This window comes from Pseudoalteromonas sp. J2K-J979 (assembly GCF_058169715.2).
Window position 1 is genome coordinate 2,127,672 of sequence record NZ_CM200281.1, and the last position, 57,671, is coordinate 2,185,342.

General features: G+C 41.7%; 49 protein-coding genes and 1 tRNA gene (2 of these 50 cut by a window edge). 20 read left to right on the forward strand and 30 right to left on the reverse strand.

What is annotated here, in order from left to right:
* On the reverse strand, positions 1 to 1,420 hold the 5' portion of the coding sequence (locus AC3KVK_RS09775; protein ID WP_490312287.1) for a sodium-dependent transporter. 5 nt of this gene lie to the left of the window's left edge; 1,420 of the gene's 1,425 nt are visible here — the first part of the coding sequence; it begins with the start codon at positions 1,418 to 1,420; the stop codon falls past the left edge of the window.
* A gap of 145 nt (positions 1,421 to 1,565) precedes the next feature.
* On the opposite strand from AC3KVK_RS09775, the gene AC3KVK_RS09780 reads away from it, so the two are divergent.
* The 6 genes from AC3KVK_RS09780 (at position 1,566) to AC3KVK_RS09805 (ending at position 5,092) form a co-directional block, all read left to right on the forward strand.
* On the forward strand, positions 1,566 to 1,865 hold the full coding sequence (locus tag AC3KVK_RS09780; RefSeq protein ID WP_490312286.1) for a YciI family protein: 300 nt from the start codon (positions 1,566 to 1,568) through the stop codon (positions 1,863 to 1,865).
* A gap of 79 nt (positions 1,866 to 1,944) precedes the next feature.
* Positions 1,945 to 2,361: a hypothetical protein gene (locus AC3KVK_RS09785; protein WP_490312285.1), complete on the forward strand. Its 417-nt coding sequence runs from the start codon at positions 1,945 to 1,947 to the stop codon at positions 2,359 to 2,361.
* A gap of 77 nt (positions 2,362 to 2,438) precedes the next feature.
* Positions 2,439 to 2,714, forward strand: a complete 276-nt coding sequence (locus AC3KVK_RS09790) for a PepSY domain-containing protein (RefSeq protein ID WP_490312284.1) — start codon at positions 2,439 to 2,441, stop codon at positions 2,712 to 2,714.
* Complete coding sequence (locus AC3KVK_RS09795) at positions 2,714 to 3,388, forward strand: response regulator transcription factor (protein ID WP_490312283.1); 675 nt, start codon at positions 2,714 to 2,716, stop codon at positions 3,386 to 3,388. The genes AC3KVK_RS09790 and AC3KVK_RS09795 overlap by 1 nt, the downstream gene beginning before the upstream one ends.
* Positions 3,382 to 4,716, forward strand: a complete 1,335-nt coding sequence (locus AC3KVK_RS09800; RefSeq protein ID WP_490312282.1) for an ATP-binding protein — start codon at positions 3,382 to 3,384, stop codon at positions 4,714 to 4,716. Before AC3KVK_RS09795 ends, AC3KVK_RS09800 begins: the two co-directional genes overlap by 7 nt.
* Positions 4,688 to 5,092, forward strand: coding sequence for a hypothetical protein (locus AC3KVK_RS09805; RefSeq protein WP_490312281.1), 405 nt, complete (start codon positions 4,688 to 4,690; stop codon positions 5,090 to 5,092). The genes AC3KVK_RS09800 and AC3KVK_RS09805 overlap by 29 nt, the downstream gene beginning before the upstream one ends.
* A gap of 70 nt (positions 5,093 to 5,162) precedes the next feature.
* On the opposite strand, the gene AC3KVK_RS09810 is transcribed toward AC3KVK_RS09805, so the two are convergent.
* Complete coding sequence (locus tag AC3KVK_RS09810) at positions 5,163 to 6,263, reverse strand: AI-2E family transporter (protein WP_490312280.1); 1,101 nt, start codon at positions 6,261 to 6,263, stop codon at positions 5,163 to 5,165.
* A gap of 262 nt (positions 6,264 to 6,525) precedes the next feature.
* On the opposite strand from AC3KVK_RS09810, the gene AC3KVK_RS09815 reads away from it, so the two are divergent.
* Positions 6,526 to 7,419, forward strand: a complete 894-nt coding sequence (locus tag AC3KVK_RS09815) for a TIGR01777 family oxidoreductase (protein ID WP_490312279.1) — start codon at positions 6,526 to 6,528, stop codon at positions 7,417 to 7,419.
* A gap of 91 nt (positions 7,420 to 7,510) precedes the next feature.
* Here the strand turns inward: AC3KVK_RS09815 and AC3KVK_RS09820 are convergent, their stop codons facing one another.
* Positions 7,511 to 10,012 (reverse strand): ABC transporter permease, encoded by a 2,502-nt coding sequence (locus tag AC3KVK_RS09820; protein ID WP_490312278.1) that lies wholly within the window; start codon positions 10,010 to 10,012, stop codon positions 7,511 to 7,513.
* Positions 10,002 to 10,715 carry an ABC transporter ATP-binding protein gene (locus AC3KVK_RS09825; protein WP_490312277.1) on the reverse strand — a complete coding sequence of 238 codons (714 nt, stop codon included), beginning with the start codon at positions 10,713 to 10,715 and terminating at the stop codon, positions 10,002 to 10,004. Before AC3KVK_RS09825 ends, AC3KVK_RS09820 begins: the two co-directional genes overlap by 11 nt.
* On the opposite strand from AC3KVK_RS09825, the gene AC3KVK_RS09830 reads away from it, so the two are divergent.
* Together AC3KVK_RS09830 and AC3KVK_RS09835 are read left to right on the forward strand one after the other, a co-directional pair.
* Positions 10,716 to 11,345, forward strand: a complete 630-nt coding sequence (locus AC3KVK_RS09830) for an arylesterase (RefSeq protein WP_490312276.1) — start codon at positions 10,716 to 10,718, stop codon at positions 11,343 to 11,345.
* Between the two features lie 80 nt (positions 11,346 to 11,425).
* Positions 11,426 to 11,502 (forward strand) — tRNA-Pro (locus AC3KVK_RS09835).
* Between the two features lie 75 nt (positions 11,503 to 11,577).
* Here AC3KVK_RS09835 and AC3KVK_RS09840 read toward each other — a convergent pair.
* Positions 11,578 to 12,621 carry a serine hydrolase domain-containing protein gene (locus AC3KVK_RS09840; protein ID WP_490312275.1) on the reverse strand — a complete coding sequence of 348 codons (1,044 nt, stop codon included), beginning with the start codon at positions 12,619 to 12,621 and terminating at the stop codon, positions 11,578 to 11,580.
* Positions 12,622 to 12,965: 344 nt separating this feature from the next.
* Here AC3KVK_RS09840 and AC3KVK_RS09845 point away from each other — a divergent pair, with 344 nt between their 5' ends.
* Positions 12,966 to 13,880, forward strand: a complete 915-nt coding sequence (locus tag AC3KVK_RS09845) for a substrate-binding periplasmic protein (RefSeq protein WP_490312274.1) — start codon at positions 12,966 to 12,968, stop codon at positions 13,878 to 13,880.
* Here the strand turns inward: AC3KVK_RS09845 and AC3KVK_RS09850 are convergent.
* Positions 13,856 to 14,128 (reverse strand): acylphosphatase, encoded by a 273-nt coding sequence (locus AC3KVK_RS09850; RefSeq protein WP_490312273.1) that lies wholly within the window; start codon positions 14,126 to 14,128, stop codon positions 13,856 to 13,858. The two genes, AC3KVK_RS09845 and AC3KVK_RS09850, sit on opposite strands and share 25 nt — an antisense overlap.
* A 144-nt stretch (positions 14,129 to 14,272) precedes the next feature.
* Here AC3KVK_RS09850 and AC3KVK_RS09855 point away from each other — a divergent pair, with 144 nt between their 5' ends.
* Both AC3KVK_RS09855 and AC3KVK_RS09860 read left to right on the forward strand, forming a co-directional pair.
* A complete protein-coding gene (locus tag AC3KVK_RS09855) occupies positions 14,273 to 14,722 on the forward strand; it encodes an energy transducer TonB (protein WP_490312272.1) in 450 nt (149 codons plus the stop codon).
* Between the two features lie 135 nt (positions 14,723 to 14,857).
* Positions 14,858 to 17,017, forward strand: coding sequence for a S46 family peptidase (locus AC3KVK_RS09860; protein WP_490312271.1), 2,160 nt, complete (start codon positions 14,858 to 14,860; stop codon positions 17,015 to 17,017).
* A 43-nt stretch (positions 17,018 to 17,060) separates the two neighbouring features.
* On the opposite strand, the gene AC3KVK_RS09865 is transcribed toward AC3KVK_RS09860, so the two are convergent.
* On the reverse strand, positions 17,061 to 17,372 hold the full coding sequence (locus AC3KVK_RS09865) for a hypothetical protein (RefSeq protein WP_490312270.1): 312 nt from the start codon (positions 17,370 to 17,372) through the stop codon (positions 17,061 to 17,063).
* 435 nt (positions 17,373 to 17,807) lie between these two features.
* Between AC3KVK_RS09865 and AC3KVK_RS09870 the strand changes: the two genes are divergently transcribed.
* Together AC3KVK_RS09870 and yjjG are read left to right on the forward strand one after the other, a co-directional pair.
* On the forward strand, positions 17,808 to 20,255 hold the full coding sequence (locus tag AC3KVK_RS09870) for a TonB-dependent receptor plug domain-containing protein (RefSeq protein ID WP_490312269.1): 2,448 nt from the start codon (positions 17,808 to 17,810) through the stop codon (positions 20,253 to 20,255).
* Positions 20,256 to 20,439: 184 nt separating this feature from the next.
* Entirely contained in the window at positions 20,440 to 21,126 is a 687-nt protein-coding gene (gene yjjG, locus AC3KVK_RS09875; protein WP_490312332.1) for a pyrimidine 5'-nucleotidase, read from the forward strand.
* A 13-nt stretch (positions 21,127 to 21,139) separates the two neighbouring features.
* Here yjjG and yjjX read toward each other — a convergent pair whose 3' ends face one another.
* The 6 genes from yjjX to AC3KVK_RS09905 form a co-directional block, all read right to left on the reverse strand.
* Positions 21,140 to 21,670, reverse strand: coding sequence for an inosine/xanthosine triphosphatase (gene yjjX / locus AC3KVK_RS09880; RefSeq protein ID WP_490312268.1), 531 nt, complete (start codon positions 21,668 to 21,670; stop codon positions 21,140 to 21,142).
* A 95-nt stretch (positions 21,671 to 21,765) separates the two neighbouring features.
* Positions 21,766 to 24,402, reverse strand: coding sequence for a 7TM diverse intracellular signaling domain-containing protein (locus tag AC3KVK_RS09885; protein ID WP_490312267.1), 2,637 nt, complete (start codon positions 24,400 to 24,402; stop codon positions 21,766 to 21,768).
* A gap of 108 nt (positions 24,403 to 24,510) precedes the next feature.
* On the reverse strand, positions 24,511 to 26,760 hold the full coding sequence (locus AC3KVK_RS09890) for a TonB-dependent receptor (RefSeq protein WP_490312266.1): 2,250 nt from the start codon (positions 26,758 to 26,760) through the stop codon (positions 24,511 to 24,513).
* A gap of 191 nt (positions 26,761 to 26,951) precedes the next feature.
* The gene (locus tag AC3KVK_RS09895) at positions 26,952 to 29,198 is read right to left on the reverse strand and encodes an NAD(P)-binding protein (RefSeq protein ID WP_490312265.1); all 2,247 of its coding nucleotides are present in this window, start codon (positions 29,196 to 29,198) and stop codon (positions 26,952 to 26,954) included.
* 10 nt (positions 29,199 to 29,208) lie between these two features.
* On the reverse strand, positions 29,209 to 30,180 hold the full coding sequence (locus tag AC3KVK_RS09900) for a protein kinase family protein (protein ID WP_490312264.1): 972 nt from the start codon (positions 30,178 to 30,180) through the stop codon (positions 29,209 to 29,211).
* A 138-nt stretch (positions 30,181 to 30,318) separates the two neighbouring features.
* Positions 30,319 to 30,879, reverse strand: a complete 561-nt coding sequence (locus tag AC3KVK_RS09905; RefSeq protein ID WP_490312263.1) for a dienelactone hydrolase family protein — start codon at positions 30,877 to 30,879, stop codon at positions 30,319 to 30,321.
* A gap of 206 nt (positions 30,880 to 31,085) precedes the next feature.
* Here AC3KVK_RS09905 and astB point away from each other — a divergent pair, with 206 nt between their 5' ends.
* A complete protein-coding gene (gene astB, locus AC3KVK_RS09910) occupies positions 31,086 to 32,426 on the forward strand; it encodes an N-succinylarginine dihydrolase (protein ID WP_490312262.1) in 1,341 nt (446 codons plus the stop codon).
* A 107-nt stretch (positions 32,427 to 32,533) separates the two neighbouring features.
* Positions 32,534 to 33,724 carry a class I SAM-dependent methyltransferase gene (locus AC3KVK_RS09915; protein ID WP_490312261.1) on the forward strand — a complete coding sequence of 397 codons (1,191 nt, stop codon included), beginning with the start codon at positions 32,534 to 32,536 and terminating at the stop codon, positions 33,722 to 33,724.
* Positions 33,725 to 33,787: 63 nt separating this feature from the next.
* On the opposite strand, the gene AC3KVK_RS09920 is transcribed toward AC3KVK_RS09915, so the two are convergent.
* The 3 genes from AC3KVK_RS09920 to hrpA form a co-directional block, all read right to left on the reverse strand.
* Complete coding sequence (locus AC3KVK_RS09920) at positions 33,788 to 34,084, reverse strand: PilZ domain-containing protein (protein ID WP_490312260.1); 297 nt, start codon at positions 34,082 to 34,084, stop codon at positions 33,788 to 33,790.
* A 39-nt stretch (positions 34,085 to 34,123) separates the two neighbouring features.
* Positions 34,124 to 34,504, reverse strand: coding sequence for a response regulator (locus tag AC3KVK_RS09925; protein WP_490312259.1), 381 nt, complete (start codon positions 34,502 to 34,504; stop codon positions 34,124 to 34,126).
* 165 nt (positions 34,505 to 34,669) lie between these two features.
* Positions 34,670 to 38,560, reverse strand: coding sequence for an ATP-dependent RNA helicase HrpA (hrpA, locus tag AC3KVK_RS09930; protein WP_490312258.1), 3,891 nt, complete (start codon positions 38,558 to 38,560; stop codon positions 34,670 to 34,672).
* Between the two features lie 236 nt (positions 38,561 to 38,796).
* On the opposite strand from hrpA, the gene AC3KVK_RS09935 reads away from it, so the two are divergent.
* Both AC3KVK_RS09935 and AC3KVK_RS09940 read left to right on the forward strand, forming a co-directional pair.
* Positions 38,797 to 39,342 carry a DUF2937 family protein gene (locus AC3KVK_RS09935; protein WP_490312257.1) on the forward strand — a complete coding sequence of 182 codons (546 nt, stop codon included), beginning with the start codon at positions 38,797 to 38,799 and terminating at the stop codon, positions 39,340 to 39,342.
* A gap of 103 nt (positions 39,343 to 39,445) precedes the next feature.
* A complete protein-coding gene (locus AC3KVK_RS09940) occupies positions 39,446 to 40,423 on the forward strand; it encodes a S66 family peptidase (protein WP_490312256.1) in 978 nt (325 codons plus the stop codon).
* A gap of 278 nt (positions 40,424 to 40,701) precedes the next feature.
* On the opposite strand, the gene AC3KVK_RS09945 is transcribed toward AC3KVK_RS09940, so the two are convergent.
* From AC3KVK_RS09945 to AC3KVK_RS09980, 8 genes are all read right to left on the reverse strand, one after another.
* Positions 40,702 to 40,998, reverse strand: coding sequence for a hypothetical protein (locus tag AC3KVK_RS09945; protein WP_490312255.1), 297 nt, complete (start codon positions 40,996 to 40,998; stop codon positions 40,702 to 40,704).
* A 340-nt stretch (positions 40,999 to 41,338) separates the two neighbouring features.
* Complete coding sequence (locus AC3KVK_RS09950) at positions 41,339 to 41,584, reverse strand: hypothetical protein (RefSeq protein ID WP_490312254.1); 246 nt, start codon at positions 41,582 to 41,584, stop codon at positions 41,339 to 41,341.
* A 341-nt stretch (positions 41,585 to 41,925) separates the two neighbouring features.
* On the reverse strand, positions 41,926 to 42,072 hold the full coding sequence (locus tag AC3KVK_RS09955; protein ID WP_490312253.1) for a hypothetical protein: 147 nt from the start codon (positions 42,070 to 42,072) through the stop codon (positions 41,926 to 41,928).
* A 468-nt stretch (positions 42,073 to 42,540) separates the two neighbouring features.
* Positions 42,541 to 42,933 (reverse strand): YbaN family protein, encoded by a 393-nt coding sequence (locus AC3KVK_RS09960; RefSeq protein WP_490312252.1) that lies wholly within the window; start codon positions 42,931 to 42,933, stop codon positions 42,541 to 42,543.
* Complete coding sequence (locus AC3KVK_RS09965) at positions 42,930 to 43,520, reverse strand: biliverdin-producing heme oxygenase (RefSeq protein WP_490312251.1); 591 nt, start codon at positions 43,518 to 43,520, stop codon at positions 42,930 to 42,932. Before AC3KVK_RS09965 ends, AC3KVK_RS09960 begins: the two co-directional genes overlap by 4 nt.
* 71 nt (positions 43,521 to 43,591) lie before the next feature.
* Positions 43,592 to 46,315 carry a TonB-dependent receptor gene (locus AC3KVK_RS09970; protein WP_490312250.1) on the reverse strand — a complete coding sequence of 908 codons (2,724 nt, stop codon included), beginning with the start codon at positions 46,313 to 46,315 and terminating at the stop codon, positions 43,592 to 43,594.
* A gap of 82 nt (positions 46,316 to 46,397) precedes the next feature.
* A complete protein-coding gene (locus AC3KVK_RS09975) occupies positions 46,398 to 47,384 on the reverse strand; it encodes a FecR family protein (RefSeq protein ID WP_490312249.1) in 987 nt (328 codons plus the stop codon).
* A 16-nt stretch (positions 47,385 to 47,400) separates the two neighbouring features.
* Complete coding sequence (locus tag AC3KVK_RS09980; RefSeq protein ID WP_490312248.1) at positions 47,401 to 47,868, reverse strand: RNA polymerase sigma factor; 468 nt, start codon at positions 47,866 to 47,868, stop codon at positions 47,401 to 47,403.
* A gap of 216 nt (positions 47,869 to 48,084) precedes the next feature.
* Between AC3KVK_RS09980 and AC3KVK_RS09985 the strand changes: the two genes are divergently transcribed.
* Positions 48,085 to 48,699 carry a LysE family translocator gene (locus AC3KVK_RS09985; RefSeq protein WP_490312247.1) on the forward strand — a complete coding sequence of 205 codons (615 nt, stop codon included), beginning with the start codon at positions 48,085 to 48,087 and terminating at the stop codon, positions 48,697 to 48,699.
* 51 nt (positions 48,700 to 48,750) lie between these two features.
* Here AC3KVK_RS09985 and AC3KVK_RS09990 read toward each other — a convergent pair whose 3' ends face one another.
* The 5 genes from AC3KVK_RS09990 to AC3KVK_RS10010 form a co-directional block, all read right to left on the reverse strand.
* Positions 48,751 to 50,664, reverse strand: coding sequence for an alpha/beta hydrolase family protein (locus tag AC3KVK_RS09990; protein ID WP_490312246.1), 1,914 nt, complete (start codon positions 50,662 to 50,664; stop codon positions 48,751 to 48,753).
* Positions 50,665 to 50,885: 221 nt separating this feature from the next.
* Positions 50,886 to 51,416, reverse strand: a complete 531-nt coding sequence (locus tag AC3KVK_RS09995; RefSeq protein ID WP_490312245.1) for a DUF2780 domain-containing protein — start codon at positions 51,414 to 51,416, stop codon at positions 50,886 to 50,888.
* A 124-nt stretch (positions 51,417 to 51,540) separates the two neighbouring features.
* The gene (locus AC3KVK_RS10000) at positions 51,541 to 54,132 is read right to left on the reverse strand and encodes a serine hydrolase (RefSeq protein WP_490312244.1); all 2,592 of its coding nucleotides are present in this window, start codon (positions 54,130 to 54,132) and stop codon (positions 51,541 to 51,543) included.
* A 301-nt stretch (positions 54,133 to 54,433) separates the two neighbouring features.
* Positions 54,434 to 54,790 carry a hypothetical protein gene (locus tag AC3KVK_RS10005; protein WP_490312243.1) on the reverse strand — a complete coding sequence of 119 codons (357 nt, stop codon included), beginning with the start codon at positions 54,788 to 54,790 and terminating at the stop codon, positions 54,434 to 54,436.
* Positions 54,791 to 54,950: 160 nt separating this feature from the next.
* On the reverse strand, positions 54,951 to 57,002 hold the full coding sequence (locus tag AC3KVK_RS10010; protein ID WP_490312242.1) for a TonB-dependent receptor plug domain-containing protein: 2,052 nt from the start codon (positions 57,000 to 57,002) through the stop codon (positions 54,951 to 54,953).
* Between the two features lie 153 nt (positions 57,003 to 57,155).
* Here AC3KVK_RS10010 and AC3KVK_RS10015 point away from each other — a divergent pair, with 153 nt between their 5' ends.
* Positions 57,156 to 57,572 carry a hypothetical protein gene (locus AC3KVK_RS10015; protein ID WP_490312241.1) on the forward strand — a complete coding sequence of 139 codons (417 nt, stop codon included), beginning with the start codon at positions 57,156 to 57,158 and terminating at the stop codon, positions 57,570 to 57,572.
* A gap of 74 nt (positions 57,573 to 57,646) precedes the next feature.
* On the opposite strand, the gene AC3KVK_RS10020 is transcribed toward AC3KVK_RS10015, so the two are convergent.
* A protein-coding gene (locus tag AC3KVK_RS10020) for a prolyl oligopeptidase family serine peptidase (RefSeq protein ID WP_490312331.1) crosses the window boundary here: on the reverse strand, positions 57,647 to 57,671 show its end. The gene runs 2,015 nt beyond the window's last position; the window shows 25 of its 2,040 coding nt (coding positions 2,016-2,040); the start codon falls outside the window, past its right edge; it ends in the stop codon at positions 57,647 to 57,649.

The window sequence follows — 57,671 nt, forward strand, 5'->3', positions numbered from 1 at the left end:
AACCCAATAAACTGACGTTAAAGAATTTCGTAGCAACCGTATTAATAAAAATAATCGCTAAAATGACCGGAATAAAAGTCGAGAGTGAAAAGTTAACATATCGCTCCATAAAACTGCCGCGATAACTATCACAGCCTTGACTTAACTCCTTCGATAACTCGCTTTTTTTCCAACGATACATTACAAACAAACACACAAGCAGCCCATTCAGCGGTAAGATTGTATCGTAAAAAACGTCATAGACAATATCAAATAAGCTCTTATTACCGCCTCCATAGCTGGTGAAATTCGTCAACCATTCAACCATACCAAACGACACCGTACATAAAATAGTTAATACGCCCATAGAGACCGACAGCACGCCCAGTGCCTTTTTACGGCTCATGTTTTTTTCTTCGATAAGAGTTGATGTCGGTACTTCAATAATCGAAACCAATGATGTGATCGCAGCAAAAAACACTAATAAGAAAAAGATAAACGCAATGACAGAAGCCCCGACGTAACCTACATCAGCTTGCAATGCGAGTAAGATTTTAGGTAAGTAAACAAAAATCATCGATACCGAAGAGTCGGTTAATTGACTTGGGTCGGTTTCGGGATTGAAACTAAAAATAGCAGGCAAAACCATCAAACCTGCAATAAATGCAACTAACGAGTCCGTGACTGCCACCATTTTCGCCGCGCCGACGATGTCATCTTTTTTCGAAATATACGATGCATAGGTCATTAAAATACCCATTCCCAGCGATAACGAAAAGAACGCTTGCGACAAAGCCCCATTAAGCACACTGGCATCAAGCTTAGAAAAATCAGGCACTACATAGTATTTCACACCGGCCATCGCATTATCGAGTGTCAGCACATAGCCCACCAAACCGATCAATAATACAAACAACGCAGGCATTAATATTTTTGATGCTTTTTCAATCCCTTGCTTTACACCACCGACCAAAATTAAATTAATAATTACGCCTACCAACGCCATGTAAATAAATACGGTGGTCGAATTTATAAACGTGCCGAAACTCTCTGGCTGTGCCAATAAGTCCAAATTACCGAGCCCTGTTTGAACTAAATAACCAAAAATCCACACAGTAATAACCATGTAGAAAACAGCAATCATAAATGGGGTTAAGACGGCTAAAAAACCTGCTTTTCGCCAGCCTTTGCTGTTATTTGATAATTGACGATATGAACCGAGCGGATCTTTTTGAGCATGACGACCCATTGCCATTTCAGCCATCATCACTGGTAAACAAATGAATGCGACAAACAGCGCGTAGGTAACTAAAAATGCGCCCCCACCATTTTTAGTGGCTGAAACAGGAAAGCCCACCAAATTACCAATCCCCACAGCCGATCCAGCTGCAGCTAAAATAAACCCTAAACGAGAACTAAAATGCTCGCGACTTGCACTCATGGAGCGCCCCTTCTTTTTATTATGTTATCTCGCCGATGCTAGCAGTGTTCAAGCCCTTGTTTCAAGCTTTTGTGAAGATTCTTTACATAAGCAAAATAAAACAGAGATAATAAGCCAAAGAAGACACATAGCTTAAGGAAACACCATGTTATACATGATTTGTTCTACCGATATTGAAAACTCTCTACCCCTTCGTAAGCAAGCTCGTCCTGCTCATCTTGCTCGTTTAGAGGCACTCAATGAGCAAGAACGCCTATTTGTCGCAGGGCCTATGCCTGCCATTGATAGTGACGATCCTGCTGAAGCGGGCTTTACAGGATCACTCGTGATCGCAGAATTTGCTTCACTCGAAGAAGCCCGCCAATGGGCCGCTGAAGATCCGTATGTAGCCGCTGGTGTGTACGCTGAATCTGTCGTTAAGCCATTCAAAAAAGTCCTGCCATAAATCGATTTGTAATCGTTCAGTTACAATTCATGGGTGACTCTCTAAGTTAATATTAATTCTTAGCAAAAGAGTCACTATTATGAAAACACGTATTCTAAGCGGTATCCTTACCCTATTGAGTTACCCCGCTTTGGCCAGTCATGACAGCTGGTTTGACGAAGCGAACGTCATCAAGGTTACCCCTGTCTATAAAAAGACTGCTACGCATTACAATCATTCATCGTTTGCCCAGCCGCATTATTTAGCCGAGCTTAAGCACCATCACGTTAAAGTCCGCGTCAAACACAGTGATTATCAGACACGTTCCAGACACCAACCAAAGCATACTTATCGACATGACGAATTAGCCGGTTTTAATGTCACTTATAAATATAAAGGAAATGTATTTCATACGTTTACACTTGAACATCCGGGCCGACGGATCACCGTTAAGCTCAATATCGAGCCAATCAAACACAATCGCCGAATTAAGATGGGGCATCATTACCCCAAATAAGCAAAGTAATTGATAAATAAGCTTGAGTTTAACAAGGTATCTTCTTTAAACTGACGCTATCAATGAGGAGAGTCTTGATGCGAACTACACTTTCAGCACACATTATTTGCTTTGTAATATTACTAAGCCTATTGCCTTTTAATGCGACAGCGTCACCCGAACCACAGGTGAAAGCGGAGAAAATGGGCAAGCGTCAAGCCGTGCTGCTTGTGAAAAAAGAGTATCCAGGCAAAGTATTAAAAGTAAAAGATCAAGACAAGCACTATAAAGTCAGAGTGCTGCAAACCCAAGGTCGAGTCATTGATGTCAAAGTGAATAAAGCGGATGGCAAAGTGAAAAAGGATAAAAGTTAATGCGTATTTTAATTATTGAAGATGATCTTCATTTAGCAGAAAACCTTCGCAGTGCTTTAGAGAAAGAAAAATACAGCGTCGACATCGCAAACGATGGTGAAAGTGGCCTGTTTCATTTAACTGAGTACCCACTTGACTTAGCCGTGATAGATTTAGGTTTACCTAAAATGGATGGTATCGCAGTCATTAAGCAAGCCCGTGCCAACAATACTGAGCTGCCGATTTTAATTCTCACCGCCCGTGACCGCTGGCAAGACAAAGTCGAAGGTCTCGATGCGGGAGCTGACGACTACCTCACTAAGCCATTTCATACTGAAGAACTCATTGCTCGGTGTAATGCGCTCATTCGCCGCAGTGCGGGTCAAGCCAATCCTGAAATGTCTGCAGGTCCTATCAAAGTCAATACTCGCTCACAGCAAGTATGGGTGAACGATCAAGAAATCACTCTTACTGGCTACGAATATCGAGTTCTAGAATATTTGATGGTCAACCCACAAAAAGTGATTTCTAAATCAGAACTGACCGAACATATTTATGATCAAGATTTTGACTTAGACTCGAATGTCATTGAAGTGTTTGTCTTAAGGTTACGTAAAAAAATCGACCCTGAGGGTACCATTGCCCCCATAGAAACACTCCGAGGTCGCGGTTATCGTTTGCGCAGTAATTGGTAATGCCGGTTATTTCATTAAAAATTAGGCAAGGATTCATTCTTGTCTTTTTATTATTGGTTGCTTTGCCGATACTCTTTGTGTCAATCGGTAAGTCCTATTATGCCTCTTTAGTCGACGCGACTGAAAACACCCTTGAGGCCCATTTATATTCTTTAATTGGCGAAGTCGACTTCTCAGAAAATGGCATTGAAATGCCGCAAATTTTGTTAGCCCCAGAGCTCAATAGAATCAACTCAGATACCTTTGCCTATGTATATAAAGACGACCAAAAGCGATGGCAATCAGAATCAAGTATCAACAAAGAGGTTCACCCACTCGTCAGAAATGAATTACTCGGTGAAAAACACTTTGAAAAAATCACCTTGGAAGGACGAGAATATTGGCAACTGAGTTTTTCACTCGTTTATGACACCAGTGACTCATCTCACACGTTTAGTTTCTATTTACTCAAAGATAACAGTGCATTACTTGATGTCATGCAAGGTTTTAGACAAACCTTAATCGAATGGCTCGTTATTATGGGCATCGTTATCACTTTATTGCTCATAGTAGGATTTTATTGGAGCAGCCGACCGCTTCGCTTACTCGACCATGAAATTATGGCAATCGAATCAGGGCAACATACCGAAATCGCAGGCCACTACCCTGTAGAATTGCGCAAAATCCAACAAGACCTCAACTTACTGCTTGAATCTCAACGTCGCCAAAAAGAACAATATCGCAAATCCCTCAGCGATTTAGCCCATGCACTTAAAACACCACTTGCAGTGCTTAAGTCGAGTGAGCAAGCGCTCAGCGCCGAAAACAACGAACAACTTAATCGCATAAACCATATGATCGAGCACCAGCTTAAACGAGCAGCCAGTGGCGCCACCGATACATGGAAAAAACACACGCCCGTTGCCCCGGTTGCACAAGCAATTTTAAATGCCATGAGTAAAGTTTACCGTGACAAAGAGATAAATATTGACCTAGTCTGTTGTGAGAGTGCACAATTTTTAGGGGATAAAACGGATTTAATGGAGATTCTCGGTAACCTTATAGATAACGCATGCAAAGCCTGTGTTAACCAAGTACAGGTTATCATTGATGACACAACAACCCAGCTAACCCTTGCTGTATCTGACGATGGACCAGGCATTCAACCCGCCGATCGAGCCAGTTTAACTGAACGAGGTAAACGACTCGATAGTTATGAAGCCGGACACGGTATTGGCATGGCCATAGTGAACGACTTAGTCAGTGCCTATCAAGGCCAATTAACCATCAGTGACAGCCCATTAGGAGGCGCTTTATTTAATGTTTCATTCCATAAAACGAATTACTAGTAGTGTATGTGCCATTCTCGTGTTATTTGGCTCAGGTTCAGTGTCTGCGTTCGATGATGGTTGCCAAGATGAAAAATCAACTAACCCGCGTTATATTCGCTGCCTCGAAAATAAAATCGCGGCCCAAGAACGCATTGCTGAAACCTATGTGAATAAAATAACTCTCGATTTAGAAAAAAAACAAACTGAAACAGGCAATGTGCAATTGTTAAAAGTATTTAAACGCTCTGAACAAGAATTTGATAAATACCGAGAAGACAGCTGCCGATGGCGCTACTTAAACTTACTGCCAGATACGATTGCAGCCGCCATTACCTATAAACGGTGTGAACTGCAATTACGGCAATTTCATATCGAAGCACTAAAGTTCAAGTAAGACGACTCAGCACAACGTAAAAACGCCCGTTTAAGGATCTAAACGGGCGTATTTTATCCATTATAACTTGTTAAGCTTGGGTTTTTTCTTCTTGATCGGATTGTTCCGATTGCTCAGGGCACAATTGCTCTATGGCAATATCACCTTCATCCCCTGACCCCAACAAAACAGCCAGCCAACGACCATCGTCACTGGCTTCAAGGCCTATTTTAACGATCATTGTCAGCGGAACAGACAACAGCATACCGACGGTGCCTAATAACCAGCCCCAGAAAATTAATGATAAAAACACCACTAAAGTTGATAACCCTAATCCACGACCCATATATTTGGGCTCAATAACATTCCCCATTACCATATTAATCGCCACGTAGCCCACAGCCACCATACTGGCCACTGCAGGACCTTGTAGAATTAACGCTAACAATACAGCAGGGACTGCAGCGATGATTGAACCGATATTTGGAATGTAATTAAACATAAAAGCCAACACACCCCACAGCACAAAATAATCTACATTCAACATCCACAGTAAAAGCCCCGCGCAAAACCCCGTCGCTAAACTCACTAAGGTTTTAATCGCAAGATAAGCGTTGACCGACTCTAAAAAGCGATCTATTTGTTTCATTTTCATATCCGGATCATCAAGCGCCAAATGCACTTTTTTGCTAATCACCGGAGCTTCAAACAACATAAACACCACAGTCAAAATAATCAGGAACAGATTAGCCATCACTCCGCCCACACCAGCAAGCATGTTAGAGGCCATATCAATCACTTTGCCCGGATCAAATAATTCCAATATTTGCTCTTTATTGAGCAAAATATTGTAATTTGCAGCGACATCAACCGCCCAAATAAACTCTTGCTGCAGCTTATCTTTATACTCAGGAATATTCCTCGAAAAATCATTCACTGACTGGCCAACCAACCCAGCTAACGACATACCAAGCAACACTATCAGTAAAATCACTAACACCACCGCTACTCCTTTTGGAATACGGTAGCGGGCAAAAAAATTAATTAGTGGATTACAAATAATTGCCAAAAATAACGATAATAAAAAAGGGACGATCACGACACTGGCCGCTTTTACTCCGGCTAAAACAATCACCGCAGCCGCTAAAATAAGCAAGCGCTTGCTGATCCCTGATAAAATAGGTTGAACCATGATGTTTCCTTGTAAGTCATGCAATTGGCTTATTACTAAGCACACGTTACCCACGGATACTAAGGTAAAAACTACATAAAATAAATCGCTTAGTCATCAATACCCAAGAGTTAGCCTGATCATCTACCCAACGGCCTTCGTATTGTTCAAAATAACGACTAAAAGAGCGCTGCGCTAAAAACAAAACAGGTACACACACTGTTCTGTTAGTGATTGCTTAACTACACTAAAGGAAATGATCTTGCACTCGAATGTGAACAAAATGAATATTCTAATAACAGGCGGAACTGGGCTTATTGGTCGGCAACTTGTTAAGTTTTTAAACAATCATCACCATGTCACGGTATTGAGCCGAAAACTCGATAAAGCTTACAAAGTCAATGGCCATCAAGTGCAAGCAATCACATCCGCCTCGCAAATCAATTTTAACGAAATTGATGCCGTTATAAACTTAGCGGGTGAGCCCATTGCAGATAAACGCTGGAGTGCTAAACAAAAACAAACAATTGAGCAATCACGGTTTACCATTACTCAAGCATTAGTCGATGGCATCAAAGCGGCTACATCACCGCCGCACACCTTTATTTCTGGCAGTGCTATTGGCTATTATGGCCGCCAAACAACCGTGGTTGATGAAAGCCATACCGACCACTTCGATGAATTTAGTCACCAACTATGTCAACAATGGGAGCAAATAGCACTCGGGGCACAAACAGAACAAACACGCGTCTGTTTACTCCGCACGGGTATCGTTTTATGCGATAAAGGCGGTGCATTGCAAAAAATGCTGCCCGCATTTAAATGTGGTTTGGGTGGCCCCATCGCTTCAGGGCGACAAATGATGTCATGGATCCACATTGACGATATCATCAGTGCTATTTTGTTTATCCTTGAAACACCTAAGTTGCAAGGACCTATCAATGCAACGGCCCCTAACCCGGTCAGTAATGCACAATTTAGCCACACCCTCGCAAAAACAATTCACCGTCCAGATTTTTTAACTATGCCAGAGGGGTTACTAAGGCTACTATTTGGTGAAATGGCCGATTTGCTCGTGTATGGCCAAGCTGTAAAGCCCCAAACCCTACTTGATGCGGGCTTTCGTTTTCATCACCAATACTTAAACGAAGCATTACAAAGCCTATTAAACAAATAAGCATTCGACTTTTTACAGGCAAACAGAGTAGCGCAATAAAAAGTTGCGCAATGCGCGCACCTAATGATTTTTAGTTTTATAACAACCAACTTTACGCCAGTGAACGCAACAATCCTTGTGTATTTTGCCTCATAGTACGAGCCACCATACTGTAGCCCACTAACGCGACAAATACGCCTCCCGAGAGCGGCCCAAGCAGCCAAATATACGGATGAAACGTCCCTGCCACCTCAAACACTTGGCGCTGAATCACAAACAGAGCCAAATCACTGACTAAAGACGCCACAAACCCTGCGAACATGCCAAGCAACAAAAACTCATACAAAGTGGCTTGTTTTATTAATCGACCTTTTGCACCCAGGGTACGCAATATGACGATTTCCTGCATACGTTCAGCTAAACTCGCCTGCACTTGAGAAATCAATACCAATGCACCACAGGCGACCACAATCGCAAGAACAAAGCCAATCGCAAGCGATACCTGATCAATAATCGATTGCGCTTGTTCTATGCGCGCTTTGATGTCAACCACACTCACCGTTGGGTACTGTACCAGCAATTGGTTAAACACCTTTTGCTGTGCATCATCGACATGAGTGGCAGTAAAGTAAGTTGCTGGAAACTGCTCCATGGCTTGAGGGTTTAAAATCATAAAGAAGTTAGGCTGTAAACTGGCCCAATCAACTTCTCTAAAACTGGTGACTTTTGCGTTCACTTCACGATTGTTAATCAATAAAGTCAGCGAATCACCTAGTTTCATCTCTAAACGCTCGGCCATCCCTTTTTCTACCGAGACTTGCGGCACCTCACTGTCATCGAACCATTGCCCATCCGTTAAGGTATTGCTATTTGGCATCGTCGCAAGCCACGTTAAATTTAGCTCCCTACCCACTCCGCGCCGCGCCTCCTCATCACGTTCTTCGCCTTCTTGCAAAGACACCTCACGAGCAAACTTTTCATCATTCAGCGCATGAACACGGCCACGAACCACAGGATAAAAGCCATTATCAGCCAGGCCATGCTCAGCAAAATACGCTTGCATAGGGGCCACTTCGGCTTCGTTGATGTTAATCAAAAAAGCATTCGGCGCCCCCTCTGGTAATTGCTGTTGCCAGTCGCTGATCATGTCATTTTTTAACACCACCAAAAACAACATCAGTTTAATCGCCAAAGCAAAGCTGATCAGCTGCACTGCGTTGGCATTGGCACGCTTTTGAATAGTCGCCAGCGCCAATGACCAACTATTTCCCGGACTTAACCCCAAGCGACGGCCTGTACCAAAAATAAGTCGCGATAAGCCAAATAACACCAACACCACAAGCAAACACGAAATAAACAACAACACAGATAATTTTAAATCGGCGCTAAATAACCACATCAGTAAAAATATTGTCAGCGTCGACATCGCTAAATGAATACGACTGACAGCCAGTTGATCACCCAAATTACGGCGCAAGACACGAAGCGGCGGAATATCAAATAAATCTAACAGAGGTTTAATTGCAAACATCACCGCGCAAATCACACCAATAAAAATGGCCATCAACCACGGTTTTGGGCCAGCTTGCGGCAAGACAGTTCCCATTGATTGTGCTAAATAATTCGCGCCAATATTTTGTAAGACAAAACCAACTGCTAAGCCCAAAATAATTGAGGTGAGACAAACTAAGCCCAAATGCAATAAGTAAATTTTGCGAATCATCATGCGTGAGCCACCTAACGTTTTCATCATCGCCACAGGATCATACTGACGTTCACAATAACGTTTAGCCGATACAGCCATCGCAACGGCGGCTAAAATAATGCCTAACAACCCCGCTATGAGTAAAAAGTTACTCGAACGGGCCAGGTTATCACCCAATGGTGATTGGCGGTCTTTAATGCCTTCCCAGCTTTGATTGTCTTTCATTTGCGGTTTTAACCACGCGTAATACTCTTTTAAAGCGGGCTCTTCACCGGCAAATAAAAAGCGATAAAATACACGACTACCCGGCTGAATCACTTTCGTCACTGTAATATCATCGTGGTTAATAATAATGCGCCGATTACCCGATAACGAAAACAACGCACCATCTGGCTCATCCACCAGCACTTTCCCAATTGCAAATTGGCCTGCGCCAAGCTCGATGGTATCGCCTACTTTGACGTTCAAGCTGTAAAAAATAGACTCACTCACCCATATTTCACCCATTGCAGGGCCTGAATCAACTAAATACTCCGAACCTTCTAAGCTATCTTTGAGGGTGACTTTCCCACGAAGTGGATAACCTTGCGTCACCGCTTTGACCGACGCCAACAGCATTTCATCACCCGCAAAAACCATCGTATCAAAGAAAGTTAAACGAGCCGTTTCCAGTCCCTGTTGTTGCGCCTCTATCAGGTATGCTTCATCAAGGGGATGGTTTGAGTCCATCCGGCGATCAGCAGCGATAAACTCGGTCGATTTTTGCTCAATGTTCAGGCCGATGCGATCCGTTACCGATGACAAAGTAAATACGGTCAACACTGCCAGAGCGATTGCAGCGGAAATAATGGTGAGCTCACCACGTTTAAGCTCTCGCAAAAATAATTTAAGTGCTAATTTAGCCCACATTTGCGCGCTCCCCTGCCGTCGACTTTTCGAGCTCGCCACCTTCAATATGCAAAATTTGATGACACTTTTGTGCCAACACTTCGTCATGAGTGACTAAAACCAATGTAGTGCCATTTTGCTCATTCAGCTCAAACAATAAATTCTCAATTAAGTGACCATTTTTAGAATCCAGATTGGCCGAAGGCTCGTCGGCAAACAAAATTTTGGGTTTACCGACAAAGGCGCGAGCAATAGCAACACGTTGTTGCTCACCACCCGAAAGTTGAGAAGGGTAATGCCCGACCCGATGTGCAAGTCCCACTTTTTCGAGCAATTCCATCGCTTGCTGTTTGGCATCTGTTTGCCCAGCAAGCTCAGCTGGGAGCATGACGTTTTCAAGCGCTGTTAAACTTTGAACCAACATAAACGATTGAAAGACAAAGCCTATTTTTTCAGCGCGCAACGCTGCACGGGCCTCTTCATCAAGTTCATTTAATAATGCGCCATCGAGGCTAATTGATCCCTCACTCGCAATATCTAACCCAGCCAATAAGCTCAGCAATGTAGATTTACCCGAACCTGATGCGCCTACAATGGCCACCGAATCTCCTGACTTGACATTAAAGCTAATGTCCTTGAGGATGGTTAACTCACCTTCAAAGGTATTAACCGTTTTCGATAGTCCATTGACCTGTATAACATTAAGTTGAGTAAGCACTGACATATGACTCCTAAAATTATCCATTTCTTTATTTTCGTAATTCTACTTAGCAACCCTGCAATCAGTGTTGCTAAACAAACTGTCTTAATTATTGGTGATAGCTTAAGCGCGGCCTATGGCATGAAACAACACCAAGGCTGGGTTAAATTGTTACAAGATAAATACAAACAATCCCATCCTGAGCTCACATTGGTTAATGCCAGCGTCAGCGGCCAAACATCGGGCAATGCATTGCTGACTCTTGCAGGCCATTTAGAACAAACTCAACCTACTCATGTGCTGATTGAACTCGGTGCAAACGACGGCCTAAGAGGCTTCCCAATTAAGAGTCTGCAACAAGACCTCACCGCCTTGGTCGAGCAAAGCCAAGCATTTGGTGCAACAGTCGCACTGATGGAAATACACATCACGCCCAATTTAGGCCCACGCTACACGCAAATGTTCACTGCAAGCTTTGAAAAAGTTGCCACAGCAACAAACAGCTACCTGATGCCCTTTTTCATGCTTGAAGTCGCAGCCGATACAAGCCTTATGCAAAACGATAATTTGCACCCTAACGTGCAAGCCCAACCAATCATACGAGATTTTATGGCCAAAGAGATCAATAAATGGCTAGAAAAGACAACAAACTAACCAATATGCTCAGTTTGTGTGCAAACAGTTTGAAGTGTATTGATTTTATAAAATAAATGCGTACTATTGGCTTCTGTTGTCGGCATATAGCGCAGCTTGGTAGCGCACTTCGCTGGGGGTGAAGGGGTCGCAGGTTCGAATCCTGCTATGCCGACCACTCAATTCCCCTCTTCTATCCTAATTCAGTAATATTTTTCGTTTACTTAAATCTCTTCTTTATTTTTCTATCCCACTACTTTTTAGACTGACGCACAAGAATTGTATAAATCCGATTATGGATAATTTGCGATAAATTCCAGTCATAGCCATCAAGGTTAGTAGTATTAATGACCTGTACCACAACAGTATCGATATCTTTGTAATAGCTGGCTTGGCTCTGAAAACCCGGTAGTAACCCGCCGTGATCATACACATAGAGTGAACGGTAAAGTGCTTGTTCGCCCTCTTTAAACACACTGCCATCGTTGAGCGCGCGCAAAAATATACCTACGTCAGCCACTGTAGCTAGCATTGAACCATAATCATTGCCTTTAATGTCTTCTTTGTAACCAACATAATAGCCGCCCATCACATCTTTTAAATCAACCTCACGCAGTGAACCAAACGTATTATGCAAGCCCAAAGGCTGTAAAATATGGCGTTTTATATACTGTTGTGAGGTTAAACCTGTGGTGCGGCGGATCAACTCTGACAACAGTAAATAATTTGTATTGGAGTACTCATAGCCCTGATCAGGTTTAAAACTGGCAGGTAAATCTAGGGCAAGATCTAATTTGTCTTGGTAAGTGTATGCGGGGTTGCCCCAGTAATTAGGGTAATTTGTATAATTGGGGATCCCACTGCGATGTTGGACTATATTTTTAAGAGAAATTTGCTCTGCATGTTCAATTCTGCCGATTAATTCAGGAAAATAATCGCCAAGGGTGTGAGTCAACGAAATCTGTTTTTTATGCACTAACTGAGTAATCGCAACCGCATGGTAGAGTTTTCCAATACTCGCTATTTTGAATAATGCATTGGCATCAGCAGGTAGGCTCTGCGCCCTATCCCGAACACCCGCGGTATAGAACATCGCGGGCTTACCTTTTTGTTCTACATACACAACGATGCCATCAAAGCCATGTGCTATCGCTTGATCAGATTGCGCTTGCACAGTCGCAGGTAAAGGTAACAACCATGCCCAAACTAAGATCCAAGGTACAAAAAATAACGAGACCAAAGTCGACACGCCCAATATTATTCTGACCCAATTACGCACACGTTTATTTTTTATCATCTGTGTATTTTCATTTGTTCTTTGTCAGTGGCCAAACAAAGCCGCCGTGAAATCGCGCTCTGTTTGAAGCCGAATAGATAACCCCACCATACTGAATTTTGTTTGTTTATTCTATCTTAGGAAGTTCGAATACTCACTAAGCTAGCCATAAAGCCAATATTTACAAATCATTACTTTTCAAGTACCCAATTTTTGTTACACTTTTAACCGATGCTGATGATCAGTTTAAGTGACTGTTCGCGTTCATCATCTGCATCATATTGTCGATGAATACACGACTAAACTTAAACGTACAATAAACCAATGCCGCTATACTAAACCTAGGCTTATAACGAGGAAAGATAATGAAACTTTGGATGCTCATTCCATTGCTGCTATGCCTCAATACCTCAGCCTCTGCGACTGAAATGCCTTTGTTCAGCCAAGCTTCAGGAAATGCAACGCAAATCATCTACCCCCGTCCTTCTCGAGGTGAAGATCTTGAAAAATGGTACCCACTTATTTTACTAAAAAGCGCATTGGATCACAGTGGGTTGCGTTATTGGCTACGACCGACAGCCTCTGTAATGGTACAAAGTCGTGCAATCAAGGAACTGTCTCAAGGCGATAATATTAGCGTTACGTGGACGATGACCAATAAATTTCGTGAAGACGAACTACTGCCAGTGCGTATCCCTATTTATAAAGGGCTCTATGGTTGGCGCTTGTTATTAACAGAAAAATCTAGAGCGAAAACTTATCAGCAATACACAAACCCTGAACGCTTTAAAAAACTGATCTATTTACAAGGCCACGATTGGCCTGACAGCGAGATCTTACAAGATAATGGTTTTAACGTCAGTACTGCTGTCAGCTATGAAGCCTTGTTTCAAATGCTACTTAAAGGCAGAGGTGATGTATTTCCTCGCAGCATCATTGAAGTCGATTGGGAGCTTAGCCACCGTAACGATCGCGATGAGTTTGCAGTAGTGAACAACACCGCTTTGTATTACCCCACTGCCATGTATTTCTTTTTTAACAAACACGATCACAAATTAGCTAAAGCAGTCGAAAAAGGCTTACTGGCCATGCATCAAAACGGGGAGTTTGAACGTTTATTTAACCGTTTTTTTGCCAAAGACATCGCACGGGCCGAATTAAACAATAAGCAAATCATCGAACTGACCAATCAGCAACTGCCTAAACTCACACCACTCAACACACCTTTGTTTTGGTTTTCGCCAAATTTAACCCCTCAGCAAACATTAAACCCTTTGTAATCTTTTAATTGAACGTAGTCCCAGGCCACGGTTTCAACATTGGCATGAGGAGGGCCTTGTTCAAGGAACTGCGCAAAGTTAACCAACTGAGATTCTGTCCCCGTTGCTTCAATTTCAACTTCGCCATGCAATAAGTTTTTAGCATACCCTTGTATTTCATGCTCAAGCGCATATTGCTTGGCCGCAGCTCGATAAGAGACCCCTTGCACTTTACCGCTGATAATCGCCCTAAATGTTCTGATAGACATAAGCACCACCAAAATTGTTTATTTAATAATCGAAAACTAGTTAAATAAACGCAAACTGCCAAGTCTCACTCGTACACTTTTACGTGATTTTATTCATTTAAATTTTAAGGTACACTAAAAAAAATAAAAATAAGGATGTTTAACATGCAAAAAGCAATGCTAATCAGCATTTTAGGCTTTTCAACTTCGTCATTTGCCAATAGCCAATATGCCGATATTCAAGTCACCCAAATGACACCTGTACCTGATCAGGCTATTTGGCAGCGAAGCAATAATGTCACTCCCAAATACCCCGTTAAGCTTGCGATGAATGGCGTTGCCGGATGTGCCGTTTACAATGTTGCTATTTCTGAGCATGGCAAAACTCAAACTGTCAGCTTAATAAGCCAAGTCTCAACTAAACACTACTTGGCTAAAGAAGGTCGAAAATTAATCAAGGGATTCACTTGGCAGCCCCAAACTGATCAGATTGCAAAAGCCAGTGAACAAGTGATTCGGCTCGATTTTTGTATCGGTGGAGACTCCCTCGAAGCGAGCGAAGCACGCTGTAAACAACAAACGCAGTTTAGCTGTCAGCAAGACACCAAAAGTTGAACTTTGTTGAAGTAACAATAAATTCTAGTCAAACACCGCACTTTAACGTTACATTGTAACAGTTTGTCGCAGAGTGATTGACCCAAGACAACACAACCCCCTACCCTGATCGGGATATAATAATAAGGAACAAAAATGCGTTTAAAACCTCTTGTTGCTACGTTAGCGATTGCGCTATCGGGCAATGTCCTTGCTGATGAAGGCATGTGGCAACCACACCAACTTCCAGAACTTGAATCAATTTTAAAAGCCAAAGGCTTAGAAATTGATGCGAAATCTATTTCTAAGCTGACCGAATTTCCGATGAATGCTGTGATCAGCTTAGGCGGCTGTACCGCGTCGTTTGTCTCACCAAAAGGCTTAGTGGTCACTAATCACCACTGTGCGTATGGTTCGATTCAATATAACTCAACGCCTGAAAACAACATTTTACAAAATGGGTTTTTAGCTAAAACACCATCAGAAGATTTACCTGCTGCACCAGGTTCACGCGTGTACGTAACCGAAACCGTCACAGACGTAACAGATAAAGTGCTCAAAGGCACCCACAAACTTAAAGCTAAAGCGCGCTACGATGCACTCGAAAAAAACGAAAAAGCCCTCGTTGCCGAGTGTGAATCTGATAAAAACTACCGTTGTAATGTCTACTCATTCCACGGTGGCCTTGAGTTTTATTTAATAAAATCGCTCGAAATCAAAGATGTTCGACTTGCTTACACCCCAGCAATGGGTGTGGGTAAATACGGTGGTGATATCGATAACTGGATGTGGCCACGTCATACTGGTGATTTTGCTTTTTATCGGGCTTATGTTGGCAAAGATGGCAAACCTGCTGAGTTCAGTGAAGACAACGTCCCTTACGAGCCGGCTTCTCACTTAAGTGTCAGCGCTAAAGGTGTGCAAGAGGGTGACTTTGTCATGGTGACAGGCTATCCGGGACGCACTAACCGCTATCGCATTGCCGCTGAAGTTGATTATGTGTTTAACACTGCTTATCCAAAAGCACGCCATCACAACAGCAAATACGTTTCATTGATTGAAGAAAATTCAGAAGATGGCAGTCAAGCACGTATTGCCTATGAAAGCACCATTGCTGGCTACAACAATTACATCAAAAACTACGGCTCAATGATCGAAAGCTTTAACAAAGGCACGATGTTTGAGCGTAAGAAACAGTTCGAGCAAGATTTAAGTGCTTGGATCAACAGCGATCGAAAACGTAAAAAGCAATATGGCCAAGTGCTTGAGGAGTTATCGGGGTTAGTGGCAGAGTCACAACAACATAACGAACGAGATCGCATGGTCGGTTATGTCCATCGATCGCAAATGATTTCAACAGCAAGACAGTTATACCGTTTAGCTTACGAAAATCAAAAACCAAATGAAGAGCGTGAATCTGGGTATCAAGAACGCGATATGCCGCGTTTTGAAGCTGGCTTAAAGCGTATGACCCGTCGTTTTGACGCCAATGTTGATAAAGCTATTCTGTTACACTTCCTAGAGCTTTACGCTGCACTGCCGCAAAATGAGCGCTATATCGAAATCGATGCAGCCTTCAACCTCACAAATGGCTTTAACAAGGCCGATGCACAAACGTTACTTGATGACATGTATGCCAAATCAACACTTGTCAATGAAGCTGCACGTCTGGGTTTTTATGGTCAAACACTTGCGCAACTCAAAGCCAGCGATGACCCATTCTTGCGTTATGCCGACACTATTTTTGCTGTCATGAAAGCAGAAGAAGATAAAGAAAAGGCATTAGCAGGTAAATTACAAGCAGCCCGTCCTGAACTGATGGAAGCTATCATTGCGTATAACCAATCAATTAATAAGCCTGTTTACGCCGATGCTAATAGCACATTACGTGTGACATACGGTACTGTTGGTGGTTATTCACCACAAGATGGTTTAGTCGCAACACCGTTTACCTCACTCGAAGGTTTGCTGGCTAAAAATACCGATGTTGAGCCCTTTGATGCACCTAAAAAACAGCAAGAGCTGATCAAAGCTAAGTTATTTGGTGACTACACAGGTGGTATGAACACGGTTCCGGTGAACTTCTTATCAAATGTTGATACAACCGGTGGGAACTCTGGCTCACCAACATTAAATGGCAAAGCTGAATTAGTCGGTTTACTGTTTGATGGCGTATACGAAAGTATCATTGGTGATTGGGATTACAACCCAGTTTATAACCGCTCTATCCACGTCGATTCTCGCTATATGCTATGGGTCATGGATAAAGTAGATAATGCACAAAACTTATTAGACGAAATGAAAATCGTAAAATAAGTTAAAATAAAAAGGGCGTCGCGGTACGCCCTTTTTAATGCAATTATTTCTGTTCTGTCGCTAACACCAATTTCAGGTTCTGCTCAGGTTGCTTAAGTAAAATCCCCTTTCGAAACAGCTTTTTATGTAACAGCTTTTGTAATTGCTTTTCACTTTTTTGGCTCTGCGCTTGGGTCAGGTTATCTTGATTATCGATGGTACAATTAACTAATAAACTCCCCGGAAAGCAATCAAAAGCAACGGTATGGCTCAGCCCAGTAAATCCCGTCAATATCTCGCGGGCTTCGAGCTCGACATCAGCCAACACTAAAAGCAGTTTGTCATTTAAGCGTTGCTGAATTTTACTCATTTTCATTATGGTTCAGTATCTTGGTATTGAAGTTATCGCTATTTTAGCGGCAAGTAAGTGAAGATGCTCGAAAAGTTTCATCTCGCAAATCAATGACTGTTTTCAGGAAAATCTTAACGCGATGACACAAAAGAGAACATCCTGTATTTTCAGGCTCGATTACATCCAATCACACATTACTCTACAGCTTTTACATCTGTATAAATCGTTTCATAATTTAGGTTCAACTCATTAATAATTATAGTAAAAATATTGTACAACCAATTTACACTCACCGCTGTTCCCACCAATAATTTCCCCCCCAACTCACCTTGATTAAAAACCAACCACCCATTCAGTTTTCATTCAGTTTCAGAACCCTAGTTTGATTGCCAACCCAGTGGCAGCTTTCTTAAATTCTACCGTCGCTGTATTTAAACTGATAACAATAAGTAGGTTCACATGAAAAAAACACCCATTAGTTTAGCGCTTGCTGCAGCTGCGCCTTTTATAACTTCAACCAGTTTCGCAGCCGAACACTCATCCCTAGAAGCTATAGAGAAAATTCAAGTGACAGGCTCTCGAATTAATCGCACTGACATGGAAACAGCCAGCCCCATTACCGTTATCTCAGCAGATTTTATCGCCCAAAGTGGCTATACGTCTGTTGAAGAAATTTTATCTAAGCAGCCTGCTGCTGCAGGCATGAATTTGGGTGCTTCTTCAAATAATGGTTCTGGCGGTTCTGCGACAGTCAATTTGCGAGGCATGGGTACAAACCGCACATTGGTTCTCTTAAATGGCCGCCGCATGGTTGCATCGGGTACCGGTGCCGACTCGTCCGTCGATTTAAATACTATACCAGTGGCGATGATCAAAAATATCGAAATCCTTAAAGATGGGGCATCTGCGGTTTATGGATCTGACGCGATAGCGGGAGTGATCAATATCATCACTAAAAAAGATTTTGTTGGCACTGACGTATCAGCGGATCTAAGCCAAGCTGCCGCAGGAGATGGCACCAGTGGCGGCGCCAGTATTTTACATGGTATGGATTTAGCTGGCGGTAACTTGGTGGTCGGCTTGCAGTATTCTGAACGTGGAGAAATCATTCAAGCTGATCGCGATCATGTTGAGCCTGGTTGCTCGTCGTTTGTTCCTGGTGGCTCATTAGGAGGTCAGATCCCAGATGGCAACGGAGGCTTTAAACCCCGCGATACTTGTTACGATTATACTCAAGATAGCTATGCGCAAACTCCCAATGAATTGCTCAGTGCTTTTACTAGTTTCAGTAAAGAACTTGATGCTGATACGGTATTTAATGCCGATCTCATGTACACCCGTCGCGACTCCAATCAACAAATGGCACCACAGCCAGCAAATATAGACTTAGACACTTCAAAACTCGATGATCAATACACTGAACATTTCCAAAATGACGACGGCTCATTACCTGACGAACTCAACTATCGTCGTCGAATGACCGATGCAGGTCCACGAATTTATGAGCAGACCACTGATACTTATCGCGTATCATTGGGTTTAACTGGCGAATTAGAATCGAATACAGCTTGGGACGTGTCGATGACCTATGGCCGAAACGACTCAGTTGATAAAGTCCAAAACTCAATTCATGCCGGCAATATGGAAAAGAGTATTTACGCCAATCAAGCAATTTGGTTGAGTGGTAAACCCATTGATCATAACCTGTTAGTTGATGACAATATTATCTACACCGAAGAAAATAAAGGTGGCAACGAGCAATTTATCATGACAGCTGGACTCAGTGGCATTACCGATTCAGATTTGGGTTATGCTGTGGGGATCGAAAACCGTTTTGAAAGTGGTTTTTATACCCCAGACTTAGTCACACAAGCAGGCGAAAGTACCGCTGCACAGCAAGATCCCACCTCAGGCAACTATTCTGTGCAATCTGTTTATGGCGAAGTCTCTCTCCCCGTAACGGATGAGCTGGCTATTGAAGCAGCAACACGCTTTGATAATTACTCAACTTTCGGCAGTGCTATCACTTGGAAACTCGGTGCAACTTATCGAGTTAGTGATACATTTATGGTCCGTTCAGTTGCCGCTACAGGCTTTCGCGCGCCCAATGTCGCCGAGCTGTATGGCGGTAACTCAGGCTCATTTGATTATCTCGATGATCCGTGGGGCAATACTCCCGATCCGCAAATTCTCGTCAACTATACTGGCGATGAAAACCTGCAACCTGAAGAAAGCCAGTCCTTTACCTTAGGGGCCGTTTGGGAAATCGCCGAAGGTCTATCAACCACAGTGGATTATTGGGCGTTTGATATCAGTGACGCTATCAGTCGCTTAAATGTACAAAATCAAATGAATCAATGTTTTGCTGGTGAAATTACCGCGTGTAATGCGATAAACATCACCTCAGATGGTGACTTATCGAACATGACTTCGACGTTAACTAATATTGGGTCGCAAAAAACATCAGGAGTTGATTGGAACCTAAGTTACCGCCAAGATGCGTTTCGCGTGTCTCTCGATACCACTTATCTGCTTGGCTTTGAAGAAGATGGTATCAGCTACGAAGGCACTATTGATGGCAACATGGGCGGCTACGCTAAACTTAAGGCAAACCTTGGTTTTGATTACAGCATCAGTGATGATTTAGGTCTGTTTTACAATGCGCAGTTTATCCAAGGGATGGATGGCGAAAACTATGGCGATGCCTACTCAACAGACAATGTCGTTTATCATAATGTCAGTGCATCATATAACATTAACGATCGCTGGAAAATCAATGGTGGTGTGAAGAACTTGCTCGATACCGATCCAGAATATGTGCCTGATGGAAACGATATGAATACGATCCCTAATTTATACGATGTGGTCGGCCGCACTTTCTATCTCAGTACAAATTATCGTTTTTAATCAACTGATAACCTGTTTTTTGAAGCGGCCTAGGCCGCTTTTTCTTTGCTTGTTGTTAAAATAAAAAACTCAATAAACTTTTTGATGCTTTGCCGCGACGCTGTAGCGCCTCACCCTCTGCAATTACTACTTTAAAAACTGGCTTAAACCAGTAAGATACAGTCCTATTGTGCTTATTCTTTCGGTGGTAACTTTGAAATATAATTGGATACTTTTTGACGCAGATGAAACCCTATTCCATTTTGATGCATTTCGCGGCTTACAGTTAGTTTTTAAGCACTATGGTGTTGAATTTACAATCGCAGATTTTGATCACTACCAACTGACAAACAAACCGCTATGGCAACAGTTTCAACTTGGTCAAATAACCGCACACCACCTTCAAACCCAGCGTTTTAAAGAATGGGGGGAACGTTTAAAGGTCGACCCCAGTGAGCTTAATAGTCAATTTTTAAACGCTATGGCGACAATCACAACTTTAATAGAAGGTGTTGAGCCGCTGCTGGCTGCACTTTGCGGCAAAGTGAAATTAGGAATTGTCACCAATGGATTTACCGCACTGCAAGGGAAACGTTTAGCTCAGCTAAACCTAACCGACACCTTTGACATCGTTGTTTCATCTGAGCAAGCCGGTGTGGCTAAGCCCGATCCCGCTATATTTAACTACACGCTATCGCAAATGGGCGACGTGCAACCGAGCCAAGTATTAATGGTCGGAGATAATTTCATTCCAGATATTCAAGGTGGCCAAAATGTCGGTTTTGACACATGTTGGTTCAATCCAAGTCAACAAGTGCGACCTAACAATACACAGCCCGCAACTTATACGGTTGATAATATGACGCAACTTCAGCACATTTTATGTCTGTAAATTCAAGCTCAGATTAATACGGCTTTGGATTAATAAAAGGTGCCAATGCCAAAATCATTGCATTTTGGTAGTTGCTTTCTCTGCTAGCTAACCCGTTAGTCAGCAATGAAATAGCCCCGCCCTTTTGCTTGATATTATCAGTGTTAAATAACGAATCCATCAGGGGCCCCAGTTCTTGCCCGGCTTGAAGTGCATGATAAATTGAGTCTGGTAAGGGCAAATTAGCACTTCGACCAACCGATTGTTGATGGTGATTGGCTATCACTATAAATGCGAAAGTAGCCGGCCCATAGCTGAAGAAATCTACGCCGCCTTCAATAGCCACATAAAAGTCAGCAGGGGTTTGTTGACAAAATTTCACCCGATTTATCGCCCCATCTAATGTTTCTTGCTCTGTCATCGGTTGCTCAGCCACCAACGAGGGGGCTTGAACCCCTTGGCAATGAGAGTCACACTCAGGGAATGCCTGAGAAAATGCTGTTTTTACTGCATTGATTTTCACAGGGTTTAATGACCCCACTAAAATTGTTAAATTTTTTTTCACTGAGACACTTATAGAGTTTTTTCGTTATTGTGCCACAAGTTAAATCAAAACACTGGGGAACTTTGTATTATTCTGGCAGCTGTTTACACAGCTTACTAGTGCTCGTGATCAAACACTTGTTTGATCTCATTCAAGAGCTGTTCGGTACAAGACACAATATCGGCTTCAACTTTTTTGTGAACTTCTTTTTCGAGTTTATCGGCCGATGCACTTATAGCATCAAAACCAAACATCCCTGCAGCTCCTTTTATCGCATGGGCATTAAGCCCAAGCTCTTGCCAAGCTTTTGCGCGCATTTGCAGATCGATTGAATGAACACTGTCTTTCAAACTTTTGACAAAATTTGTTTTGAGCTTTGCCAATTCTAAAGACGATAATTCGATATCGTCATTTAGGTCAAGTTGTAAAAAATGAGAGATTTTTTGTACAAACTTGGTGCGGTCGATGGGCTTCGCTAAATGATCGCTAAAACCCAGTTTCATGTAGCGTTGTACTTCATGATCCATTGCATTCGCTGTGAGTGCGATAATCGGCGTGGTACAGCCTGTCGCCAAAATAATGCTGATGGCTTGAGTGCCATCCATCACAGGCATTTGAATATCCAGTAAGATGAGGTCAAACTCATCATCTAATGTTGCTTGAACCGCTTCTTGGCCATTGGCAACCGCCGTCACTTCAAGACCCATCCGCTCCAAAATACGAGTCACTAAAGCCCGATTATCTGGGTGATCTTCTGCTAGCAATACCTTACCGGACAAACTCGCTGGCAGCACTGTTTCTTGGTAGCCTGTATCCGGTAAACGAATGAGATCAAGCATATCGTTAATCATGCGTGCGTTACTGGCTAAACGACAAGTTAAGGTGACAACAAATTCACTGCCTTTGCCTATTTCACTGCTAACAGTAATATCACCACCGAGCTTATGCGCTAAATTTTTTGAAATATTGAGCCCAAGACCTGTGCCACCATATTTACGTGTCATTGAACTATCCGCCTGAGAAAACGCTGCAAACAACTTACGTGCTTGTTCTTTTGTCATGCCAATGCCAGTATCTTTGACTCGGATCACTAGGCTTTCAGTCTGATGACTCACAATTAAACTGATGGTGCCATACTCGGTGAATTTCATCGCGTTATTGGTTAAATTCAAGAGAATTTGCCGGAGCCTCGTGGGATCTATAATAATTTTATCGGGCAAAGGAAATTGATACATCACTTTAAATTCAAGGCCTTTATCACGTATTTGTTTGCCTAAAATTGATTCAACATTCGCGATTGTGCCAAACAAATCTGTTTCTATCCATTCCACTTCAAGCTTATTGGCTTCAATTTTTGACATGTCCAATATGTCATTAATAATCCCCAAAACATGGTTACCATTTTGGGCAATAACTTGAACTGCTTTAGCATGATTTCTCGGTTCAATATCTCCTAAAATAATGCCATCTGCATACCCAATAATTGAAGTCATAGGTGTACGAATTTCATGACTCATATTGGCTAAAAATCGACTTTTTGCTTCGTTAGCATCGCGTAATTCATGGGTCAATTGTTCAAGCATTTGCGTTCTATTTTGGACTTTCACTTCTAAATTTTTGGTTAACTCGTGGTTTTCTTCATTCAATATTCGTAATTTATCAGCTACAGCAAACGCCAATAACAAAGCATCTAACGTTGTACCTATTAAACCAAGAAGGTACAAATTCATATCAATCGGCGGTAACACACCTAAGTTGGTCATATTGGCAAACATATTAGGTAAAAACATCGCCAGATAGGCCATAATGAAATACTTTGCTGGCTTAAAACCGCTTAACCAAGAACGCACGCCGACATAAAAACCAAACATCATAGCAACGCCGGTCACCAACGAAGCCCATAAAAACCCAAATCCCGGCGAATACATCACCAAAGGCAAACCTGCTGCGGCCCCCCAGCCGATGAACAATGAAATTTTTGCACGCCGAGGTGCGGTGTCTTTCAGCTTTAAGAAATGGTTATAAAATAAAATGTTGGTAATGGGGGTAAGTGTAAAACCCACCCAATGTAGGCTTGAACTGTCAATATCAAACAATTCTTTTGGAATATGGAAAAAGAACGACCAAGCAAAAATCCATGAGATGGTAAAAAAGGCATAATAGAGATTGGTGACATCTCTTGACCCTAAATAAATCAAAAAATTATAAAAACCCAGTGCTAAACCAAAGCCTAAACAAAGCACAAGTACCACATTTTCTCGGGTCACTTTTTTATCAAATGCTTCCTCAGGCACCATCACTAATTTAGCGGGTGTATAAAAATATTCACTAGTAAACAGGGTGACAATATAATGAGGTCTATTTTTGGCTAAAAATACCCGATTTCCATAGTGAAAATCGAATTCAGTTTGAAATTTTGCCCCTGTTTCCACTTGCTGTGTATAACTGGGTGAGTAGATATGAGACTTAATGCTATCCATGACCGTGTTATATGGATAAAACACCATATCTTGGTAGTCGGTTTTATTTACTAATTTAACCACAAACCAATATTGACCACCAAAAGGACTATTTTGCTCAAGAGGCTTTTTACCAATTAGCCATTGCTCAATATCTTGATACTCGTTAGGAAAGTCCGTTGAGTTAGCCTGATATAACTGCCCTTCAACCAGTAAGTTATCATGTAAAGTTTTATTGGTGAGTTCAAATAGGTGGTTTTGCTCAGCACTTGCCACTAAGCTTGATAAGCCCATTACAAAAATCAGTAGCGTGTATAAAACACGCCACCGCGAAAATAGCTTTAACTTATTACCCACCAGTTAATAGACCACCTATAAAAAATAATTTTAATATCAACGAATTTAAAAGTGATATTGGAACTGAACGCCATAGCGACGCCCTTCCCCTTTAAAATCTTCTAGCATGCCAAGAAAACTACTTAAATCAAATTTCAAATGGCTGTAATGCTCATCAAATAAATTTTTACCCCATAAGGAGATATCCCAATCAGTGGCTTCATAGCGAATATACCCATTCCATAAAGTGTACCCTTCCTGCATGGCGTACTCACTTTCGTTTTGATCAAAATAAAACTCTGACTGATAATCAAAATTCACTTCAAAAACCAAGTTATTCCCAAACAACGGTACTTGGTAATTTGCCAAACCACTGATATTCCACTCAGAAGTAAATGGTAGTCGGTTATCTGTCAGGACTTTTCCAGTTGGATCAACAAACTCGTCGAAGTTGGCTTTTGGAATATAACCTAAACCAAACTGCACATATAAATCCGTGGTCGGGGTATAAAACACTTCAATTTCAGAGCCATAAATAGTCGAATTACCTACATTTTCTAACAACTGTAACGGAGGAGCGCCTGGTACAGTTGATTCTTGATTCATAAACACTTGCTGATCTTGATAGTCGTAATAAAACGCTGCGATATTAATACTGAGATCTTGTTCTAATAATGCTAGTTTTGCCCCAACTTCATGGGCATTAAGGGTTTCTGAGCCATAATCAGCGAGCATTGCTTGCTCAGGAGTAGATAAAAACCCCCCATTATACCCGCCACTTTTAAATCCATTCGCAAAGCTATAATACACAGTGTTTGTATCTGTTAATTTATGGTTGATAGCCAATTTTCCAGATAGTTGACTATCATCCACTTCTCCTGCCACAGTGTAGTAAGGTAATGTTAGCCCAACATAATCATTCGGATCCCCTCCCACATTGATGTGCGAGACACTCTGGTAATCCGTGGTTTCATCTGTGTAACGTAACCCTGCTGTCAACGTTGTTGCATCACTGAGAGCATAATCTAACTGAGCAAATACAGCAGCAGAGGTCACATCAATCTGATTATCATAGAGAAAGGTCAACGCTTGTGGTGTGATCCCTCTAAGCTCTCTTAAAATATCGTTGTAATTATCTTGTTTAATACTTTCATCAAGATAAAACAAACCCGCTATAAAATAATGGTTTCCAAACTGGTGATGAAGCCGTAACTCTTGAGTGAACACTTGATTATCGAGCCCTAAATTGCCTTCACACAGTCTGGCCGGCGAGCCGTCACAATTAAAAGCGTGCTCACGTTCTAATTCATCGAAACTGGTAACAGCAATGAGCGACGTATCATCTGATAATTGCCAATCAAGATTTAAACTCGCCCCTTGGCCATCTGTTTCATGCGGGCTGTCATTATTGACCATCACATCAAAAAAGTTGTCATTGCCTTTATTAAACCCAAATGCATCAAAGCAATTCGACGACCCCGCCTCATTTGGCGCACACAAGGTCTGTGTGGCAGGATCTTTGAAAATCCCAATACTGCCAACGGGCTGTACTATGCCTGACCAATCTTCTAAATGTGCTTTAAACAACACAGACACATCAGCAATTTTACTGCTCAACAAAAAACGGTAGTTACTTTGCTTAAGTCCCGCCTCAGGTGAAGCCGGATAAATATTATTCGTCGTATATTCATAATCATGATGACTGGCAGCAAAACGCATTGCAGTGCTCTCAGTCAACGGGATGTTCAGCGCACCTTCAAACTTACTGCTGCTATTATTCCCGACATTCAGATTGAAAAAACCACCAAACTCATCGTCAGGGCGCGCAGAACGCAGTAAAATCGCACCACCAGTGGTATTTCGGCCAAACAGCGTACCCTGCGGGCCGCGTAATACTTCAACTTGTTCCATATCGAATAAATTTACAATTTGATTATTCGCCGAGCCCACCACCACATCATCAACATAAAATGCAATCGGAGAGGTATTAGAAGTATTGTAATCAATTAAGCCAATTCCACGAATATTCACTGCCGGTGGGGTTCCTTCTGCCGCATTTTGACTAATTTTTAAATTGGGCGTAAACGCAGATAATTCAGTGGTATCTTTTATTTGCTGCTCAGCAAGCGCTTGCCCAGATATCGACGTTACGGCCACACTCACATCTTGAATCCGTTGCAAACGTTTTTGCGCATACACTTCAATCACTTCAATATCGGTGGTATCCGCTGTTTGGTTAGCAAAAACGTCTGCTGATAATGAGAATAACGCAATCGAAATCGCGCAAAGGGAAAAGCGTGCAGGCAGCAAATTCATAGTAAATATCCATTATTATAAGTAGCTTGGCGAAAAAACAGACTTCTAGAAGCAGTATAGCTGAAATATTCAATCCGCTAGGAAAGCTAAGCAATAATTAATTGTTAACCAAACCAATTATTGCAAAACTTTCACCAATAAGAAATAGAAATAATATCAATCAATTATGCTGTTTTTTCATAAACCAAGTATCAATCAGGATCAAATCCATGCTCACCGCTAATGTGGTCAGGGTATCCTGAAATTGCGCGAGAGGTTGCCATCCCCGCCATCACAGCGGCTTCAACACATCCAGCGTTCACTCCCGTTTTTATCCAGTCGCCCGTTAAATATAAATTATTAAAACAGGTTTCGTCTGTCGCTAAACGAAATTGGCTGCTGCCTTTAACAGATAAAACATAGCGCTCAGACGGGTCAACATTCGCGCGCCAATACTGGCTATCAAAACGCTGTTCGCCAGAGCGACTATTTGGATCGATTAAATGTTGCCATTCAAACTCTCCTTCTCTTGCGATATCTGGCCATAACTCAAACATCTGATGCTTTAACTTAAATATCGCATTGCTTTTGACCGTATCAGTGCATTGCTTTGCAAAGTCAGTGTGTGACTGAGGTGGATAATGCGCCATGGGCAACGCACTGCAAAAATAAGCGACATTTTTGGGCTCTAATTCAGGCGTCCACGTTTCACGGCAGATGAGTTGATCCATCGACGCCCACGTATCAAAGGGTTCACTAAAGCCACTTAAAATAGGTTCTTGCCCCGAATCAGGAATATCTGTCCAGCCTAACTCGACCAGTGGCAAATCGAGCCAGAGTTGAAACGCTTGCGTAGCAACTGTTTGTACTTTCTGCGCGCTTAAGTTGAGTTTTGGATCAATCTCGAGTAACTGCTTAGCGACGTGCGGCAAGCCACCAACAGAAATTCCAAAAATAACCTGATCAAAGTCAACGCCACGAACTAATGTTTTAAATGGCAAGGGCTGGTTAAAATGTGCTTCATAAACTTCTGGCCACGTTGTCCAAAACCCTTCTAAGTTTATCTGGTGCTCCGAAATTAATGCCGCTTGCTCTGGCACAATTTGCGATAAAAGCGGTTCTGATGGCCAACAATCAAGACCTTTGACCGACACTAACGGTTGGTAGGTCTGATTGCCACCTTTGAGTGCAACTTGCTGAACTAAATTAATTTCGGTAATACAGTCTTGCTGCAACAGATCTTTACCTGGTACAAGCTCACTAACTTGATGGAAAAACTCAAATTTAACTCCTTGTTGAGCCAACAATTGGTAAATTGGACTAAAAATAGTGTCCCCCATCCCAGCTTGCATTTTCCACATCACCCCACCGCGATAACACAACATAATGCGCAGCATAGCAAGGCAAGCAACACCCGCTTCTACATTGGGTTTATCAAAGTCACCCTCTTCATAACCAAACACTAAATCGTAAAAGCCCCGCACCGGCGCTGAGTGAACAGAAAATTTATCATTGGCGCCACTGTTGAGTAACCACTGCCTAAAATCATATTGATTTAAAACACCAAAGCCTTTCTCATAAACTTTGTCATCCAATAAACCCGTTAAAATCGCCAAGCCTAAATCAACACAAATATACACACGGCGGATCTCATCATGCTCTTCCAATAAGTCATCAAACTCATCCACCAGCCACTTTTTCATTTTGCGTAACAAAAAGGCTAAGGCACTGTGATGTTTTCGATTACTTAAATCTTTATCATCCACACGTTTTTGCAAAAACTGCCCTAACTGTAAGCTAGATAAACGAATATGATCTGAAATATGATCGAGTGACTGTTCTAATTCATCTTTAAACTCGTCAAAATCATCGCTTAAATCCTCTACTTTATCTTTGATTTGTTCATAAACGTGAGCTAGTAAGCCTTCATCATCATCTTCAGCCACCGCTACTTTGCTGCTTTTATTGAGCTTTTTACCTTTATCTTCGAGTTCATCAATGAATTTTTTTAGCCACACATAAATAAATCGCACCACTTCCCAAAAATGAAAATCCAAACTGCCATCTGCCGGGTTGCCTGGGATTTCAGGAAAATCAATTGACCATGTATCCCACTCATTGTTCACAAATTCTTGCAATACTACGAAACTATGTGGTTTCAATGCGTCTTGCCACGTTGCGAGTGGCTCATGGTGAGGACGAGCTAATTGATCGTATATCGCTTCAATTGTTTTAAACGAATTCACATACGCACCAAACCACACATGTAAACCGTGCTCTTCAATGCGTTGCCCTAACGCTGCATTTCGGCCACTGGCACCTTTTCCGCCTAAGCGCCAACCTTGCTGATAGACAGTAATATCATACTTCTCTTGCCAATTTTCTTGCTGGGTCAAATAAAAAGCCGAGGTCATCGCCGACACACCGCCGCCTAAGATAGCAATTTTTTGTTGCGTCATAAATTTGTCCTTAACTGGCTGGATTAGTCGCGATTTCGTAGGCCGAGTCTTGATCAAAATCCATCAAAACGGTGAAAGGTAAAATAGCTTCTTGTGCGCCTATTTTTAAACCAAACATTTCCTGAAGAGGAAACGTATCGAGTTGGTGGATCACCACTTCGTATTCATGGGTTAAAATCGCTGCTTTATGCACTTTTTTAATGATGGAAGGAGAATGCATCACAGCTTGATAAACCGCTTTTTTAGCTTCGCCATCAGGAAACTGTTTAAACAAAATTTGATCCATTTGTGGATTGATAAAGCCATCCAATAATTGGCGAATGGCATTCCAGTCTAAGTCAAAAAAATCGTGTTCTGATTTCAACAGCTCAATCACTTCTTTGACTAAATCAACAAACTCCACAATGGGGTTTTCGCTGCCCTGCGCTGTTTTTTTAACTTCAAGAAGACGATGTTCAGCCATTTTTGTCTCAAGGCTAAACGGTTGGAATGCATCCACACTCAGCGAAAAATAATCTGCTGCCTGACCGATTTTTGGCATCTGGTATTGGCACAAATATTTATTGTAACCCCACGTTTCTCGGCCATTTATCAGGGCGTAAATATTGTTCACACAGATAAAAGCAGGGTACCAGTAAATATGATCGACCTTCTCTTTTCCGCGCTTTTTAACCATTTTTGCAACCGGTAGCCAAATAATAACATCGGTCTCTTGCATCCAACCTTGAGTTTGATAAGGCGGGTTTTTAGCCGCAATATTTTCAATATCAGTAAACGTCAGCAAGGTATAGGCTGATAATGCTTTAAATCGCACAGTGGCTGTTGCGGTCGTATTTAACGTCATATCGATGTAGGCTTGAATGCAAGCCAATTCACCTTTGACAAAAAAGCCATACATATTGGCGTTCAGCATCCGACATGGGGGCTGGGCAATCACATTTCCAGGAAAATGGACATAATCAGGGCGGGTAGAATCCGACATTTGAGTTCCTTCATTTTATTATTCGCTATTTCAATGTAATAGGCTTTAACAAAATTAGGTACATTATTCAGTGAATTTTTATTGACTCACCAATTAAAAATCGCAGAAACAGCCCCAAAACAATAAAATAACCCCCAATCAAAGTGAGTGTTCGGCCATGATGCGTTGGCAAAAATAGTGGTATGCTTGACGATCAAAATGGGTAGAAAGTGGGTTCATAAAACCGTGTAAAAAATCGGTTTTCTCATAGCTGATGCCTTTTCTCCCTGCAAGCTCAGTTAAAATCTTATCAACTGAAAAATGCGGCTCACTGACAGGAAAAATTAAATGAGTGGCCACGTTTGCTGTTAATGCTAATTGATTGCGAATTTGACTCGGATAAAAGCTGATAATTTGCCTCACAGTCGTCAAGGCCATCCGAGCACTCACATGCCAAATCGCCGAAGCGCCTGCACTAAATGCAATAATGAGTTCAAACCCTTGGTTTTTCTTTAAAAAATTTTGTAACTGTTTTTGATAGCGCTCATGTCCTCCCTTGGCCAAGAAGTAATCGTACGCGTCCGTATCGCTTTGAAACGGTGGAGGTAAATCACAATACGGTGAAAAAATCTCGACCTGATGTCGCCCAGAAAACGACTCTGCAAACGCATGAAGTTGAGTAGTTAAACCAAAAATATCACTGATCATTAAAATCCGCATCCAATTCCCGCCGTTGTTCGGTGCTCACGCAAACACCTAGTTATACAGTTAGCTTCATTTTACTGTTAGGCTATGAAAAGTCAGCTCTTTTATTTGGCATGGTTTTCGCTCTATTAAGATCTGTGACTATTTCCAGCGTTGGAACAACACCAAATGCACCTTGTTGGTGCAAATAAATCCCAGCGCGCACAATAAGCGAGCACTGTATGCACTTTTACGAAGTTAATTTTGATGGCTTAGTTGGCCCAAGCCATAACTATGCGGGTTTATCTTTTGGTAACATCGCCTCTCAAAATAACGCCAATGCGATAGCCAATCCAAAAGAAGCCGCATTACAAGGACTGCGGAAGATGAAGTCGCTCCACGACAGCGGCTTAGTACAAGGAGTATTTGCTCCTCATGCACGCCCCGATACCCGTACACTGCGAGCACTGGGCTTTAGCGGCACAGATCCACAACTGATCAACCAAGCAGCGCAAAAAGCCCCGCATCTTCTGCGAGCCTGTTACTCAGCTTCATCAATGTGGACCGCCAATGCAGCGACGGTATCGCCAAGTGCAGATAGCCAAGATAAAAAAGTACATTTTACCACTGCCAATTTAGCCAATAAATTTCATCGCGCCATCGAAGCCCCCACCACTGAACGCTTACTGCAAGCCATGTTTAACGATGAGCAACACTATGCACATCACCCTGCATTGCTAAGTGGTCAGCATTTTGCGGATGAAGGCGCAGCGAACCATACCCGCTTATGCGACAGCCATGGTCATCAAGGGCTCGAAATTTTTGTCTATGGTGCCAGCAGCTTTAACCCCGCAATAAAAAAACCAGTACGCTATCCAGCCAGACAAATGCTCGAAGCCAGCCAAGCCATCGCGCATTTACATCAACTCGACCCCCAGCACACCCTATTTTTACAACAAAACCCAGACGTAATTGATATGGGGGTGTTTCATAATGACGTCATTGCAGTTGGCAATGAAAACGTCCTGTTATTTCACGAACTGGCGTATTTAAACAGCCACTCTGCCCTGGCAAAAATTAAAGCGGCGTATCCTGGGCAACGACCACTGCATTTAATCGAAATAAAACAAGACGTCATTAGTGTTGAGGATGCGGTGAACAGTTATTTATTTAATTCACAGTTAGTCAGTTTGCCTGAAGGCGGCATGGCGCTTATCGCCCCAAGCGAATGTCAGCATAATGACAAAGTCGCCACCTATTTGGCGGTTTTACAACAAGCCGATAACCCCATTAGTCAAATAAGATATTATGATTTAAAACAAAGTATGCAAAATGGCGGCGGGCCAGCGTGTTTGCGTCTACGAGTGCCTCTTTCCTCACAAGAACTTGGCGCAGTCAATCAACACTGCTTGATGTCTGAATCACTCTACCTGTCGCTGACCGATTGGGTCGAAAAGCATTATCGCGACCGACTCTCAGATGCCGATTTGGCCGATCCTAATTTATTAGTCGAGTGCCAAACAGCCTTAGACACCTTAAGCCAACTGTTACATTTAGGGTCCGTGTATGATTTTCAGCGCTAAACATTAAGTGGTTTATGCGCTTAATGAGGTGAAATACAGATTTTAGATTGTAACTTGGGGGGCGCTTCACTAAAATTAGCGCCCTTAATTTCTTTCTTGGAATCTTTATGTCTTCTGCTATTTACCTTGAAGCCGGTCGTGACAAAGCACTAAAACGCAAACACCCTTGGATTTTTTCTAAAGCCATAAAAAAATTCAAAGGCAAACCAGGCCTAGGTGATACGGTTGATATTTACGATGCCAACGGTAATTTTCTCGCGGTTGCAGCTTACAGTCCGCATTCACAGATCCGTGCCCGAGTGTGGAGCTTTGAGCAAAACACCAGTATTGATCCTGCGTTTTTCGAACAGCGCATTCGCCGTGCTCTCGATGCCCGTCAATCAGTCATCAAAGCAGGTGGCCTAACCGGTTATCGCCTAGTCGCCGCAGAATCTGATTTTTTACCTGGCATTACCATTGATAAATTTGATAATTATCTGGTTTGCCAGCTGCTAAGCGCAGGCGCTGAACGCCATAAAGGCGATATTGTTATGGCCCTTCGTGCGATTTTCCCAGAATGCCATATTTATGAGCGCTCAGACGTTGATGTGCGTAAAAAAGAAGGCCTAGAGCCGATTGTAGGTGTATTACATGGTGATGCTCCTACAGCGCCAGTCATCATTGAAGAAAATGGCTTGAAAATCGAAGTCGACATTATTGGCGGCCACAAAACGGGGTTTTACCTTGATCAACGCGACAGTCGCGCTGCACTTGAGCGTTTCTCTGAAGGCAATCACGTTTTAAACTGCTTTTGTTACACCGGTACTTTTGGTTTATACGCGTTACGTGGTAACTGTAACAGCGTCATCAATGTCGACGTTTCTCAACCGGCACTCGATACTGCAAAACGCAATGTCGAAATTAATCAACTCGACTTATCAAAAGCGGAGTTTGTTAAACAAGATGTTTTTAAATTATTACGCCAATACCGTGATGAGGGCCGTTTATTTGATACCGTTGTGATGGATCCGCCAAAATTTGCCGATAACAAAGCCCAGTTAACGGGTGCATGTCGCGGCTATAAAGACATCAACATGATTGCGATGCAAATTTTAAAACCCGGTGGGACCTTACTCACTTTCTCATGTTCCGGATTAATGGATCAAAATTTATTTCAAAAAGTCGTCGCCGATGCCGCCCTTGATGCTGGTAAAGACTTAATGATTATTGAGCGCTTAAATCAGGCCGCCGATCATCCAATATCAGGGCCATACCCTGAAGGGTTTTATCTCAAAGGGCTAGTATGTAAAATTTACTAACCCATCAGACGATACAAAAAAAGCCCTAACAGGGCTTTTTTTGTATCTAAAGGCTACGAGGTGTTAATTCATTTCTATAATTTCAACGCCCAGTAAATATTCCCCAGATTCTAACGACGTACTGCGGATCACTTTGCACAATGCATCCAATGACGGCACACTGTTATTCGACGACGCGACTTTCACTTTTAATGTCACATTCATTTCCAGTGCTTCGTCTATTTCAATCGCCATCCCTGTGGCGCTTAAATCTCGACATACACCATCAATTTGCCGCCCTGCTTCAGAGTCAATCAAGGTTAATTGCACTTCTGCATTGACCATCATTCTGAAAAAATTGCGTTTATCTTCGTACAACATACCAACCCCCAAAATTCTTCCTGTTTAAATCCCTATTGGTTATCTTCCAACATAGTGGGATATTTTTTCGATTAATAGTGGCAATGAATACGGTTTAACTATGTAATCATCACAGCCTGCATCAAATCCTGCTTGTTTATCTCGCTCTGCTTCCAAACCAGTCAGTAACAAAACTGGTATATCTTTGGTTTCAGGCGTATTTTTTATCATTCGGCAAGTATCATAACCGTCTAAACCGGGCATACAGACATCGAGTAAAATCAAATCTGGATGCTCCACTACAATTTGACCTAAACACGATTGCCCAGAATTTGAATAATCTAATTCAAACCGTTCAGCTATCGCACCACTGAGTAGTTCAAAGTTAAAATATTCATCATCGACCAACAGTATTTTTGCCTTTTGCTGGCTTACCGTCATAAAGACTCCTTGTTTACGCGTCTGTCCTTAAAGGCTGATCGCACTTCTCATCAATCGCGCTTAGCTATAACTTAAAGCGGTTACTTTTTTTTGCAAGCATAAAATTGGCTAAGTTTCAGTCAAATGTGATTAACTTGCTGTGATCATTTCAAAAATAACCTGTAATTATTTTAGATCATTTATCGCATTTAACACTCTTTTTGCCGAAACCGGGTACGGAGTACCTAATGTTTGTGCAAACAAGGACACTCGCAGCTCTTGTTGCATCCAAAAAATATTTTGTAACTCTTCAGGTAATGCATGACCTTTAGGCACTTTATTGACCTCAATTTTATAAGCTTCGGCCACTTTATCGAGTTCAAGTACACATAAGCGGTCACGATTGGGATCGATAGGGAGTTTTTCGAGGCGTCGGTCTATTGCTTGTAAGTAACGGACCAAATCTTTCATTTTACTGGCACCAAACTCACAGACAAAGCCTTTAAAAATCAAGGTCGATAACTGCTGTTTTACATCTCCATGCGCGGTGATCATACTCAAATCAACTTTGCCTTTTAGGCGCTTATGAATGGCATTGGCTAAACTCAGTACCTGTTCAACATCAGTCGCAATTTGCACCACAGTGTCACCGAGCTCACCACGCACTGTTTCCTTGGCAGCCATAAATTGCGCTTCATCACGAATTAGCGCAAAATCAGGGCACAGCGCATCGACACCTGCGGCAATACAGTCATCAATTAAATCTTTAATTTGCCCAAATGGGTTGAAGTACAAACCGAGCTTGGCTTTATTTGGCAGCTTTTGCTGCAAGTATTTAATTGGTGATGGAATATTGAGTAAAATTAAGCGGCGCAACCCGTGTTTATGCGCTTGATCTGCCTTAATTTGCGAGTCAAATAACTCTACTGCTGTGCTGGCTTTTTTGTCTACCAAAGCTGGGAATGCTTTAATTTCGTATCCCGCTTGTTTTTTCACATATGCGGCGGGTAACTCACCAAAGTCCCATTCGATAAGATCTGTTTTTTCAATGCCCTTTTCAGCCACTTTTGATAACGTATCCGTCACTTTTCCTTGCAGTTGATCTTTTAGCGCTTGTAAGCTGTGATTACGAGCCAGCAATGTGCCTTTATCGTCACGTACTTCAAACACAATGCGTAAATGCGAAGCCAGTGCAGAATAATCCCATTCGTTTTCATCAATCCGTACACCGGTCATTTTTAATAATTTATGACTCACCGCATCAATAAACTTCCCTTGCATGGGCTCAAGTGTCGCCATTACGGCATCGGCATAATTTGGGGCAGGCACAAAATTACGGCGCGTAGATTTGGGCAACGATTTAATTAAAGCGGTGATCAACTCATGACGAAACGCCGGAATATGCCAGTCAAAACCGGTTTCTTGCACTTGATTAAGCAAAGGCAGTGGAATTTGCAATGCCACCCCATCAACGGGTTGACCCGGTTCAAAATGGTAGGCTAACGGCAACATTAAGCGCTCTTGTTGCCATACATCGGGGTAATCTGCAGCAGAAATATGATCAGCCTGATGCATCATCAAGTCATCACGGCTCATGTTTAAAAAGTCAGGCTGTGCTTTTTGCTGTTTTTTCCACCAGTGCGCAAAATCATTGCGATTATTAACGTGCTCAGGAATTTTCTTATCGTAAAACTCAAACAAGGTCTGATCATCGACCAAAATATCACGGCGACGGGCTTTATTTTCGAGGCTTTGAATGTCTTCGACTAAGGCTAAATTGTGTTTTAAAAATGCTTCATTGCGACCCAGTTCTTGATTGACCAAAGCTTCACGAATAAACAATTCTCGGCTTAGCTTCGGGTCAATTTTGCTATACACTGCGCGGCGCTGATTAACAATTATCAGCCCATACAAAGTTTGTTGCTCAAGCGCGATGACACAACCCGGCTTTTTCTCCCAGTGTGGCTCAGAGTAACTACGTTTGATTAAATGCTGCGCCAAAGGCTCGACCCATTTCAAGTCGATTTTGGCATTCATGCGCGCAAATAATTTACTGGTTTCGACCAGCTCGGCCGACATCAACCATTTGGGGCTCTTTTTAAATAAACTTGAACCCGGAAAAACGTGAAAACGCGAATTGCGCGCGCCTTTAAAACTGCGGTCTTCATCTTTAAAACCAATATGGCTGAGTAAGCCTGCAAGCAACGCTTGGTGAATATCATCGCTCGCGGCCGGGTTGTCGTTAATCTTAAAGTCCATTTCTTGGCAGGCATTGGTCAGCTGATAGACTAAATCTTGCCATTCGCGCACCCGCATATAGGCCAAAAATTCTTGCTGACACATGCGTCTAAATTGATTATTCGAAAGGGCTTGTTGTTGCTCTTCGAGGTAGCGCCATAAATTTAAAAACGCGATAAAATCAGAATCAGGCTCATTAAAGCGTTGGTGTTTTTCTTCGCTTTGCGCTTTTTTATCCCGTGGGCGCTCTCGCGGATCTTGAATCGACAAGGCTGCAACAATCACGATGACTTCGAACATCGAGTTAAACGATTTCGCTGCCAGCACCATTTTGGCTAGGCGCGGATCAACCGGCAAACGGCTGAGTGCCCGCCCCGACTGAGTCAATTTAGGAGTTTTACCTGCTTTAACTTCATTGACGGCTTCAAGTTCTTCAAGTAAACGTAAGCCATCGGTGATATTGCGGTTATCAGGGGGCTGGACAAATGGAAACTCACTGATGTCACCCAGCCCTAAGGCCAGCATTTGCAAGATAACTGAGGCTAAGTTAGTCCGAAGGATTTCAGGATCGGTAAATTCTGGACGACCTAAAAAGTCCTCTTCTGAATATAACCGAATACACACCCCCGCTTGCACACGACCACAGCGTCCTTTTCGCTGATTGGCAGAAGCTTGTGAAATGGCTTCGATGGGTAAGCGTTGTACTTTGGTGCGGTAACTGTAGCGGCTGATCCGCGCAGTGCCCGGATCAATCACGTATTTAATGCCCGGAACAGTTAACGAGGTTTCGGCCACATTGGTCGATAAAACAATGCGTCTACCAGAGTGACTAGCAAAGATTTTATTTTGCTCTGCGTTAGATAAACGCGAATAAAGTGGCAGCACTTCAGTATGTTTAAGCTTGCGTTTACTGAGTGCTTCAGCGGTGTCGCGGATTTCGCGCTCACCATTCATAAAAATCAGAATGTCCCCTGGGCCTTCTTCAATTAGCTCATCAACCGCATCGAAAATCCCCTGCAGCTGATCCCCTTCGGCTTCCATATCGTCTTTATCAACATCGGTAATTGGGCGATAACGCACATCGACCGGAAAAGTGCGCCCTGACACTTCGATAATCGGCGCATCGTTAAAATGTTTAGAAAAACGCTCAGGATCAATGGTGGCTGAGGTAATAATGACTTTTAGATCAGGACGGCGGGGTAACAGGTTTTTAAGATAACCCAATATAAAATCAATATTTAAGCTTCGCTCGTGCGCTTCATCAATAATAATGGTGTCGTATTGGTTTAAAAAACGGTCATGTTGAATTTCGGCCAATAAAATACCGTCTGTCATTAGCTTTACGGCCGTTTTGTCTGACACTTGGTCGTTAAAACGAATTTTAAAGCCCACTCCTTGGCCAAGTGGGCAATCGAGCTCTTCTGCAATACGGTTGGCGACTGTTCGCGCGGCCAGTCGTCTTGGTTGTGTATGACCAATAAACCCCGCTGCACCTCGGCCTAGTTCTAAACAAATTTTTGGCAGCTGAGTGGTTTTTCCTGAGCCAGTTTCACCCGCTACAATCACTACTTGGTTATTTGCGATGGCCTCTTTGATATCGTCTTTTTTCTGGCTGACGGGCAAGGTTTCTGGGTAAGAGACTTGAGGCAAATTAGCTAAACGCTCTGCCCGAGTGGCAATACTTTTTTCAATTGCTTGGGTTACCTCGGCCAGTGCCTTGGCGTGTTTGTCTTCATTTTTTATTTTTTTTAATCCGTCTAAACGACGTTTGAAGAAAAACTGATCTTTGTTTAAACACTGTTTTAACGAGCGATATAACTCACGAGCTGCCTGCGCCATACGACTTACAATACCAATTTGCAAAAGGACCGTGAGTTTACCAAAAACTCCCTCACAGGGAAAACGATTCGAAGGGCTCTGTGCCAATAAAACCCGCTATTTTACGATTTATTTTTCCTAAATAGCGTGATCTAAATAGTTGTTTTAAACGTGTGCTTTCAATCATCAAGACTTGGCAAGTTGCCAAATAGTTGGTAGCGTGAGCACTCTCACAGTTATTTTCATTACACAGGCTTATGGCACATTCTTTAATGCAGCGCTGCACTCAAAAACTCGCTACCTACATGCGCTTATCTTTATTCATGTTAGGCGTGTTAGTCGGCGTGCAAGTCCCCGGGTTTGTTGACCAATATGGAAAAAACCTCGAAGCGCGTTTACTGGAATCATCGCAAGCATTGAGTCAATTTCAAGCCGATGCAGATAAATTTTTTGAGGGGGATATCAGTAAACTGATTGCGTATTACCAAACAAAAAATGATGACATTATCAACGCTGGCGCCAATAGCATAACCGCCATCGCTTCGCGCCAAGCTGAACTAAAACAAGCATGGTACGCATTTAACTCCTCAACTTTGGCACAATTTCAGCACGTTGCGTTTACCCCAATTAGCGATATACGCATTCAAGTTTGGCAAAGTTATCAATACCTGATCGTCCTAACCCCCCTCGCGATTCTTTTTGGCATCGTGACAGGCTTGTTGATGACGATGATTATCGACCTATTTGGCGCATTATTGTTATTGCTTGGCCGCCGCCTCGGTAGGTCGACGCAATCTGCTTAGCTTTTTTAAGTATTGATAGCCCCCGCAGTTTTTTGATTGATTTTGTCGTATTAATATTACACTTCAAGTAATAGCTGTTTAAAGTATTCGGTAGGAGAACAAATTGATAATCCCAAATAAACTAAAAGTGAATGATGAAGTTAGGATAATTGCGCCTTCTAGGAGTTTGTCAATTATTGATAAACAGATACAAGAAATAGCAAACACTAGGTTTAAAGAGCTTGGTCTAAAATTGTCATTTTCAAAAAATTGTGAGTCTATAGATGATTTTTCGTCTTCATCTATAGAAGAAAGAATTGAAGACTTACATGAAGCATTTTTAGATAAAAAAGTCAAAGCTATCTTCACTGTCATTGGGGGCGATAATGTAAATCAATTACTAAAGTATATTGACTATAATATTGTTAAAAGAAATCCGAAAATTATATGTGGATATTCTGATACTACAGCTCTATCAAATGCATTATCACACAAAACAGGGCTAGTTACATACTCAGGGCCTGCATATTCAACTTTGGGAATGCTTAAGGGGATTGATTTCTCGATAAATTATATTAAAAAGTGTTTATTCTCAAATGAGCCTTATGAAGTTATAAACTCCGAGCAATGGAGTGATGATGCATGGTATATAGATCAGGAAAAAAGAAACTTTTATAAAGACAACGGCATAGAAGTCTTAAATCATGGTAAGGCTGAAGGAAAAATAGTTGGAGGCAACCTTTGTACTTTAAATTTGCTTCAGGGAACTGAGTTTATGCCTGACTTAACAAATTCTGTATTGTTTATTGAAGATGACGAGTTAACATCTCCTTCAAATTTTGACAGAGATCTGCAGTCGTTAATTCATCAAAAAAATTTCGATAGAGTTAAAGGAATTGTCATTGGAAAATTTCAATTGAAGTCAGAAGTATCAGAGGTTTTGCTTAAAAAAATCATACAATCCAAACAAGAGTTAGCGTCAATTCCTGTGCTTTATAATTTAAACTTTGGACATACAACACCACATATTTGCTTTCCTATTGGTGGATTTGTAAAAATAGATACAAAAAGTCGTAAACAAATAATAATAGAAAAACATTAGGTATAGTAATTCTAGGCATCAGCTAGATTTCTAAATACGTTAGTTCGCTGCAGATTTAATATTAAGGATAATGGGATCAGGTCTGCTTCTTTTATATGAGTGACCCCTTCTGGCACTTTTGCGAAGTTCAGCTGTGAGTCACCAAATAAAACGGTCAATATACACTCATGTTTATTGACTGAGTTTAGGCTCATCTATGTAATGTTTACACCACCCCAATTAAGCCTAAAACACCAATAGGTAAAAGTAACACCCACTGAGGTAATGTTATAAACGTTTTAAGTTTGAAAAAGTGCCAACCTACTCCAATAAACACAAATGATAAAGGATACAGATATTCCGAGGACCACATTTTGAAATGATTCTAAGTTAAACCAACCAACGCACGTTAATACAAGCCCAAAAATAACCAGAATAGCTGATACCATATGCCAACAGGCTAGCAATGTTGCTTTAAGAATGTCTGGCAAATCTGATTTAAGAAAAGGCCTAACAGGATCTATTTGCCCCGCAAAGATATGTATGCCGGATGTAAACAAACCGATTATTCCTGCAATGAAAAGCCAAATATTCATACAAACTCCCTGTAACAACGCCTCAATGAGAGACTAAACAAGTGGATTAAAATGTGTGCGCGAAACATCCGAAACACATAAACATCTCATTGATTTTAAATAGTTTGTATTAAAAAACAATACAAAATAGAAATCATGGGGAGAAAGCTAAAACATTACATTTATTTTGTTTCTTTCTTTTTTGCCATAAGCAACTTGCTAAACAGCCACATCGACCTACGAAATAAACGAGATTGTTTAATGATTGAGAGTTTGACCGTCACTGAATAAAACGGTCAAAAAGAAGACTACTGCCTATTGACAGAGATTGGGGGAATTAAGTTCATATGTGTTAGCAGTTTTATACGTCGCAAGTGACTGTTTTACTAGTTTCAATTTCCCTACCACTATCATCTGTTTCTTTTGCGATAATAGTATAAGTTGTTAGCTTAACTTCCTTACCAACTTCGTTGACATAGTTATACCTTGAACAAAAATCTGATGTTGCTTTTTCTACTTCAGAAAAATGAGATACAGGTTGAGTTGAGCAACCAGCCAAAGTAAATACTAAAGAAAAGCCTAATGCGCAGATTACACCTAATTTCATTATATATCCCTGCACTGGTCACGAGCCTGTAGATTTACTCGTTTTAAAGTTATTTTTATATGTCAGTAAACCATAACTGAGTTCCTATTTTGATTCAATCATTTAGTCGGTTTTACTTTAATATTTAAAATGATAAGCGTTCGGTCGTTTTATTGCGGGATCAATGGGGATTTGACGGCATTTTTAAGGTAAAAATGGCTCCCCCTGATTAGTGCATTCTGTTTTACAGTTTTTCTATATTACAAACCGAGCAATACAGTTGTCATTGGGCATTAAGTTTAGTTTAACTTGGCCTGTTCGTTATATTGCCAAACACTCGCTCAATACAATCCAGTCGCTTGCTATATTGCCGTCGTATTGGCCTGCCTATAATTTTCTAGGTCGAAACGACGACGGATACACCCATTAATTTCAATGTCACCAATAACGGTTTCAAAGGTGTAAGATACATCTGCGAAAATTACGAGCTCTTTATCCCATGCACTCACACGTGCAGAGTTCCAATTTTATTGGGGTTACCAAAATTTTTCTTGGCCCATCGCTGTTACGTCAACGCCCTGCCAATTTAAGATGATGCAGAGTTTTTATCACCAGCTTCATGGTATTGTCATTGCACATTCGGATTTTCAGGGTTAACAGTTTTATCGTAGATGCATACTAATTTCATTTAGAACTAAGTTATATTCTAATAAGCGATCGATTAGCCAAAATACTCGACGTATATCGCCATACCAATTTTGTGGGTGCCTAATTACACGGCTTTTTAATCCTATAAACGGCTTTGATTATAAAGTGATTTTTTAGGTGTTTTCTGAATTACGGTTTGTGGTGATGCTGAATTAAATCAAGGAGCGTCTTTCCTATTAACCTACGCTTATTTCGCTTTCATTGAGGTGTTTATGGAAACGGGGGTATTCTATTCCATCATTGAAGTGCTCCGGTTTTATTCAAGCTTATCAAACCGGAGCAATTGAAGGTTTGGATAACAAGTAACACCCCACTAGCACTTTAATGCTGCCCACCAAGCAAACAACCCATGTGACGGGTGATAAGATGAGCAAGATACAAAAACTCGTCGCCAAAGATGATAACGCAAAAACTTTCGCTTTAAACGAAATAACACGGTACTCCTGCCATAAGTGTAATGTACTACCAAAGCGTGGATGGTTCAGCAGTTTCTGTGCAAGCACTGGGGATGCTCGAGTAAAGCACGCCAAAGCGAGAATAAAAAATACTGTTGTGGGCATAACAGGCAATACCATACCAATCATGCCTAGGATACCAAATAGATATCCCAAAACAAACAACAAACCCTTCTTATAATTCACTAAGACGGCTTTTAAATTCATGAATAAACGTGTGCCTGAAATTTTTTAAAACGGTTAAACGCTTGGCGTGCGCCATCAATTAGGGCCAGTTCTTGCATTTCATCTAACTCAATTGTATCTATTACTTTGACCAGTTCTCGCCATGCACTGCCGCGTCCCGCCCCCGGACCGGCTAAGTAACGAGCACCCTCTAGAGCGCTAACGGATAGTTTTTCTTGTGCTAGTTTGCCGAGCATTGCGGCGCCTACTTTTGATCCCTCAATCACATACAGCCAACCCAGTGCTGTGGCAAAATCAGTTGAGTCGTTAACTTCTGGATTTAAAAATACTGAAGGTACTTGACCGCCTAAATCAATAAAGTCTTGTTCTAGCATACTTAAGCGACGGCGTGACGTTAGATCTGTTATCAGTTCACTCAATTTTACATGATCGTATAATGCACTCACATCTTTTAAGAAGTAATACTGCAACGATAAAAACGCTAAATAGCTTTGGGTATTGGCAAATGGGTCTTGTGCCATTATAGTTTTATCAACGTTATCATGCATATCAGCAGTGGCTGCTTTCAAATTTTTTGCTCGTGAAAATAACAAAGTGACGAGGGTCATAACTGCTCCGAATAGATATAAAAATAAGAGGACATAACAGCGCAACCTTGCGCTGCCATACAATTAGGGGCTTATAATTTAGCTTCTAAGCTGATTGTAATGGTTTGCCCCGGTTCTGGCATAGCCACAATTGAACCAGTTGAGACCTTGTACTGATCCGTTAGGTTAGTAACTGAGAGGTTACCTTTCATGTTGTCGCTAATTTCGTAAGCTAGATAAAAATCAAGCTGATAACCTGATGGAATGTGTGCCAATGTATTAACCGCAGTGCCCGCCAAAAAACCGCCAGGATGATGTTTTTCTGAATGCTTTTTATAAGTAAAACCCAAATCAAGTGAATCATTTAACAAACTAGTGCCCAAAGTGGCAATGTAGTTTTTATCTGCAGGGATCCGAAGCGGTGTCAAACTGCCCGAAAAGCCTGTATCGTTACATTTATCGACCCCTTCTGCGTTTGCTATTAGGTTTGAACACATTTCAACTTTTGAATATTTGGTGTAACTGAACTTGCCGTATAGCCAATCACTGTGGTAATTAAAGCCAACTTCTGTGCCCGGTAATTCAAATGTGTCGTAATTTGTAAAGGAGTATGTTTGCTTCCAAGACGGAGCATCAGGTTCCTTACTAGGTAAAAAGCCCGTTGCCAACATATCTTTTATATTGGTATAAAAATACTCAGCTGAAAGCACGAGTCTATCGCCTATAAACACCACATCGCTAAGCTCGCTTTCAATACCGATATCGTAAGAGCGCGTGTTTTCCGCTTTAATTGGGTAATCCGGAGAATATGAGAATACCTCGTTAGATACCGTTGATTCATAAAGGTTTGGCATGCGATAAGCATTACTAAACTTGATTCGGACGTGGGTATTATCAAATACATTGACCTGCGCCTGCAACGTGGCATCGGTTTGTGCATCAAATGTTAAGGTTTCACCTGTTTGGTAATCATCATTTTTAGAATCGTGATGATTAATGTTTAAGGTGAGTTCCAGTGGTGCTAAGTCAATTTGCGCGTTAGTAAATACTGCACGCTTAACTTGCTTTCCATGGCGGGACGTAGCTTTATAATTGTGATTATCTGGCAACCAGTCTTTTTTAAAGTTGTTTAACCAATCTTTGTGTGGTGCCAATTTTTCTTCTTGCCAAGATAAACCATAGGTCAACACGATTGGCATGTTAGCAATTGACATGTAAGAGGCATTGAGCGCACTTGCACCAAGACGGGTGTTACTGTAGCGGTGGAAATACTGCCCAGCATTTTGCCCTAAGTTACTCCCTAATGCGTTGTACTGCTGCTGTTTAGCACTAGTTCGCCACAAATTCACTGTGAGATCTACATACAAGTTATTATTTGGTAAATAATGATAAAGTACACTGGCACTCTTTACTTTGGATGTGCCAGGCTCCCATTGGGGCATCGTCTCCACCCCTACTGGGATTTCTTCAGATAACCGTTGCTCTACGCCATTTTCATCAACTTCTTTCCAAAACTTCATGTCACCGGCGCGATGTTTGTACCAATATGAAGCTAACATTTCACCCGCCACTTGCTCATGCAATCGGGTATTGACCTCAAGTGAATGCTCGTGAGTAAAATCATAGGCAAATTTCGCAAGGTATGAATCACTTTCAAAGCTGGTATTAACCACTTCGCCATTTTTATTGACGGGCGGTGGAATTAAAACAACGTCAGGCATTTGTTCGTATTGAGTCGGATCACTTTTTGATGGCACCCAACGAATGTACTCTTTAACCTCCACGAAGTCTTCAAAGCCATTTTTACCTGCAAAATAATTACCGACTTCTTTTTTACTGTATGCAACTATAGCTTGCAATTTTTTATCTTTATAAGCACCAGCAAGCGAGGCTCCGCCGCCATTAAAATCAAACGTATCAATACCGTTTTTTACTTCGTAATAGCTTTGCAATCCAAAACTATCTGGCACCTTAGGTGTTTTATTATTGTTATGGGTTTTTAGCTTAACTGATGCACCAAACTTGTCGTTGCTCTTTAAAATGTCATGAACACTAAGCGTACGAATATTTACCGTCCCGCCAATCGCTCCCGAGCTATATGGTGATGCTTTGGTTGACGACCCTTTTTCTATATCAATGGTACTGATTAAATCTGAATCAATATAACTACGATCGGAGGCACCCATATAACCGCGATTGGTATGAGTTGACTGTAAACTGCCATCTATAAAAATAGGCACTCGCCCTTCACCATGCACACCACGGATTCCAATATCTAATGCTCCGGCTTCGTTGCGTATATTATTAGCCTCAATCCCTGAAAACGTTGAAAAAATATCTGAATTCGATAAACCACTTGAGCGCTCAATTTCGCTGCGATGCATTTGCAGTTTATTGCCCGTGACAGTGATCACTTCAATATCATTTTTCGCAGCCCCCGAACGTGCGTTTTTATCATTTTGACGGGCTGGGACAATTGGCATGCGCGCAGCTGAGTTAGCTTTAATCACAATATTGTTATTCACAATATGTGCACTCAATTGGCTATTGGCCAAAGTTAATTCTAGGGCTTTTAACACATTGAATTCGCCATTTATGGCTGGAGCTAATAATCCTACGAGCAACTTAGCATCAGCAATCAAATTCATATCCGCTTTTTCTGCCAATGAATTAAGTGTGTAAACCAGTGGCTGTTCGACAAGATTAAATTGATACACTAACGCGCTGCTATTTGCCATGACTGGCAGTGTTACGCCCAACCCCAGTGCAAATACAAACGGTGTTAGTTTAGTTTTGATTGGTGAGTAAGTGCTCATTATGTCATCCGTATTTAATTTACTTAATTATGAAAACGAATGAGAATAAGAATTCCTCAAAGAAAAAGTGAAATTTTTTAACTTATTTAGCAAAGCTAATAACTATTTGATTATTAATGACTTTAACTTCAACTGATAGCGCGTCTGGCAACAAACTAATAAACTCATCCAATTCAGATGCTGAAAAAACACCAGATAAACGTACCTGCTCTGCCTGCTGATCGGTAAAAATAACGGTGCGATTGTGATAACGATTAAATGTTTGCAAGACACTCACCAAAGGCTCATTGTTAAATACTAAACGCCCTTGCTGCCACGCACCCACATTGAAATGGTCCATAATGTCAAGCTTTATGCCATGTTCACTAATAACTGCGACTTCACCTTGCCTAAGCAAAGCACTATGTCCTCCCAATTGCACGGCCACTTTACCATGTGCCACCGCGACCAAAACCCTATTTTCTTTTTTATCTACTGAAAAACGCGTACCAAGTACGCTCACCTTAGCTTTACCTGCATTAACAACAAACGGGCGCGTTTTATCACTTTCAACATCAAACAGCACCCGCCCTGACAGTAGATTACTGGTCCGTCGGTTATTATCCCATACCAATGACAATTGCGTTTTTGCATCTAAAGTAATATGTGAATTATCGGGTAAAGTGTATTCAAGTAATTCACCGTGTTTAGATTGATACTGAGCAATAAAGGGAGTTTGTAAAAGCATGGTTGGCACAATTCTATAACTCAGTACACTTAGCATAAAAAGCGCACAGCATGCAGCAATTGCATAGTACTTTTTTATCCCGTGCTTATTTTCAATAGGTGTATCGTTCGCATTTTTTTGCAATAGTGGTTGTTCCTGTTCGCAAAGCCTTGCTATGTCATCATCATTAAACTGAGTCAACAGAGTATTAATTTGCTTAGTTTCTTCATAAGCGATGCGATGTGCATCGCACGCATTAAGCCAATTTTCAAATTCAGTAAACTGAACAACACTAAAGCCCGCTTTTTCGAGTTCGATATATTTGTTAGCTTGCGCTTGTATCTTGAGAGTTTGACGGTCCATTCTGATGTTTCTCTTATTATTTTTTTAATGCATCTCGACACGCTAACATGGCGGCCGCTAGATGCTTTTCAACCATGCTAACAGAAACTCCCATTTGATCTGCAATTTGTGGCTGACGTAAGTTTTTGAATTTATACAGAACAAAAGCTTGCTTGGTGTTAAGTGGTAACTGTTCTATACAACGGTGTAACACTGCAAGCTGTTGCTGCGCTGTGATAACGGTTTCAGGCTCAAAATTAGCGGGGGCCACCAATTCAATCCCATCTGGATCTGCAATGCTTTTAGTACTGCGATAATGGTCTATCACTATATTTTTGGCTGCTCTAAAAAACAGCGCCCTCGCTTGCGTTTTATCTTGCTGTGGGTGTTGTTTGTGATGACTTAACAAGCGTGTATACGCTTCTTGCACTATATTTTGCGCTTTATCTTTACAGCCAACAGAACGCGTTATATAGCCTAGCACCTCTGAATAATACCGTTCCAAAATATACTCGACAGAATTTGAAAGGTGCGCATGCTATCACAACAAAATGGTATTGAAAATAATTCTCAATACCATCAAGGTAAAATGCATAACTCTGTAGTTACAATTAAACGCTTATCCTGACCATACCCGTTACATTTTGTATCACTTTTGAGTGGTCTTCTATCAACAGTTGGTTACAATGATTTCGCCCATTTTTAACACGATGCCACTGCCATGACCCCCACCAGCTTATTGACGTTATTTACTGCCATGTTTGTTTTAGCCCTTGTACCAGGACCGGTCGTATTTGCGATCATCGCGCGTTCTTTTTCTGCCGGTTTAAAGCCCGCATTTTACCTGATGCTAGGGGTGTTATTGGGAGATTTTGTATTTATTATTCTTGCGCTATTTGGGCTGTCGGCATTAGCCCAAATGATGGGGGAAACCTTTGTTATCATTAAGTATCTTAGCGCAGCTTACTTGATTTGGCTTGGTGTGAGTTTATTGCGAATAAACACCTCTCAAATCACGCCTGAAACAACTAATCACAATGTATCACGCGCTGATTTCTTAACCGGTCTCATCATTGCGTTAGGTAATCCAAAAGCAATCATATTTTATGTAGGCTTTTTTCCAGCGTTTGTCGATATCAGCCAGGTCACACTACAAGATACCGGCTTAATAATGTTCGTTGCAACTCTCGCATTTGGAAGTGTCAATCTCGCCTACGCATTTCTGGCTATCAAAGCCAAAAACACCTTCACTTCAGCAAAAGCCAGTACTGTTATTAATAAAAGTGCTGGGAGTTTAATGGTGATGACGGGCGCATTAATTGCCTTAAATAGTTAAACTTGACTTAAAAAACGCTCACCCTAGAACGATTACTAGGGCGATTAGCTTTTACATATGGATCTTTAAAAAGTGATCAATCGCTTTTAGGGCGATTTTACGATGCTCTGCTCGATTTAAATAATGATCACCTTTCTCTAACTCGACAAATGTCACTGTTTTATTTGCTGCTTTTAATTGTTCATAGATTGCTTCTGATTGTTGTACTGGCACCACTTCATCTCGCTCGCTATGGATCAGTAAGATTGGTATTTTGACTTGCTCAACAAAATTGATCGGAGATATTTGTTCTAGGTGATTGTTTTTAACATCGCCTTTTGCGATGACATCCTGCCAGTATGACACGACCCAATGATCACTCCCGTAATCTTTTTTCTCATTTCGAAGCATAGCTTTGACATCTGAAACGCCATTGATAGATATGGCACATTGATATCTATCAGGGGTAAAAGAAGCACCAGCTAATGCCGCGTAACCACCATAACTTGCACCCACAATACACACTCTTTTACTATCGATAATTCCTTTTTGACTCAAGTCTACAATGGCATCGGTGAGATCATCTTGCATCTTTCTCCCCCATTCACCTCGCCCTTTATTTAAATGCTGATGCCCAAAGCCACTCGAACCACGGAATTGAGGTTGGATCACTAAAAAACCTCGGTTTGAAAAGTATTGTGTTAACCAATCAAACCCTCGTTTATCGTATGATTCTGGCCCGCCATGAGGCAGAATTATTGCAGGAAGCTTCTTAGCTTCAAGCCCTGCTGGACTCGTCAATAAAGTCGGTATTACTAAACCATCTCGTGCTGTAAATCTATATTCATTAACCGGATTTACGACTGAACCTGGGATATCTGGCCGCGCAGCCGCTAACACAGACAATGCACTATTTTGATACAATAAGTAGTCACCCGAGCTATGTTTTCCATCTCTATATACAATCATCGACTGCCAATCTGGCGTATAATCGTTAATGATGAAGTTACTATCAGGCATCGCATGTTTTATACCACGTAAACGTGCATTTAAATGCTCATCAAAAAATTCATAGCTGGGCGAAAAACCGGAGTATTGCACGCCGTGTACGACTCTCCTTATATCAGTTAAAACATGTTCGATGTCTTTATCGTCATGACTAAATAATGGCTTTGAAATTTTTCCTTCTGCTAAAGATAGGGTGAAGTAAGCCCATCGTTGATGGTTCGAATCTTGGCTAATCATCACTAAATTTTTCTTGTCCTGGGTTAAGCCTGTAAAATTTTTAGTTCGATATGGGGTTTTCTCCTCAAAGATAGTCACCCATTCATCATCAATTCTCGCTTCAATAAGGTGCAAATCATCTTCATTATTGTAGCGTTCGCGGGCCAGTACTTTACCATTTTCATCAAGAAAAAAATCAATGGTATCAGCACTTCCTTTCATGTGAATACGTGGTTTTCTTTTTTTGTCTAAATCAACTTTATATAAATTATATGAGCCAAGGTTTTTATAGGCCGGCATGAACGCATAGCGATGATCAGCGGAAATTCCGATAATATTACCAAGTTCAGTTTGACCTTTATAAATGCCATAGCCTGCGGTCAATAATTGGTGCATTTTATTAGAAGACAAGTTATAAACGTAAGCTGCACTGATCGTGTGACGTCCTTTAAATCCTTTAATTCGTTTATGGCTAGACACCACAAATATCAAACGGTTTTCATCTATAAAATAGGCGTTGTTTGGTTGGACTTCAGATACATCGACAGCTCCTAATACTGAATTATTCTCCACATCAATGACTGTCATTATGTCATTATTATTTGCTGTATCTCGATACGCTAACCGTTTAGCACTCGGTGAAATAACCACCAAGCTCACCTCGGGTAATTTACTATACGCTTCGATGGATGGGTGTTGAGTATGTGCAAATAAAGAGGAAGAACTCATTAGCATTACAATGAGCCAGAATAAAATCCGCATAAAAATAGTCCTTTAATTTCATTTTTGCGCAATTATACCCATAAAGCATCCAATCAGCATACCTCGTCAAGGTAACTAAAAGTCAATCTAACGCTTGATGTTAAGACAAGTTTGCGCTTTTAATATCAATGTAAAGGTAAAAAAGCAGCGTTCATCACGCTGCTTTTCATTTAGGCAAAACACAGTCGCCTACTTAAATTTTACGGTAAACATTAAATGATTTATAAAAAATTCAGCCCTTGCTTTAACAAGGACGATGCTTCGCCATAGCCATTTTGCTCTAAATAACCGCCTAATAAATCGGCCATCGGTAAAATGGTTTCTTTAGGGATGCCTAACTTTTTAAATGCTTGATCTAAATACCCTAAACTAGCCACGGTTTTGGTTTCATCATTTGATTTACCAAGCATCGAAGTCAGCGACGACATGCTAACATTCGGTGCAGATTGAATATATTGCTTTGTCTCTGGTAAAGCGGCGCTGATCATGGCAAAGTTTTCTTCTGAAACATGATCTTGTGCAACTTTTAATAAACTTCCTAACCCTGCCTGTGCAACGTCAGGGCTCAAACCAAATTGATTGGCAGCCATATCAATTAAGCCTGATGTCATCGACGATTGCGGTTGAGCGACCTCTTTGACCACAGATTTAGCTTGATTTTCAAGAGACTTGGTTAAATCAGATAAACCTGCAACTGCTGAGTGCGAAGCAAACAGTATCGTGCTGCTAATTAGTAAAGAGTGTAATTTCATCGTTTTTCTTAATAAGGTGATTGATTCGGTTATCATAACGGTAACAATGCTGAGATGTAAATTATTGTTTTGTTATCAAAAAAGTCAGCATCGTTAGACTGACTTTTTATTGAAGTGGGCAAGGTTATTCTAATTGCACTAATCCGGCACGATACAACAATTGAGCAATGTGTTGGATGGTTGCATTACGCTTCCCCTCGCCTAACGAGTTATCTTCGCCGGTTAGCAACAAGACATAGCCTGCTTGCGTATAGGGGTTGTAGTGCATTACGGCATGTGTGCCCGGATCGCCTCCGGTGTGACCTAAAAATGGCCCTTGCCAAAACCAAAACAGTCCTTGTTTATCAAACTCAAACACCTCAGCGTTGGTTTGTGAGCTGAGCATCGTTTTGACACTTTGCTCAGACAACACCCGTTTGCCTTCTAACTCTCCACCTTGAGTAATGGCAATTAAAAAGCGCGCTAAATCTTGGGCGCTGGTATTTAAATCACCATCATAAAAGGTTGGGTAACTAAATTCAGGCACTTCAAACAACTCGCCATCAACAAAGGTATATTGGGTTGCTTTGGGATTCTCTGGGTTGAGTTCAGTGTGCAACCAAGTGGTATCGTTCATACCCAAAGGTGCAAATACGTTGTCTTTCATAGAGTGAGCTAAATTGATATTTTGGCGCTGCTCGACCATAAAACCAGCCAATCCTGCGGCAACGTTAGAGTACACATGCTGTTTTCCGGCGCCAGAGTTTTCATCTGCGACAAAAACGCCATCCATATGATATTTATCGCCGGGGGTAAAATATTGCTGATAAAAGGTGGCAGAATCGATACTCACATCCATCGGGCAATCAGCTAATCCATACGTGCCGTACAAAGATAAACGGCTGTCATGGATATAATAACTACACAAATAGCCCAAATTATCGATAATGCCAGAAGTGTGAGTCATCAAGTGTTGCAGCGTAATTGGTGTATCGAGATCCTGTGGGTTTTGCACACTAAAAGAGAGATTGGCCATCATTACACTATCACTTAGCGCCACATGCCCTTGCTCCACTTGCTGCATGATGCCCACAGCAAGCACTGCTTTACTGATTGACCCCACATTAACTGGCGTATTGGCTGTCATGGCTTGTTGTGTTTGCGTATTGCTCACCCCGAGCCCTTGCTGCCAAATAATTTTATTCCCTTGAATAACAGCGGCCGATAAACCCGGGATCCCCGTTTGTGCAAACGAGTCGCTCACTTGCTCAGTTAATTCTGCATTGTTAAGACTCCCTTTGGGCGTGACATTTAGTGTTCTTAATACATAGTCAATCGGTGTATTGGCATGGTAGTTAAAGTCTTGGTGAGAATAGACAGGCATAGTTACATCTGGCATCACGCCCACATTTTCAATGGATTGATCTTGCAAATTGGTATAGCGCTCATTACTTAGCCCCACTTGCCAGCCATTGGGTAAGTTAAACTGTAAAATATCTGAAAGTGCACCATTGGTCGGCTCACCAATCAACGTAGCATGAGGCAATGCATCAAATGCTAATGTCATCACCTCACCTGCACTGACCGTTGTGCCACCAATAATCACATAGACGGGCTGAGTGTATGGCACGCCTTTGGCGACGTTAATCATTAATGCTGTTTTTTCGCCTGAGCGGGTGCGATTATCAACAAACTTGTAAGCAAAAATCCGTTCTTGATCATTAAAGTAACTGGCAATCACTTGCCCTGCTTGGTCAAATCCCCCCTCATTAAAGCGTAAATCAATCACCATCGCGTCTGTTTGTGCTAAATCAGCCATCATGTGTTGCATCATGACATCGAGATAATCCATTTGCGCATCAAAATAGCTAAGTGTTTGATCAATGCTGGCGGGTTCAGATCCTGTATCATAAAAGTCAGATAAGCTGTCCACTCTTAAATAGCCGATATTACCCGGCAATGTTGCCCAGCGCAGGGCATCAGAATCTTCAAATTGCGACATTTCAGCGCTTGCAACTTGGGCTAAGGTTTGTTGTTCGATTTGCTGTTTAAAATACGCCAAAACAGGCGCAGGATCCTCCATCCCTTCATTTGCCATCATCCGACTGATTTCCTTGGCTAACCCTTTGGCTGGGCTTGCATCGACACCGAATGTTTCGTCATCACTTAACCAGACATGGCTATCACCAAATGGCTCAATCATGGCACTGAGTATCTCTGCTAACGCTTGATCTGAGGTTGTGGCACTAACAAGTGGTCGATAGAAGTCGTATTGCGCTTGCCAATCGATATTTCGCTCACTAAAAAACGCATAATAATCATTAAAAGCATGCCACACATAGTCAAACGTTACCTGTGCATCATTGTCGCTGAGTAAGTTCGCCTCATGACAGGGCGTGGGTAAGGCGGCTTGTTTTTCAAATCGGAGCGAGTTTGTAATTCGATTGGGGATCGTCAGCGTTGCACCGGACACTTGTGCTAAGGCTTTTAAATCTTTGAGGGTGTCATTTTTGTGATAATCGGTTTTAAGGCAGCCATACTGATTGTATTCATACAGTTGCAGGCCTTGTTGATCGAATTGCCAAATCTCACCGTAACCGGGTTTAAGCCAAACACCTTCCAAGGTTTTTTCAGGCGAGCTATTTTTGTCACTTGAGCCACAGGCCGTTATCAAAAGGCTGGCCATTGACAGCGCGATTAAATGTGGTTTGAGCAACGAATTAGTAAAAACAGTCATAACAGTGCGTCCTTATCGTGTTGAGTGAACAAGATAATAAGCTGGCAGCGCGGTTATATCTGTGGTGATTGTGTGTAAAGGTGTTTAAAACTGTACCTGTAGTTGTAAGAAAGTGTCAGCATGGGTAAAAAATCACACAATACCGTTACTCGACAACTAAGGCCTCATGTTGTAAATCAGACTGATAAAGCATGTGTTTTTGCCTTTGAATCTCAGCGGGTCAATCGCTCGGCCATTTTTATGTATTTCGTAATGAAGATGTCGCGCTTAACTTAACCCCGTATCACCCAATTTCAAAAAACTACTGTGCTACCACTACTAACCTACAATTGAGGTTCGTTAGCATGTGATTGACAATTGGCGGCACTGAAAATACAGCCTTTGTGGCCAAACGTTGCATTGGCAGGATAATTTGAATATGGCATTGCTCAATTGTAAGTTGCTGTTTAATGTAAAAACTCATTACATCATCAATGAGTTCGAATCGAAGCGGCAAGTTGGCACAGTAAATTGGTGCCCGGTTTGGGCTGCTCGATTGCTCGAGACCATCATCTTCTAGAAAATAGTCGACATCCGCTAATTCTCTCTTCAAGGTCAATGCTTGCATTTTGGTCAGCGCTGAAAAACAGACTGACACGTTAGCGGTTAACTGAGTCATGTTCACACCATTTAGATTGATAAAGCGTGATAGTTTACCTCTAAACCCGCTGCAACCACATTGTTTGTGAAAACTTTATCCATCTATTTTTTGTTATATCAAATATCGAGCACATCGCATCCTCTGATACTAAACGCAGTCGCCTAACACCGGCGATTAACTAAAACCGATAAGTTAAATTGAACATCAATTGACGGCCTTGCCCCTGAATGGGGGATTGACTTCCTCGGTAGGGTTGAATGAAGACATTGTCATCGTTTAAAAGGCGTTCAACGCCCAAGTTCACTTGCCAATCAGCACGGGTGAATTGATAAAAAAGGCGCATATCGGTTTGGCTTGACATTAATTGCTCTTCGCCACAAATCCAATTGCTATCTTCTCGACAGGCATATCGTGCAGAGGCAATCTGAGTCACCCAGTGCAACGAGGATGATTGATTAAATGCATAATGCGCATCGAGTTTAAACATGTGGTTGGGGATCCCAAGTACGCTATTTTTATGCTGCGTCACACGCACTGTATCAATGGTATTTTTATCAACCGCAAAATAGCTATAACTGGCATTTAAACCAAATTCTTGATGTTGCCAATGCGCCTGTAGCTCTAGCCCATAAGTGCCAAGTTGGCCTAGGGTTGCATTTGAAGCTGTCTGTGGATTAAACCCAATGTAATTATCGATTTTCTGGAAAAATACATTACTAATAAGCGCCAGTGAATCATTGACTTGATAACCCAATTCCATTTCCCAGCTTTGAGTGGTTTCGGTAACTTCGATAGGGCTATTGGCATTTTCAGCACTGGCTACGGTATCAAACTGAGGGATTTTAAAGGCTTCGTTATAAACCAACTTAAGATGTAACTGCTGCCAAAGCTTGGTAATCGAAAATCGGGGGACAAACTTACTCCCTGCATATTCATGATTTTCGAATCGCCCGCCGATGGTTAGATTCCCCCAGTCGAAAGACGATTCATATTGAGCAAAAATTGCTGCATCGCTTGTACGGGTTGAAGACTGGCCTTGATAACGGGTAGTCGGGTCAAAAATATAAGAGTCCGCTACGCTTGCTCGTTCTTGATACACTGTGCTGCCAAATAATAAACTCGCAAATTCAGATAATGAAGTTACAGCTGTTATATCTAAACGAGTTCGGTTTAATGTGCGATCGACTCGGTGTTGATACTGCCCTTCGCTATTCCATGGTTTTTGATAAGTATGGCTCAACCGACTTTCAATATTGAGTGAGTCTGATAACTGCCAGGATTTACTGACAGTGATAGCTTGGTGCAAAAATGACAAGGTATTTGCTTGCGTATACCGTTGATTAGGGGCATAAAATAAACCTGAGTCACCAAATAGGAGTTTATCTTCTTGCTCAAACTCATAGTGCTGAAACGTGATTTGCCAACCGGCATAATCAAGGTTCAAATTCACTTCCGTCGGGTGAGAATCACTGTGATCATTTAAATCAATTTGATAACCATCAAGGCCTGTCCACGTTTTATCACTGTAATCACCTTGGCCTATTGCCGCTGACACTCCCCAGCGCAACAGCTCATGATTTAGATCCACTTCAAACGCTGAACGAAAGCTGACATTGCTTTGATGATTACCGCCTTTACCCAGATGACCTGTATAAGATAAGGCACTCCCTAGCTGACTGGCGCTTTTTGTTGTGACTCTGATCACGGCGAGTGCAGCTTGCCCGCCAAACTTTACTGAACCAGGACCACGAATGATTTCGACTTTTTCAATCAATTCTGTTGGGTATCGATTGCCAAGCACCATCGAGCCAAATGCTAACTCATTTTGTTCTATTCCATCTATTATTAATAAAATTTTTGCTTCCATCCCCCAAACACCACGAAAGCTCGTTGAAAAAGTGCCAATAGTATCTGTGCCAATCCAAAAACCCGGCACATGTTTGAGAAGATCCATTAAATACATCGCGCCAATTTGCTCGATTTGTTCTGAATTAAGTAAAGTTACTGTGCTGGGTTGTTCGCGGATGGAGGTTTTAGTATTAGACGCAATATCGACTTCAACATTAATTAAATCTTCGATACTAAGCGCAAAAAAATCGTTGCTTTCATTTGTCTGGTTTGCCAAAAGCGAGGGGCTAAATGACACAGAAGAAACAGTTGCAACAAGCAACCAAAGGGGCGTCCTTGGCGGTGTATTTATGAGGCGCATATCATCAATGTAGATAGTCAAAAGTTGATTCCTTTAACATTAGCACAAATACACTTCATTTTTGTTTTTAAACCAGATAGTTAAAAGCTGAATTTTTTCTGATTTCACAACATAGCTGTCGAAATCATGCCATTGGATTGCTACAGTAAAACAAAAATTGTAAAGGATGAACTTATGAAATTTTTATTGCCACTGCTCTTACTGACTAGCGCTCAAGCCATGAGTGCGACCTATGATGGCGCATGGTATTTCATCAAAGGAGAGTACACATTCAAAAGTGGTGAGGTAGTCAAAGCCGATAACCAAACTGTTGTTGCGATTAAGACCGTGAAAGGTGATAAATTTGCACTAACAAATATGCGTGAAGGGCTATTTAATGGTTATTTAGCGGGCGAGTTTAAAACAGAACACGATACCTACTCTGAAATTATCACGGCCGGGACCAGCGACGAGCATCAAGGTAAAACCTTTACCTTTAAAGGCTGGCTTGAAACAACCCAAGTCGACGGAGTCGAAACCATCTATTGGCATCATCAAGGAATGGTCAACGGCGTACTCGAAACCGAAGTATGGCGAAAAATAAAGCCTTAACCTTTAAAAATCGGGGCTGATATATAAAACGGCACCATCACACAGTGCCGTTTTAACTGAGGTAATTGATAGAGTTATTGCAAACGGTCCATCAGGTAA

Coding starts and splice junctions, on each gene's coding strand:
- AC3KVK_RS09780 (WP_490312286.1), top strand. CDS start 1,566: ATGTTATACATGATTTGTTCTACCGATATTGAAAACTCTCTACCCCTT.
- AC3KVK_RS09785 (WP_490312285.1), top strand. CDS start 1,945: ATGAAAACACGTATTCTAAGCGGTATCCTTACCCTATTGAGTTACCCC.
- AC3KVK_RS09790 (WP_490312284.1), top strand. CDS start 2,439: ATGCGAACTACACTTTCAGCACACATTATTTGCTTTGTAATATTACTA.
- AC3KVK_RS09795 (WP_490312283.1), top strand. CDS start 2,714: ATGCGTATTTTAATTATTGAAGATGATCTTCATTTAGCAGAAAACCTT.
- AC3KVK_RS09805 (WP_490312281.1), top strand. CDS start 4,688: ATGTTTCATTCCATAAAACGAATTACTAGTAGTGTATGTGCCATTCTC.
- AC3KVK_RS09810 (WP_490312280.1), bottom strand. CDS start 6,263: ATGGTTCAACCTATTTTATCAGGGATCAGCAAGCGCTTGCTTATTTTA.
- AC3KVK_RS09815 (WP_490312279.1), top strand. CDS start 6,526: ATGAATATTCTAATAACAGGCGGAACTGGGCTTATTGGTCGGCAACTT.
- AC3KVK_RS09820 (WP_490312278.1), bottom strand. CDS start 10,012: ATGTGGGCTAAATTAGCACTTAAATTATTTTTGCGAGAGCTTAAACGT.
- AC3KVK_RS09825 (WP_490312277.1), bottom strand. CDS start 10,715: ATGTCAGTGCTTACTCAACTTAATGTTATACAGGTCAATGGACTATCG.
- AC3KVK_RS09830 (WP_490312276.1), top strand. CDS start 10,716: ATGACTCCTAAAATTATCCATTTCTTTATTTTCGTAATTCTACTTAGC.
- AC3KVK_RS09840 (WP_490312275.1), bottom strand. CDS start 12,621: ATGATAAAAAATAAACGTGTGCGTAATTGGGTCAGAATAATATTGGGC.
- AC3KVK_RS09845 (WP_490312274.1), top strand. CDS start 12,966: ATGAAACTTTGGATGCTCATTCCATTGCTGCTATGCCTCAATACCTCA.
- AC3KVK_RS09850 (WP_490312273.1), bottom strand. CDS start 14,128: ATGTCTATCAGAACATTTAGGGCGATTATCAGCGGTAAAGTGCAAGGG.
- AC3KVK_RS09855 (WP_490312272.1), top strand. CDS start 14,273: ATGCAAAAAGCAATGCTAATCAGCATTTTAGGCTTTTCAACTTCGTCA.
- AC3KVK_RS09860 (WP_490312271.1), top strand. CDS start 14,858: ATGCGTTTAAAACCTCTTGTTGCTACGTTAGCGATTGCGCTATCGGGC.
- AC3KVK_RS09865 (WP_490312270.1), bottom strand. CDS start 17,372: ATGAAAATGAGTAAAATTCAGCAACGCTTAAATGACAAACTGCTTTTA.
- AC3KVK_RS09870 (WP_490312269.1), top strand. CDS start 17,808: ATGAAAAAAACACCCATTAGTTTAGCGCTTGCTGCAGCTGCGCCTTTT.
- AC3KVK_RS09885 (WP_490312267.1), bottom strand. CDS start 24,402: ATGGGCTTATCAAGCTTAGTGGCAAGTGCTGAGCAAAACCACCTATTT.
- AC3KVK_RS09890 (WP_490312266.1), bottom strand. CDS start 26,760: ATGAATTTGCTGCCTGCACGCTTTTCCCTTTGCGCGATTTCGATTGCG.
- AC3KVK_RS09895 (WP_490312265.1), bottom strand. CDS start 29,198: ATGACGCAACAAAAAATTGCTATCTTAGGCGGCGGTGTGTCGGCGATG.
- AC3KVK_RS09900 (WP_490312264.1), bottom strand. CDS start 30,180: ATGTCGGATTCTACCCGCCCTGATTATGTCCATTTTCCTGGAAATGTG.
- AC3KVK_RS09905 (WP_490312263.1), bottom strand. CDS start 30,879: ATGCGGATTTTAATGATCAGTGATATTTTTGGTTTAACTACTCAACTT.
- astB (WP_490312262.1), top strand. CDS start 31,086: ATGCACTTTTACGAAGTTAATTTTGATGGCTTAGTTGGCCCAAGCCAT.
- AC3KVK_RS09915 (WP_490312261.1), top strand. CDS start 32,534: ATGTCTTCTGCTATTTACCTTGAAGCCGGTCGTGACAAAGCACTAAAA.
- AC3KVK_RS09920 (WP_490312260.1), bottom strand. CDS start 34,084: ATGTTGTACGAAGATAAACGCAATTTTTTCAGAATGATGGTCAATGCA.
- AC3KVK_RS09925 (WP_490312259.1), bottom strand. CDS start 34,504: ATGACGGTAAGCCAGCAAAAGGCAAAAATACTGTTGGTCGATGATGAA.
- hrpA (WP_490312258.1), bottom strand. CDS start 38,560: ATGGCGCAGGCAGCTCGTGAGTTATATCGCTCGTTAAAACAGTGTTTA.
- AC3KVK_RS09935 (WP_490312257.1), top strand. CDS start 38,797: ATGGCACATTCTTTAATGCAGCGCTGCACTCAAAAACTCGCTACCTAC.
- AC3KVK_RS09945 (WP_490312255.1), bottom strand. CDS start 40,998: ATGAATATTTGGCTTTTCATTGCAGGAATAATCGGTTTGTTTACATCC.
- AC3KVK_RS09950 (WP_490312254.1), bottom strand. CDS start 41,584: ATGAAATTAGGTGTAATCTGCGCATTAGGCTTTTCTTTAGTATTTACT.
- AC3KVK_RS09960 (WP_490312252.1), bottom strand. CDS start 42,933: ATGAATTTAAAAGCCGTCTTAGTGAATTATAAGAAGGGTTTGTTGTTT.
- AC3KVK_RS09965 (WP_490312251.1), bottom strand. CDS start 43,520: ATGACCCTCGTCACTTTGTTATTTTCACGAGCAAAAAATTTGAAAGCA.
- AC3KVK_RS09970 (WP_490312250.1), bottom strand. CDS start 46,315: ATGAGCACTTACTCACCAATCAAAACTAAACTAACACCGTTTGTATTT.
- AC3KVK_RS09975 (WP_490312249.1), bottom strand. CDS start 47,384: ATGGACCGTCAAACTCTCAAGATACAAGCGCAAGCTAACAAATATATC.
- AC3KVK_RS09985 (WP_490312247.1), top strand. CDS start 48,085: ATGACCCCCACCAGCTTATTGACGTTATTTACTGCCATGTTTGTTTTA.
- AC3KVK_RS09990 (WP_490312246.1), bottom strand. CDS start 50,664: ATGCGGATTTTATTCTGGCTCATTGTAATGCTAATGAGTTCTTCCTCT.
- AC3KVK_RS09995 (WP_490312245.1), bottom strand. CDS start 51,416: ATGAAATTACACTCTTTACTAATTAGCAGCACGATACTGTTTGCTTCG.
- AC3KVK_RS10000 (WP_490312244.1), bottom strand. CDS start 54,132: ATGACTGTTTTTACTAATTCGTTGCTCAAACCACATTTAATCGCGCTG.
- AC3KVK_RS10005 (WP_490312243.1), bottom strand. CDS start 54,790: ATGACTCAGTTAACCGCTAACGTGTCAGTCTGTTTTTCAGCGCTGACC.
- AC3KVK_RS10015 (WP_490312241.1), top strand. CDS start 57,156: ATGAAATTTTTATTGCCACTGCTCTTACTGACTAGCGCTCAAGCCATG.